The organism is Neobacillus vireti, assembly GCF_001026695.1.
GTDB lineage: Bacteria > Bacillota > Bacilli > Bacillales > Cytobacillaceae > Neobacillus > Neobacillus vireti.
This window is the reverse complement of sequence record NZ_LDNB01000018.1, coordinates 57672-115342: the sequence shown is the minus strand read 5'-3', so window position 1 is coordinate 115342 and position 57671 is coordinate 57672. Positions and strand designations below refer to the sequence as shown.

At 37.4% G+C, this 57671-nt stretch carries 46 protein-coding genes and 3 pseudogenes (2 of these 49 cut by a window edge); 18 read left to right on the top strand and 31 right to left on the bottom strand.

The window, feature by feature from the left end:
* The 8 genes from galU (AA980_RS23240) to AA980_RS23205 all read right to left on the bottom strand — a co-directional run.
* Window positions 1–240 carry the beginning of a UTP--glucose-1-phosphate uridylyltransferase GalU gene (gene galU, locus AA980_RS23240; RefSeq protein WP_024027960.1) on the bottom strand. The gene continues 642 nt to the left of window position 1, outside the view, so only the first 240 of its 882 coding nucleotides appear in the window; the start codon lies at window positions 238–240; the stop codon falls past the left edge of the window.
* 53 nt (window positions 241–293) lie between these two features.
* The gene (locus AA980_RS23235) at window positions 294–2129 is read right to left on the bottom strand and encodes a polysaccharide biosynthesis protein (protein ID WP_024027959.1); all 1836 of its coding nucleotides are present in this window, start codon (window positions 2127–2129) and stop codon (window positions 294–296) included.
* A 380-nt stretch (window positions 2130–2509) separates the two neighbouring features.
* On the bottom strand, window positions 2510–3274 hold the full coding sequence (locus tag AA980_RS23230; RefSeq protein ID WP_024027958.1) for a tyrosine-protein phosphatase: 765 nt from the start codon (window positions 3272–3274) through the stop codon (window positions 2510–2512).
* Window positions 3275–3373: 99 nt separating this feature from the next.
* The gene (locus AA980_RS23225) at window positions 3374–4078 is read right to left on the bottom strand and encodes a CpsD/CapB family tyrosine-protein kinase (RefSeq protein ID WP_024027957.1); all 705 of its coding nucleotides are present in this window, start codon (window positions 4076–4078) and stop codon (window positions 3374–3376) included.
* The gene (locus AA980_RS23220; protein WP_024027956.1) at window positions 4068–4817 is read right to left on the bottom strand and encodes a YveK family protein; all 750 of its coding nucleotides are present in this window, start codon (window positions 4815–4817) and stop codon (window positions 4068–4070) included. Before AA980_RS23220 ends, AA980_RS23225 begins: the two co-directional genes overlap by 11 nt.
* A gap of 226 nt (window positions 4818–5043) precedes the next feature.
* The gene (locus AA980_RS23215) at window positions 5044–5778 is read right to left on the bottom strand and encodes a LytR/AlgR family response regulator transcription factor (RefSeq protein WP_235815131.1); all 735 of its coding nucleotides are present in this window, start codon (window positions 5776–5778) and stop codon (window positions 5044–5046) included.
* Between the two features lie 35 nt (window positions 5779–5813).
* A complete protein-coding gene (locus tag AA980_RS23210; protein WP_024027954.1) occupies window positions 5814–6614 on the bottom strand; it encodes an EAL domain-containing protein in 801 nt (266 codons plus the stop codon).
* Between the two features lie 501 nt (window positions 6615–7115).
* On the bottom strand, window positions 7116–8705 hold the full coding sequence (locus AA980_RS23205) for an ATP-binding response regulator (RefSeq protein WP_024027953.1): 1590 nt from the start codon (window positions 8703–8705) through the stop codon (window positions 7116–7118).
* Between the two features lie 148 nt (window positions 8706–8853).
* Here AA980_RS23205 and AA980_RS26665 point away from each other — a divergent pair, with 148 nt between their 5' ends.
* Window positions 8854–9018 carry an aspartyl-phosphate phosphatase Spo0E family protein gene (locus AA980_RS26665; RefSeq protein ID WP_024027952.1) on the top strand — a complete coding sequence of 55 codons (165 nt, stop codon included), beginning with the start codon at window positions 8854–8856 and terminating at the stop codon, window positions 9016–9018.
* 154 nt (window positions 9019–9172) lie between these two features.
* Here the strand turns inward: AA980_RS26665 and AA980_RS23200 are convergent, their stop codons facing one another.
* Window positions 9173–9898, bottom strand: coding sequence for a LytR/AlgR family response regulator transcription factor (locus AA980_RS23200; protein ID WP_024027951.1), 726 nt, complete (start codon window positions 9896–9898; stop codon window positions 9173–9175).
* 247 nt (window positions 9899–10145) lie between these two features.
* Between AA980_RS23200 and AA980_RS23195 the strand changes: the two genes are divergently transcribed.
* Entirely contained in the window at window positions 10146–11138 is a 993-nt protein-coding gene (locus AA980_RS23195) for a sensor domain-containing diguanylate cyclase (RefSeq protein WP_024027950.1), read from the top strand.
* 179 nt (window positions 11139–11317) lie between these two features.
* Window positions 11318–12133 carry an SGNH/GDSL hydrolase family protein gene (locus AA980_RS23190; protein ID WP_024027949.1) on the top strand — a complete coding sequence of 272 codons (816 nt, stop codon included), beginning with the start codon at window positions 11318–11320 and terminating at the stop codon, window positions 12131–12133.
* A 385-nt stretch (window positions 12134–12518) separates the two neighbouring features.
* On the opposite strand, the gene AA980_RS23185 is transcribed toward AA980_RS23190, so the two are convergent.
* Window positions 12519–12716, bottom strand: a complete 198-nt coding sequence (locus AA980_RS23185) for a hypothetical protein (RefSeq protein WP_024027948.1) — start codon at window positions 12714–12716, stop codon at window positions 12519–12521.
* Between the two features lie 276 nt (window positions 12717–12992).
* The gene (locus AA980_RS27395; RefSeq protein ID WP_156351176.1) at window positions 12993–13151 is read right to left on the bottom strand and encodes a hypothetical protein; all 159 of its coding nucleotides are present in this window, start codon (window positions 13149–13151) and stop codon (window positions 12993–12995) included.
* Window positions 13152–13480: 329 nt separating this feature from the next.
* On the opposite strand from AA980_RS27395, the gene tagU reads away from it, so the two are divergent.
* Window positions 13481–14407, top strand: coding sequence for a polyisoprenyl-teichoic acid--peptidoglycan teichoic acid transferase TagU (gene tagU, locus AA980_RS23180; RefSeq protein WP_024027947.1), 927 nt, complete (start codon window positions 13481–13483; stop codon window positions 14405–14407).
* A gap of 116 nt (window positions 14408–14523) precedes the next feature.
* On the opposite strand, the gene tagH is transcribed toward tagU, so the two are convergent.
* Window positions 14524–16158, bottom strand: a complete 1635-nt coding sequence (tagH, locus tag AA980_RS23175; RefSeq protein WP_024027946.1) for a teichoic acids export ABC transporter ATP-binding subunit TagH — start codon at window positions 16156–16158, stop codon at window positions 14524–14526.
* 355 nt (window positions 16159–16513) lie between these two features.
* On the opposite strand from tagH, the gene galU (AA980_RS23170) reads away from it, so the two are divergent.
* The gene (gene galU, locus AA980_RS23170; protein ID WP_024027945.1) at window positions 16514–17398 is read left to right on the top strand and encodes a UTP--glucose-1-phosphate uridylyltransferase GalU; all 885 of its coding nucleotides are present in this window, start codon (window positions 16514–16516) and stop codon (window positions 17396–17398) included.
* A 103-nt stretch (window positions 17399–17501) separates the two neighbouring features.
* Here galU (AA980_RS23170) and AA980_RS23165 read toward each other — a convergent pair whose 3' ends face one another.
* The 8 genes from AA980_RS23165 to AA980_RS23130 form a co-directional block, all read right to left on the bottom strand.
* On the bottom strand, window positions 17502–18497 hold the full coding sequence (locus tag AA980_RS23165) for a hypothetical protein (protein WP_024027944.1): 996 nt from the start codon (window positions 18495–18497) through the stop codon (window positions 17502–17504).
* A 191-nt stretch (window positions 18498–18688) separates the two neighbouring features.
* Window positions 18689–20068, bottom strand: a complete 1380-nt coding sequence (locus tag AA980_RS23160; protein WP_024027943.1) for a polysaccharide pyruvyl transferase family protein — start codon at window positions 20066–20068, stop codon at window positions 18689–18691.
* Window positions 20069–20155: 87 nt separating this feature from the next.
* Window positions 20156–23257: a CDP-glycerol glycerophosphotransferase family protein gene (locus AA980_RS23155; RefSeq protein WP_024027942.1), complete on the bottom strand. Its 3102-nt coding sequence runs from the start codon at window positions 23255–23257 to the stop codon at window positions 20156–20158.
* Window positions 23258–23267: 10 nt separating this feature from the next.
* Window positions 23268–26789 carry a CDP-glycerol glycerophosphotransferase family protein gene (locus AA980_RS25960; RefSeq protein WP_024027941.1) on the bottom strand — a complete coding sequence of 1174 codons (3522 nt, stop codon included), beginning with the start codon at window positions 26787–26789 and terminating at the stop codon, window positions 23268–23270.
* Between the two features lie 24 nt (window positions 26790–26813).
* The gene (locus AA980_RS23145; protein WP_024027940.1) at window positions 26814–28922 is read right to left on the bottom strand and encodes a CDP-glycerol glycerophosphotransferase family protein; all 2109 of its coding nucleotides are present in this window, start codon (window positions 28920–28922) and stop codon (window positions 26814–26816) included.
* Window positions 28923–29156: 234 nt separating this feature from the next.
* Window positions 29157–29549 (bottom strand): glycerol-3-phosphate cytidylyltransferase, encoded by a 393-nt coding sequence (tagD, locus tag AA980_RS23140; RefSeq protein WP_024027939.1) that lies wholly within the window; start codon window positions 29547–29549, stop codon window positions 29157–29159.
* 242 nt (window positions 29550–29791) lie between these two features.
* Window positions 29792–30598 carry an ABC transporter permease gene (locus AA980_RS23135; RefSeq protein ID WP_024027938.1) on the bottom strand — a complete coding sequence of 269 codons (807 nt, stop codon included), beginning with the start codon at window positions 30596–30598 and terminating at the stop codon, window positions 29792–29794.
* 2 nt (window positions 30599–30600) lie between these two features.
* Window positions 30601–31779, bottom strand: coding sequence for a CDP-glycerol glycerophosphotransferase family protein (locus AA980_RS23130; protein WP_024027937.1), 1179 nt, complete (start codon window positions 31777–31779; stop codon window positions 30601–30603).
* A gap of 566 nt (window positions 31780–32345) precedes the next feature.
* Between AA980_RS23130 and AA980_RS28365 the strand changes: the two genes are divergently transcribed.
* From AA980_RS28365 to AA980_RS23115, 4 genes and pseudogenes are all read left to right on the top strand, one after another.
* Window positions 32346–32528: a CDP-glycerol glycerophosphotransferase family protein gene (locus AA980_RS28365; RefSeq protein ID WP_152681206.1), complete on the top strand. Its 183-nt coding sequence runs from the start codon at window positions 32346–32348 to the stop codon at window positions 32526–32528.
* A gap of 178 nt (window positions 32529–32706) precedes the next feature.
* Window positions 32707–33105, top strand: coding sequence for a glycerol-3-phosphate cytidylyltransferase (gene tagD / locus AA980_RS23125; RefSeq protein WP_024027936.1), 399 nt, complete (start codon window positions 32707–32709; stop codon window positions 33103–33105).
* Window positions 33106–33226: 121 nt separating this feature from the next.
* A pseudogene (locus tag AA980_RS23120) lies at window positions 33227–33847 on the top strand (NAD(P)H-dependent glycerol-3-phosphate dehydrogenase); the annotation flags it as partial.
* Window positions 33848–34170: 323 nt separating this feature from the next.
* A complete protein-coding gene (locus AA980_RS23115; RefSeq protein ID WP_024027934.1) occupies window positions 34171–34464 on the top strand; it encodes a hypothetical protein in 294 nt (97 codons plus the stop codon).
* 148 nt (window positions 34465–34612) lie between these two features.
* Here the strand turns inward: AA980_RS23115 and AA980_RS23110 are convergent, their stop codons facing one another.
* From AA980_RS23110 to AA980_RS23100, 4 genes are all read right to left on the bottom strand, one after another.
* Window positions 34613–34885, bottom strand: coding sequence for a hypothetical protein (locus AA980_RS23110; RefSeq protein ID WP_024027933.1), 273 nt, complete (start codon window positions 34883–34885; stop codon window positions 34613–34615).
* The gene (locus AA980_RS28360; RefSeq protein ID WP_407937484.1) at window positions 34842–34964 is read right to left on the bottom strand and encodes a NosD domain-containing protein; all 123 of its coding nucleotides are present in this window, start codon (window positions 34962–34964) and stop codon (window positions 34842–34844) included. Before AA980_RS28360 ends, AA980_RS23110 begins: the two co-directional genes overlap by 44 nt.
* A gap of 305 nt (window positions 34965–35269) precedes the next feature.
* Window positions 35270–35848: a hypothetical protein gene (locus AA980_RS23105; protein WP_024027932.1), complete on the bottom strand. Its 579-nt coding sequence runs from the start codon at window positions 35846–35848 to the stop codon at window positions 35270–35272.
* Between the two features lie 90 nt (window positions 35849–35938).
* Complete coding sequence (locus AA980_RS23100) at window positions 35939–37114, bottom strand: CDP-glycerol--poly(glycerophosphate) glycerophosphotransferase (protein ID WP_024027931.1); 1176 nt, start codon at window positions 37112–37114, stop codon at window positions 35939–35941.
* Between the two features lie 341 nt (window positions 37115–37455).
* On the opposite strand from AA980_RS23100, the gene AA980_RS23095 reads away from it, so the two are divergent.
* Entirely contained in the window at window positions 37456–38178 is a 723-nt protein-coding gene (locus tag AA980_RS23095) for a WecB/TagA/CpsF family glycosyltransferase (protein ID WP_024027930.1), read from the top strand.
* A 165-nt stretch (window positions 38179–38343) separates the two neighbouring features.
* Here the strand turns inward: AA980_RS23095 and AA980_RS23090 are convergent, their stop codons facing one another.
* The 4 genes from AA980_RS23090 to AA980_RS28345 form a co-directional block, all read right to left on the bottom strand.
* Window positions 38344–38925, bottom strand: coding sequence for a hypothetical protein (locus AA980_RS23090; protein ID WP_047772020.1), 582 nt, complete (start codon window positions 38923–38925; stop codon window positions 38344–38346).
* Window positions 38926–39047: 122 nt separating this feature from the next.
* A complete protein-coding gene (locus tag AA980_RS28355; RefSeq protein WP_152681202.1) occupies window positions 39048–39467 on the bottom strand; it encodes an N-acetylmuramoyl-L-alanine amidase family protein in 420 nt (139 codons plus the stop codon).
* A 5-nt stretch (window positions 39468–39472) separates the two neighbouring features.
* Window positions 39473–40102, bottom strand: a 630-nt coding sequence (locus AA980_RS28350) for an Ig-like domain-containing protein (protein ID WP_407937483.1), incomplete at its 3' end; no start/stop codon positions are given.
* 860 nt (window positions 40103–40962) lie between these two features.
* Window positions 40963–46634: DUF4350 domain-containing protein (locus AA980_RS28345; protein ID WP_407937482.1), on the bottom strand; the 5672-nt coding region annotated here is incomplete at its 3' end.
* Between the two features lie 1152 nt (window positions 46635–47786).
* Between AA980_RS28345 and AA980_RS23070 the strand changes: the two genes are divergently transcribed.
* The 6 genes from AA980_RS23070 (at window position 47787) to AA980_RS28110 (ending at window position 53779) form a co-directional block, all read left to right on the top strand.
* Entirely contained in the window at window positions 47787–48989 is a 1203-nt protein-coding gene (locus tag AA980_RS23070; RefSeq protein ID WP_024030167.1) for a HupE/UreJ family protein, read from the top strand.
* Window positions 48990–49008: 19 nt separating this feature from the next.
* On the top strand, window positions 49009–50055 hold the full coding sequence (locus tag AA980_RS23065) for a permease (protein WP_024030168.1): 1047 nt from the start codon (window positions 49009–49011) through the stop codon (window positions 50053–50055).
* 38 nt (window positions 50056–50093) lie between these two features.
* Entirely contained in the window at window positions 50094–51068 is a 975-nt protein-coding gene (locus tag AA980_RS23060) for a TIGR03943 family putative permease subunit (RefSeq protein ID WP_024030169.1), read from the top strand.
* A gap of 24 nt (window positions 51069–51092) precedes the next feature.
* The gene (locus AA980_RS23055) at window positions 51093–51962 is read left to right on the top strand and encodes a cupredoxin domain-containing protein (RefSeq protein ID WP_024030170.1); all 870 of its coding nucleotides are present in this window, start codon (window positions 51093–51095) and stop codon (window positions 51960–51962) included.
* Window positions 51963–52194: 232 nt separating this feature from the next.
* Window positions 52195–53472, top strand: a complete 1278-nt coding sequence (locus tag AA980_RS23050) for a C40 family peptidase (protein WP_024030171.1) — start codon at window positions 52195–52197, stop codon at window positions 53470–53472.
* 181 nt (window positions 53473–53653) lie between these two features.
* On the top strand, window positions 53654–53779 hold the full coding sequence (locus AA980_RS28110; RefSeq protein WP_268926667.1) for a hypothetical protein: 126 nt from the start codon (window positions 53654–53656) through the stop codon (window positions 53777–53779).
* 36 nt (window positions 53780–53815) lie between these two features.
* On the opposite strand, the pseudogene AA980_RS28340 reads toward AA980_RS28110, so the two are convergent.
* From AA980_RS28340 to AA980_RS28335, 3 genes and pseudogenes are all read right to left on the bottom strand, one after another.
* Window positions 53816–54151: pseudogene (locus tag AA980_RS28340) on the bottom strand (DUF805 domain-containing protein).
* 162 nt (window positions 54152–54313) lie between these two features.
* Window positions 54314–54472 (bottom strand): hypothetical protein, encoded by a 159-nt coding sequence (locus tag AA980_RS27390; RefSeq protein ID WP_156351209.1) that lies wholly within the window; start codon window positions 54470–54472, stop codon window positions 54314–54316.
* Window positions 54473–54479: 7 nt separating this feature from the next.
* Window positions 54480–54804: pseudogene (locus tag AA980_RS28335) on the bottom strand (DUF4181 domain-containing protein).
* A 562-nt stretch (window positions 54805–55366) separates the two neighbouring features.
* Between AA980_RS28335 and AA980_RS23040 the strand changes: the two are divergent.
* Both AA980_RS23040 and AA980_RS23035 read left to right on the top strand, forming a co-directional pair.
* Window positions 55367–56989 carry an SWIM zinc finger family protein gene (locus AA980_RS23040; protein ID WP_024029672.1) on the top strand — a complete coding sequence of 541 codons (1623 nt, stop codon included), beginning with the start codon at window positions 55367–55369 and terminating at the stop codon, window positions 56987–56989.
* A 534-nt stretch (window positions 56990–57523) separates the two neighbouring features.
* Window positions 57524–57671: the beginning of a DEAD/DEAH box helicase gene (locus AA980_RS23035; protein ID WP_024029671.1), read on the top strand. It continues 3005 nt past the right edge of the window; only the first 148 of its 3153 coding nucleotides appear in the window; the start codon lies at window positions 57524–57526; its stop codon lies beyond the right edge, outside the window.

The following is a 57671-nucleotide window of genomic DNA, read 5'->3' as shown; positions in this document are numbered from 1 at the left end:
TTCAATCAGGTTTTGCTCTAATTCCTGCGCAAAATCAAAATGATCTTCAATCGCACGTTTCCCTTTACCCGTCACAATAATAATATCTTCAATTCCCGAAGCCACTGCTTCTTCAACAATATATTGAATCGTTGGTTTATCAACGATTGGTAACATTTCTTTGGGCATTGCCTTCGTTGCCGGAAGGAATCTTGTTCCCAATCCAGCAGCCGGTATAATCGCTTTTCGTACTTGTTTCATGAAAAATCCACCTTTTCTATTCAAAATCCAACCGAGAGATCTGAATCTATTAATCAATTATTTGATTTAACTGCAGCTAATCCAGATGTGCGTTTAAACTTATTATTAGCCACCGCAATCAAAGTATCATGCATCTCCATCTCACTCATATCTAACAAACTACCAATTAATCGGCCCAGCTCCTTCGCCCGAATAACCTTCGCCTTCCCAATATGAATCTTCGGATACACCTGCTCCGGATGGACCTCATTCTCATTCAGCAGCTCTTCATACATCTTCTCCCCAGGCCGAAGGCCGGAAAACTTGATGCCAATCTCCTCAACCGTATAGCCCGACAACTTAATAAGATTGACCGCAAGGTCAACAATCTTAACCGGCTCCCCCATATCAAGCACAAATATCTCTCCACCTCGAGCAAGGGACCCCGCCTGTATCACAAGCCGTGAGGCTTCCGGAATCGTCATAAAGTACCGTGTCATCTCAGGATCTGTCACCGTTACCGGACCACCAGCCTGAATTTGTTTCTTAAACAACGGAATCACACTGCCACGGCTGCCCAGTACATTCCCAAACCGAACTGCGACAAACTTTGTTTCACTATCCTGAGCTAAACTCTGAATAATCATCTCCGCAAACCGCTTTGTCGCCCCCATCACATTAGGAGGATTCACAGCCTTATCCGAAGATATCATCACAAAAGTATGAACACCGAAGGTATCAGCAGCTTCAGCAACATTCTTCGTCCCAAAAATATTATTCTTAACCGCTTCCCTCGGGTTATACTCCATCAACGGAACATGCTTATGCGCTGCTGCATGGTAAACAACAAACGGCCGGTGCTCATCCATCACATCAAAAATTCTATCCCGGTCCTGAATATCACCAATCACCGGCACAATTTCAATTTGACCTTGATATTGCTTGCTCAGCTCCATATCAATCAAATAAATACTATTCTCGCCATGCCCCACCAAAACGATTTTACTAGGATGAAACTTACATATCTGCCGGCAGATTTCCGAACCAATTGAACCGCCCGCACCGGTTACCAACACTGTTTTTCCTGACACCCGTTCTGAAATGCCCGCAATATCTAACTCCACCGGATCCCGGCCTAATAAATCCTCCACCTGGACATCCCGAAAGTGATTAACGGACACTTTTCCTGTCATTAAATCTTCTAGCATCGGCATGATTTGTGTCTTGGCCTTTGTTTTTGCACATTCATCAAAAATCCGCTTTAATTCGTTTTGCTTTAAGGACGGGATGGCAATCACGATATTGTCGATATTTAATGACGTTACCGCCTCTTGTATCTGACTAGAATCACCAAACATCGGGATATTTAAAATCTGCAGCTTGTATTTCTTCGGGTCATCATCAATGAAGGCGACTGGCTCTAGCTCCGTATCCGCACTTTTTTGCAATTGGCGGGCCACCATGACTCCGCCAGCACCCGCTCCAATTATGAGCGTCCTCTTTTTCGAGGTATCGCCCTTTAAATACGTATCGCGAATCATTCGCCACACAAAGCGCGAACCGCCAATCGATAATACATACAGCATCCACGTTGTGATTAATGCTCTAACGTATATCTCAAAGTGAGCTATGTATTGAATAACCGCAGTCGTCAACACTGCGAATGTTACGGCCTTCACAATTGCCAGTAACTCCCCGACACTTGCGTATTCCCACGCCTTATTATAAAGCCGGTAACAGCTAGCAAAAATATGATGACAGACCACAAGTGTTATCCCGCTTATGATTATCACTAGTTTTGTGTCAATGATAATCGACGGATGTAATGGATAATAACTTATATATAGTGCCGTTAACACAAGAATCGAATCTAATAGTCCTAAGATAACAAGCCGAGTTCTGTATACCACTCCATCATTCCCCCTTTTATTCTAAAATTCGTCTAGCTGAACAGTTTCTGGCAAAAAAAATAAATACCTAATGAAAACACAAGTGTCTTTACACTCATCCTTTCACTAGCTATTTATTATTTTTATATTTTTTTAAGTGGGCATCTAACCCAGCCTCACATCATCCATTTGACGACCTGCGCCTAAGGACCGAAATGGCCCCACAGCATGATCGAGTGCCCCCATGTATAACGGACAGGGAAGCCTCGCCGGTCAGACCAATGCCTGACATAGATGTATAGTCACATAATGTCTATTCCTATCAGCTTAGATGGGACACAATCGTTCCCTGTAAGGTGGCCCGTATAATCAAAATGGAAATTTATCTAGTTTCCGTGTTATTAAAAAATCCCAAAAATCTTCTTCTTCCTAACTTGCTCCGGCACTTCCTTATAAACATGACTGCCCTCAACCAGGAGCGCTGCATTTTCTTGGAATTGATGCACCATTTCATTCCCATACTTCGCCTGTATCACGTCAAAGGCCTCTCTCATTTTAAACGTCCGATTCCCCGTATTATGAGCATCTGACGCAATAACATGAGTTAGGTTCGCCTCAATCAACTGGTGCGTAAAGCTTTTAATTTTCTTGCCAAAGTCGCCGGAAACACTCGCTGCTGTGACTTGCGATAAGGCTCCCTTTTTGACAAACTGATAAAGAAGGTCCGGCTGCCCGATGATTTGCTGATTCCGCTCCGGATGAACAATCACCGGTACAAGCCCTTTCAACTGCAATTCATAAAACAACTTCTCCGTATATCTCGGTACATGGCTCGACGAGAACTCGACCAATACATATTGGGTACCATTAACCGCGAGGATTTCACCAGATTCGTAGCTTGCGGTCATTTCCCCATAAATCCGTGTTTCCTGACCAGCTAAAATCTTCAAATCTATCTTTTCTTGTTGTAATGCTAGATTCAACGCTTCGACACCAGTAAGAATCCTTTGCTTTGGATTTTCATACTGATTATTTAAATGATGTGGCGTGGCGACAATCGTGCGGATTCCTTGCTCGACAGCTTTCCGCGCCATTTCCAGGCTCTCCGACAAATCCTGTGCTCCATCGTCAACGCCCGGCAATATGTGACAATGCAGATCAATCATAAGCCACACCCACTTCTAATAAACTGTTATCTAATTAAGACTAACACGGTCGAAAGTCCTAGTAAAGGGAGGTATTTTGTCGCATGTTGTCGAAAGTAGTTATTTAGTACCATAATAATAGTAATAATCATTATTTTTAATCTCTTTATTGTTCAACACGACACCAAGCAGCTTGCTTTGTGCATGCTCAAGCAATTCTTTTGCCTTTTTCGCCTGCTCTATTTCTGTCCTCTCACTAAAGACAACAAAAATTGAGCCATCACACTGATTTGCGAGAATTTGTGGATCAGCTACAGCCAGTAACGGCGGTGTATCCAAAATGATATAGTCAAATTGCGCCTTTACTTCTTCCATAAATTGCTCCATTGATTTCGAGCTTAATAATTCAGCTGGATTCGGTGGAATCGGTCCGCTTGTTAAAATATATAAATCCTGCTCATCTGTTTCAATCACTGTTTTTTCAAGTGTCCTTTGCTTTGTCAGCACCGTCGTAAAACCAAAGCCATTATTCTCACCAAACGTATAATGAACCGTTGGCTTTCGAAGATCGGCATCGACTAATAGGACTTTTTTTCCAAGCTGAGCAAAGGTTACGGCTAGGTTCGCCGCTGTCGTTGATTTCCCTTCCCCGGGTCCTGATGAGGTTACCATAATCGTTCTGATTTCTTCATCAATTGCGGAAAATTGGATATTCGTCCGAATAGTCCGAAATTGCTCCGAAATCGGTGACTTTGGTGCAATCGCCGTAATCAGCTTTCGGCTTGGGTCTTTACTTGATTGTGTCCTTTTCTGCCTACGAGCCAAGTGTCTCACCTCTTAACGTTGATTTTCGTGCTGCCCGCTTCAATTTCAATTCTTCAATTTGCTGATCATCAATCGTGGCAATAACCCCTAGAATCGGCAAACCTAAGATTTTTTCAACATCCTGCTCGTTTTTAATCGTGTTATTGAAATACTCCAGTAAGAACGCAAGGCCGACACCTGCCATTAACCCGACGACGATGGCAATCGCCACATTTAATAATGGCCTTGGTTTAATCGGCGCCGGATTTTCCGAAATATCAGCTTTCGCTAAAATACTGACATTATCGACCTTCATAATCTTTGGAATTTCCGTTTGAAACACTTCGGCCGTCTTATTGGCAATTTGCGCTGCCACTAAGGCATCCGGGTCCTGAACAGACAAGTTGACAACCTGTGAATCCTTTTCACTGCCCACGGTAATCTTTCCTTTTAACTGGGAAGCCGTCATCTTTAAATCAAGCTCGCTTACGACAATATCTAAGATCGCCGGGCTTGTGATTATCACATTATAGGTATTTATTAATTGAAGGTTTGTTTGCACCTCACTTGGGCTATAAACATTTTGTTCATTTTTCTGTTGGTTGACGAGAATTTGGGTAGAAGCCTGGTAAATCGGAGTCAATACAAAGTAACTTACCACACCACTAACAATGGCAGCTATTAATGTTATCGACACGATTAAAAGCAATCGCTTTTTTAAGGTCTCAAGTAGCTCTTTTAAACTTATAGTCTCTTCCATTTCGGCCTCCTAATTTCACTACAATATATAGAATATAATATCACAATTTGTCAGCTTTTACTGTAATTTGTCAAATTTAACTCCCTTACTCTATTAAACACCATTTTTACAGATATTTGAATAATAAATAAAAAATTGGTATTAAATTCACACCCATTTACCAAATTTTCTCACAACTCCAACCTTTCAAACTACAAACACAAAAAAGAGGCTCCTCGCCTCTTTATCATTTCCCCATTAGCCGGCTAATGGTTTGAATTTGTAATTTGGAAATATGGGCGATTTTGTCCGAATCGGCAAAATGGGCGAGATAGGTTTCACCGAACGCTTCAATCTTGACGATTTTCCTGAGGTTTACGACGTACGAGCGATGAGTTCGATAAAAGTATTTCGGCAGGCGTTTTGCGATATCCTGAAGGGAATCAGAGGACTCCACCTGCTCCGCCTCCAAATGAATGATCGACTTTCTCCCTTCCTTTTCGACGATTACGATATCTTCCATGTCAAGATAAAGAAACGCGTGATTCGATCTTATAGCAAGCTTATTGATAGCGGCCGCTCCCTGCTTCGCTTCCAATCGCTTGTGCAATTGCAGACCAATCTTCGCCTTTTCTAAGGAAATTAACAGCCGGACCTTCTCGATTGGTTTGACAATATAGTCGACCGCCGAGAGACTAAACGCCTCCACCGCAAACTCATCATAACCGGTCGTAAAGATGACCTGAAGGGCCGGAACCATTTCCTTACACAGCTGTGCTGCCTCGATACCATTGATACCAGGCATATTAATGTCCACTAGCACAATATCCGGCTGCTTCTTGTTCACAAGCTCGATCAGCTCTTCACCGCTCGACGCTTCCCCCGCCAGCACATATCCAGGGAATAACTGAATATAGTGGCCTAGCAGTGTTTTCGATGAAAGGTCATCATCGACAATGATCACTTTCAGATTCTTCATCATACCACTCACTTTTACTTATAATGCCACTCGTCCCCTTATTTTACACTTATTTCGGGACAAAAAGAATGAGCAGAATCTTGGGTTTTAAGCGAGGTCTGATATTTCCGAAACACGGTCTGGGCAGTCATCTTCTTCGGTTTGCCTAACAGGTAGCCCTGAATAATCGGCACATCGATGTTGATGGCCGCAGCTAAATCGTCTTCCTCTTCAATTCCTTCTAATATCACGCCCATTTTGTATTGTGCGTATTGAATCAACAGCGCTACCATTTGCTGTTTTTCCGTTGACGACGATAGTCCGACGGAAAAGTAGCGGTCCAACTTAATAAAATTTGGGGAAAACTCAATGATTTTCTGCAACCCCGTCGCCCCTGTGCCAACATCATCAAGTGCGATCGCAAAGCCGAGGTCTTTGACTAATGCGATTCTTTTCTTAAACTCCGGAAGCTCCCAGCAGGATTCTTCCTCTTTCGTTTCATTGATTTCAATCACTACCCGCCCGTGCACGAACGGATATTTTTTGACTAACTGATTCATGAAAAAAGGAAAATGAGGATGAAGCAGTGTCGATGGATAAAGGTTGAGAAACAACAGCGCCTCCGCTAATTTATTTAACGGAAACCGGCTGATCGCCTGAGCGAAGGATCGTGTGTCCAGCTCAAATAACGTCCCATCGGTTCGTGCCGCAGTGAAGATCTGCTCAATATTGCTATTGCCATATCCGTCCGGAAACCGCAGCAACGCTTCATAGCCAAAAATACTCATCGCATCCACATTCCACATTGGCTGATAAACATGTTCAGTTTTTTGACTGAGAACATCGCTAATTTGTTCCACTCTCCTAACCAATCCGTGACTTTTTTTATAAGAGGATTTTAAAATAGTGTAGATTTTTATGATAAAGGATTTGTTTTAATTACTAGGGATAGTCAGTTGGCATTCATGATTCTTTCTCTGCCGCCGGTTCTACCGTATTTTCTTCGCATGAAGCTGGCATCGATAGAAATCATGGTAATCCCTCTAGTTGTCGTACCGCAGCGCTTAGGAGACGACTCCCTTAATTCCCCGCACATCCCAAATATAGTCAATATTTACTAAAATGTCTAATGACATTAGCGCCTAACAGACAGTTAAATAGACCTAATGACCTTAAATAATGACAGAATACGACATAAAATGCGACATTTCGCAACATTTCAGGAAATAACCAGCCCGTTTGTAATAGTTTGGTAATCTTACCGAAAAATCCAAGGAAAATGTAGACAATTAAACTTATTGGAGTCCGTCCCGCACCAAAATCCCCAAAAAAGCGCCGTCAGTAATTCTGGCGGCGGCTGATTATCGTAAATGTTTCGCAACTACGCTTAAAAAGGCAGGGATATCAACTGGCTTACAAATATACTCCGTAAACCCTTTCGCCAGCGCCCGATTAATTTCGTCTTGAATAGCATTGGCGCTTAAGGCTATGATCGGGGTTTGTTCGCAGGCATGATTCTCTTTGATCCTGTCATATACTTCAAAGCCATTGAGATCGGGGAGGTTTAGATCTAATAGAATTAAATCCGGCAGCTGCCCGATGGCCAGTTCGATTCCCTCAACGCCGGTCGCTGCAGAGTGGAAGCAAATACCTGGGATCGCGCCGAGGATTTCTTTGATTAATTGCAAATTTGACAAATTGTCCTCAATATACAAAATTGTAAACTCGTTGTCTTCGAGCTTGACCGGCGCCTTTTTTTCAAGCAGCGGCTGGCCGCTTGCTCCCGGAGACTTCATGAGCGGGAGGCTGATGCAAAAGTCACTTCCTATTCCCAGCTGGCTTTCAACAGCGACGGTGCCCCCCATTAATTGAATCAATTGCCCGACGAGCGCAAGGCCGATCCCTGTTCCTTCAACTTGCTGTTGACCGCTTCGGTAAAACGGTTCAAAGATCTGTCCTTGCTCAGATAAGGGGATTCCTCGACCGCTATCGACAATATGGACAAACAGGAAACCATCCTTTACGGCCCAGTGAATCGCCACCGTTCCCTTTTCCTGGTTATATTTAATCGCATTATCCAGCAGATTCAAGAATATTTGCTGCAGCTTAAACCGATCCGCGGATACGTAACAATCATCCGCGGCGGTTTGCTGGGTTGCGATGCTAATCCCTTTATTATCGGCAAGCGGGGAAATAAAGCGGACACATTCATCGATAACGGCATCGATTCGAATCGCCTCCATTTCCAATTTCAGCTTCCCCGCCTCGATTGCCGCTAAATCCAAAACGTCATTAATTAACGTCAATAAATGAGTCCCGCCTTTTCGGATTTGATCGACAAACTGCCACTGCTTCTCGGTTAGCGTCTCCTCTAACTCCAACAAGTGCGAAAAGCCAAGGATCGCATTTAACGGCGTGCGCAGTTCATGACTCATCCGCGATAAAAACTTCGATTTTGCCTGATTGGCCTTGACCGCTTCTTCCTTTGTTTCGATGATGCTCCTTTCCATCGCCCGCCGTTCGGTAATGTCCACACCGGAACCGATGACCTCGACGACTTTCCCCTTTTTCTTCACTGGACTTAACGTGACATAATAGTCCACCCCGTTTAGCCGGGCTTCGTAATCGCTGATTTCACCGATCCAGGCACTTGAATAGGCCTGCTCAATCCGATCGGCATCCTCTTTCGAATAAAACTGATGGAGATTTTTCCCGGTTACCATCGCCGGGGTAAGGCTCATTTTTTCAAGTAATTGACCTTCCATTAACGTGTGAATGTAATGGTCGCCCTGCTTGATGTACTTTAACGTCATCCCTTGCTGGCAGCGGATCGTGTGGAGTAAATCGGACTCTACCTTTTTTACCGCTTGTCTGTATTTAATGAATAACAACAGCGCAATCAGGACCACTGCAGCCGCAACCACTATTACGCATAAATCGGAAACAAACATCTAAACTCTCTCCTTTATCTAACAACAGCGATTGTACACGCCGCCTCCTCCCCCTTTCAACCATGATTTTCCGCATCTGAGAACTTTTTCTATAAAAACCGTTCAACAAATGGTATTATATACCTATCTATTTAAAGGAGTTGCCCAAATGAACTATTTGTTAATGATGATTGAAAACTATCGCAATGAACTATGTGAATTGGTCGAGCGATACGGCCCCACTTCTGCGGAAACAATCGAATGCAGTCAACAGTTAGACGAATTATTAAACTTATTATTGGCCCTTGAGCAAAAAGAACAACTATCCTCATGATGACAGCGTATTAACGGGGAGTGCCACAAATTACTATAGATATTTTTTACATTTTTAGGAAATGAACGAAGTGAACCCGTGCACTAATCACACCGTCTTGATTGGCACGGATGGTTCTTTGAAAAAATTTCAATTAGAGATGGCGCGTTAAATGCTAGATAAGTTTTCTGATTTCGTTAATTTTCAATTTCGAGATTTTTGCCAAATGGTCATAGTCCTTAAAATGAACGATAAAGCTTTCCTTTTGCGGGATGATTTGCGAAATTTTTTCTAAATTAATGATATAGGATCGGTGTGCATGGAAAAAGGTTTCATCGAGACGCGTGAGGATTCGCGCCATCGTTTCGGACGTATCATAAATCTCCTTTTCGGTATAAACAAGACACTTCTTCCCCGCCTTTTCGATAAAGAGGATCTCATCAAGCGGAATAAACAGGGTCGCCGTTTGGTCCCTCAGCTGCAGAATTTTTTGCTGCTGCTTAAGACTGTTCCCCATTTTCTCCCGTTCAAACTCGATGATGTTTTTCGCCTTCTCCAACGCTTGCGCTAACCGCTCCTCCTCCACCGGCTTGAGGAGGTAATCAACAGCAGCCATTTCAAATGCCTCAATTGCATATTCATCAAAGCCGGTAATAAAGATTACTTTAATTGTTGGCAAAAAAGCTAGTACCTCCTTCATCGCCTCCATGCCATTTTTCTTTGCTATTTTTATCGCGGTAAGCACGAGGTCTGGCTTCTTGACAATGACCTCCTCGACGAGCTGCTCCCCATTCGCACACTGTCCAATTAATTGAAACTCAGGTAAACTTGTAAGTAAATGTTTCATGCTGTCTATGGATTCTTGATGATCATCAGCTACTATCACCTTTATTGGACTCATATGTGCATTTCCTTCCTTTATGTTCATGTCTATATTTTAAATGATTTTGTCATAAAATGTATTTGTTTTTTTGAGATTACTACTATGAAAAAGTTGGAAATTAAATATAGGTGGACATAAGACCTAGCTTTTCATCCTCTACAGCCTCGATTATCGCCCTTTCGCGGCTATCATCTTGCAGTATTGTAAAATGGTGCCTACAATAGATGTTAATACCTGACGATACATAGGAGGAACTCTGCAAATCATGTACGTATTCCATTATTATTATCTGGTAATCATCTTTATCCTTTTGGTTGTTGCCTTTTTACTTGGACGATATTTTAAAAAGAAAACGGACAAGCTACAAACTGCGCTGCAAGCAACAAATGAGCAGCTGTCATCCATCTTTACCTATACATCTGATGCGATTAATATTACAACAGTGGACGGAGTGCTTACCTATATCAATCCGGCCTTTGAACAAATGTACGGCTGGAAGAAAGCGGAGCTAATCGGAAAGCCGCTGCCAATTATCCCCGCCGCTTTGCATGGTGAGGAACAGCGTGTACGGGATCTCTTACTTACCGGCAACTCGGTTAACCACTGGGAAGGTTCCTTTTTACGAAAAGACGGCTCTTTCCTCGATGTCGAGGTCACGGTTTCGCCATTAAGAGATGCTGCCGGTACGGTTAATGGCTTCGCGGCGATTACCCGCGACATCTCTGAAAAAAAGCAATATGAGCAAAAACTCATTGAACTCGCCTTCTATGACCCGTTAACAGGTGCTGCCAATCGCCGCTCTTTCTATTTGCGCTTAGCGGCAGCAATGGAGACGGCAAAGGAAGAAAACCTTCGCTTTGCCTTGCTCTATCTCGACTGCGACCGCTTTAAATGTGTCAACGATTCGATGGGCCACGATGTCGGCGATGAATTGCTCAAGCAATTTGTCGCCCGGATTCAAGCCATTCTGCCAGCATCCGCTACCTTGTTTCGCCTCGGCGGCGATGAGTTCGCGATTATCTATGAGAGGCCGTCTTCTGACGCGGAAATTACTAGTTTGGCAGATCGGCTATTGGCTGCGCTGCGTGAGAACTGGTTGATTCAAGGTCATTCATTTGAAACCACCTGTTCGATTGGAATCAGCCTCTTTCCCCAAGATGGCGTCTCGCAAACGGCGTTAATTTCGGCCGCGGACCACGCCCTGTATGAAGCGAAGGATGGCGGGCGGAATCTTTATCGATTCTATACCAATGATTAGCTGATAGGGAAACGTTACGCGGCGGATAACAACCTTTTACTGGAGGATCGCGGACATTACTTGCGACTAGAGGGAGTTCCCTAATGTAAATATTTGTCGATTATAATTGAAATTGGGTTAATTTTCTATCACCTTCTGCTATAATAGGTATGCACTACTTTTTTGGAGGTAATATCGATATGGCGAAATTTCTAACGGCGTTATTAGGAATCGTATTCCTAGTTGTACTCTATTTAGGTCAATCCCATTGGAATCAACAAATGACGGCCTCAGCAAAGAGTAAACCCAGTTCGGGCCTCTACCAAGCTTCCACAACAAAGACAGATAAACTGAACTTAGAAGAGAAAGGTATTGAAAAGGATCTTCTTAGGCTAACCCGTAATTGGCCTTCCGATTCCGTTAACCGATTCAAAGAGACGTTAAAAGCGGAAAAAACGTTCAAAATCCTTTTTGTCGGCTCACCAGCGATTGGTTCTGAAACGGCTGGCCCGTTCCCTCTAGTAAAAGAGCATCTTCTTGAAACCTTTGGGGAGAATTATATCCAAGTAGCAGTCAAAACCTTTGATTCCACTACCACTCAATTCATTAACAATCATCATCAGGCGGAAATTGCCGCCGAACATGCCGATTTAATTGTGCTTGAGCCGTTCATTTTACTAAATAACGGGAAAGTCCTTTTAGACAAGACAATTAAAGATATAACGACAATAATCGATGACGTCAGCGCAAAGAATCCAGGGACTTCCTTTATTCTGCAGCCATCCTATCCGCTCTATAAAGCGAAAATTTACCCACAACAGGTAGCCGGGCTAAAGAAATTTGCCGAGGAACAGGGGCTTCCCTATCTCAATCATTGGGATGCATGGCCCGACCCCAATTCCGATGCAATCAAAGACAATCTGCTTCCGGACCAAAGTGCCCCAAGCGAAAAGGGAAACAAAATATGGAGCGGCTCCATCAGTCAATTCTTAATTAGTGAAAGTGAGTCCGAGTGATTCGCTGATAATCTCACTCTTTGCATACTTGGAATGGTTTCCTTTAACGATTCCGAAGAACAGAAAGCAAAAATCAAAACGGATACTCCTGTCGAACTTTGAAACACAAAAGGCTGCCAATCATCTTGGCAGCCTTTTGTATCTTAGTTTTGCCGGCGAATCGAGCATTAATCGCTCCTAAAAAAAATATCCGGCACAATGGCCGGATGCATAAGTAAAATATTTTTTAAAGGGGTTATGAGAAGAAGATTAGCGACTTCTTTCCACGCTTTTATTATAGCTGGCAAAGATGAAGAAACTATGAACAAATCATGAAAAGTTTCTTTTTTTCATTTTGCAACTGCTTCCGCTCCTTTTTTAACCTGCCTTCCTGTTAAAAATGGACTTACTCCCCCGATTTCTCCTGCATCACTTTAATCAACGCATCCAGCTTCTCATTTCTTGCTTGATCCAACATCGTCTTTTCATTCATGAACCTGATTGTGCGGAAAATAAACCAAATACTAAACGCGAGAATTAACAAATATAGTAAGATTGGAACAAGTGCAAACAACCCGAACAAACTGCCCAACTCATTTGACATAAAAATTCCCCCTCAAATGTAAACTTATACCTATAATATACAAGACCGCCTGATTGTTATCCATGATTTTTTTGTCGAGTATGGCGAAAGATACCTGGTTCAAGGACCGATATGATATTGAAACTGGGAGAACGGTCGCCAATAGTGTCCATTGGCGACCGCAAAGCTCTTGAAATCTGCGGAACGGGCTCCAATAAGGGCTATCTGCAACCGCATCTAATACCAAAAAAGGCCGCCCGGGGTCTCCTCCGGCAGCCTTATGTATTGTATATATAATTAGCCTATTACTAGACTCTTCAAATCCGCTTTCAAATCTTCCATTAATTTTTCTAACGTTATTTCGTGTTCATTTAAGCCCTTGTCATATGCCTTTTTTACGATTTCTGAAAATTCTATGACATTCGAGCTGCTTTCCTTTTCAGATTTCCGTTCCAAATCCCACAATCCTCCTTCCAGTTATATTTAGTTTCATATTCTACTAGATTCGTTGTCGATTGTAAATACATTTCCAATTGAATTTTGTGTAAATTTCGTGAATTTTGTCGATTAGCTTTGATACGCTTTGCTGTCAGGCACCACAACAACTGGTCTTTTGGATAAATACCTATCCCCATCTCCCCCAGAAACCTGGTTTTACACCTCTTGCCGGCACATAAAGGCACAAAGGAAAAATTCCACAATTTTTTTATATCCATTTACACACTTTTTTGTTAATCTATATCATGAGGACGAAAAACTTGTAAAATTTTTGGAGGTTAGATCGAATGAGGTCGGAAAATAAGAAAAATAGAAAATGGTTAAAGGTAACTGGTATTGTCCTTCTTGTCCTTATAATTGGAGCAGGAGCATATGCCTTCACGGTATATAAATCATTGAAAAATGCAGTTACCACGATGCATGAGCCAATTGATCGGAAACAATCTGATAAACGTCAGGAACCGGTTTCTTTTAAAGATAAAAATCCGTTCACCGTATTAATGCTTGGTGTGGATGAACGACCTGGCGATAGGGGCCGTTCAGATACGATGATTGTCTTAGCCGTTAATCCTAACAATAAATCAGTTAAGATGCTAAGCATTCCGCGTGATACTCGCACAGAAATAGTCGGTAAAGGAAAAGATGATAAGATTAACCATGCGTATGCCTTTGGCGGTGTACCAATGTCCATGGATACGGTTGAAAACTTCCTCGATATTCCGATTGACTATTATATGAAGGTAAACATGGAAGGCTTTAAAGATATTGTCGATGCTGTTGGCGGAATTACCGTTCAAAATAATTTAGATTTTACCCAAGATAAAATCCACTTTGCCAAGGGTGAAATAAACCTTAACGGCACAGAGGCATTAGCCTTTACTAGAATGAGAAAACAAGACCCGAATGGCGACTTCGGCCGCCAAGGCAGACAGCGTCAAATCATTCAAGGTGTTATTAAAGAAGGCGCTAGCGTATCAAGCCTTGCTAACTTCTCAGACATCTTTACTGCTCTTGGAAAAAATGTAAAAACAAACCTTTCTTTCGATGATTTGATTGACATTCAAAAGAATTATAAGGATGCAGGTTCGAACATCCAGCAAATGGAAATCAAAGAAACAGGAACAAAGATTGATAAAATCTATTACGGATTAGTTTCTGCCGAAGAGAAGCAAAGAGTTCAAAGCGAATTGAAGGCGCAACTGGAAATACAATAAAGAAAAGCGAAAAATGACCCTGGCAGCGAAAGCCGGGGTCATTTTTTCATTCAAAATTGATATCACGTTTCACGCCATCATTTTCAGGTAGTTGAAAAAACCGAAAATACGATAACCTAAGAAACCGATCTTACTTTCATTTTATAAAAGGAGGAACCATTTCCGGTATAAAAAATAAAATCATAGCGTTCCCCATGATATAAATAGGCTTTCTCTCCTTGATGGAGGATAGGTTCCCCTAGCTGGTCAATGATTTGCTCTTTTGTTATCCCCTCAATATTCATACTTACTTCCTTAACCTGACCGCTTTGATTATATGCCAATTGTATCGACTTATTATTGGCCGCTGTTCCAAGTTCTTCCTTTGTCTTTCCCAACACCGATAAGGTTTTGGCCAACTGTTCATCATTAACAATCGTCCCAACAGCTGAAACCATGCTTTCCTCATTCAATGGTGTTTCCAGTTTGGTTACCAACCTTTCACTTATCCAGCCTTTTAACCCATTTGCTAAAGTAAACTGTAACCAGCTGAAATCTTCTACTGGATCTTTTTCTGTCTGTTCAACCATAATGGGGTCGCCAAAGTCAACCATGGTCACCTTTTTGCTGGTGGCTAAATCAGGAATGTCCCTTACAAACCCGGTGGACAAATTCACGTACCGAAGATCTTTCTCAACAACCGCGGTCGTATCCTCCGCCGGCTGGTTGGCATTCATTTCAGGGTTCTTCTCCTGAGTCTTGTCATCGGCCGTCTTTCCATCTTCTCCATTCGAGACATGTACCTTTTTGTCAGCCTGAAAGTAGGTGATTAAATTATGCCATTTGAAATAGATCAAGGTAGAGGCCAGCAGGAAAACGACCACCAATAGGGATTTTAATACGGCTCCCCTTTTACCTTTAGGCTTTCTCCGGGATAGAACACCATTAGTAGGATCCATTGCAAGTTCGGCCTCACTAGCCTGTCTGCGGCTTCGCTTTTCCATCACCTTCAAATTAAACTGTTTCTTCTCTTCCTTAGACATCTTGTTGAATTCTTTAATGAATTTTTCATACTGCGGGATGACTTCCTCAACAGGTCCGTACGCTCTTACTTCCCCTGCTTCCAGCCAGAGCGCTTTTTGGCAGAATTCCTTCACCTGGCCAATCGAATGACTGATAAAGAATATCGTCTTGCCTTTTTCTTTAAAGCTGTTCATTTTGTCTAGGCATTTTTGCGCAAAAATCTTATCGCCCACCGAAAGGGCTTCATCAATAATCAAGATATCTGGATCGATGTTAACTGAGATAGCAAAACCCAGTCTTGATTTCATCCCGCTTGAGTATTTTTTGACGGGCTGATCAATAAACTCGCCAATTTCGGCAAAATCAATAATTTCCGGCATTAAATCCTGTATCTCTTGCTTTTTAAAGCCGAGCATCAGGCATTTTAGCTCGATATTTTCTCTGCCTGATAGTTGATTATTAAGGCCTGCCCCGATTGAAATGAGGGCGGCGTCTCCCTTAATATCAATTGTACCGGAACTTGGCGGGATGATTCCTGAGATAATATTAGATATGGTTGATTTTCCTGCTCCATTTACCCCGATAATCCCAATAATGTCCCCTTGTTCCGCCTGAAAACTAATATTTTGTAATGCATAAAAGTTTTTCCCATATCCACTCGGTAAAGCCAAATCCAATAATTTATCGGAAGTTTTTTTATACATTTTATATCTTTTTGTGACATTTTTTAAACTAACTGAAGTGCTCATACGTTCTCCTTGCTTATATAAATCTTTGTAGAAATAGTATAGGACTTATTATTCACCTTTTTAAACCAAATAAACAATAGGGTCTAGGAAGGACCCTATAACATAATACCATAAAATTTACATGTTAATAAATAGTCGGAATTGTTCCCTTCAATAAGAATATCAACCAATTTTTTACCTATTGAGATTGCTTTAAGATATATATCCTAAATGATACACCCATAAAAAAAGGTGTATATACATTATTTCACAATTCTTTTGTACCATTTAATTAGTAAAACATGATACAATATATCAGTTGTAAGAGAAATAATATTTTTGAAAAGTAATTTTTTTAAGGATGGGATTATAGTAAATGAAAAGGGTACGAAAAGCCATTATTCCAGCAGCAGGATTGGGAACACGATTCCTGCCAGCAACAAAAGCAATGCCAAAGGAAATGTTACCGATCGTTGATAAGCCAACGATTCAATATATAGTCGAAGAAGCTATTGATTCTGGGATTGAAGATATTATTATTGTAACCGGGAAGTCAAAACGTGCTATTGAAGACCACTTTGATACAACACCAGAGTTGGAACAAAACCTTTTAGAAAAAGAGAAGTATGCACTATTGAAAAAAATTAATTACGTTTCTAACCTTGCTGATATCCATTATATTAGACAAAAAGAGCCGAAAGGTTTGGGACATGCAGTATGGTGCGCCCGTAAATTTATTGGGGATGAGCCGTTTGCCGTCCTGCTCGGAGACGATATCGTCCAAAGTGACACCCCATGCTTAAAGCAGCTGATTAATCAATATGAGGAAACCCATTCTTCGGTCATTGGGGTTCAAACGGTTCACGATGATGAAACGCACCGTTACGGAATTATCGATCCGTCCGCCCAGCAAGGAAGGCGCTATCAAGTGAATAACTTTGTGGAAAAACCAAAGCCGGGAACGGCCCCATCCAATTTAGCGATTATGGGCAGATACGTGCTTACACCAGAAATCTTTAGTTTTTTAGAAAATCAGGAAACGGGCGCTGGCGGGGAAATTCAACTGACAGATGCCATCCAGAAGTTAAACAGCATCCAGCGTGTGTTCGCCTATGACTTTGAGGGTAAGCGATACGATGTGGGTGAGAAAATCGGCTTTGTTAAAACGACCATTGAATTCGCCCTACAGGACGAAAATTTACGTCATGAAGTATTGGACTTTTTAAACGGGATCCTAAAAGAAGAAAGCATAATGAATTAAAACAGGTTATAAAAGCAGAAATAAACTCGGGATTGTTTTCCAAGTTTGTTTCTGTTTTGAAATTATAATGCTTTAAATAGTGGGTATTATCCTATTTTTTATTTCATTTTATTTTTACCTGTTGGCCATCCGGAGCACCCGATAGAACAATTATAGTGGTGGTATGATTTAAAATCTGCACTAAGGCAGGATATACTTCACCTTTATAATTGTACATAAATACACCTTCGTTTTCGTACCTGTAATTCTTTTTATCTAAAATAAAATTTGGATATGTTTCGTTTATCATTTCTGCATAACTTTTTCTATCATAATAAAAGACGTTTTCAACTTTTCCTTCAAAATTTACTACACTAATTGCAGGGTTTCCATCTTTACCCCCGTGAGAAAATATTATTTTATTGTCATGTATAGTTATTCCTTGGGGCTTTTCGAACAACAAATCCTCACTTTTAGTTTTTATAATTTTAAGTAATTTAGGAGAACCTTTAACAACACTATCAAAATCATATACATAAATTTTATCTAATACATTCTTTGTAGCGTTGCATGTCACAATATATTTTTGATTAATATCAAATCCAATTTTATAACTTCCTAGTAAATCTACTTTTCCCTCTATTCTATTCTTTGAATAATTAAAAATTGAAATTTGATCAGTTGGAACTTGTCTTACCAGAAAACATAATTCCCCCTTGTTATTTCTAAACCAAGGCAATCCTTCAGCATATGTACCTGACTGTATTGAAACCTTTCTTGAGTCCTTTTTTTTACCTGTTATTATATTAATCCTTTCAATGGTTAAAGTAGTTCCGCGATTTGGCTGTCTTGCAATATATATATCGTTATCTATTTGATTAACAGATGCCCCTTGAATCCAGCCATCAGCCTTACGAACTGGAAATTTAAGAATGGGTTTCTGGTAATCAAAAAAACTAAGATGGTTACCGGGAAAGACGCCTTTTTCATTTACTTCTTTTTTATTTAGTGAAACTTCTATTTTATTATTATTTAACTCCTTTTTATTGAAAATATTAAAGAAAATAAGAATTACTAAAATAGAAAGCAAACATACTAAAATAGTTTTCCTCTTTTTCAAAAGAACGCCCCCTTTCTATTATTAAGCCTTCATAATTTTTCCTCACACAATAGAACTGGGTTAGAGAATTTATTTTTTGAATAACCAAATATTAATCGGACTAGTTTTGATGGAATAAGAGTGGAGGCTGGCCGCCTCCACCATTCATGATTTTATAAAAATAAAGTTAGAAGTCGAAACTACTTTAATTTTTATCTGCTAAATATGTTCAGTGCCTCTGCTATTTTTCTTTCCTTTTCCTTTAATTTTTTGTTAAGGTCTTCTATTTTCTTATCTTTAGCTTTAATTTCTTTTGTATAGTTTTCATTTATCTTTTCTGTTTTAGATAACATGATTTCAAAACTATTTTCTAGTCTTTCTTTCATTTCTTCAGATGAACATGTAGTTATTGGGCCAATTGGTTGTTTAAGTTGAATTGATTCAAGCTTGATTTCAAGCGGCTGCTTAACACCAGGAGCATTTTTATCATAAATATGATTAACTCCTATTTTATCCAAAAAGCTAATAAAGTTCTCATAGTTTTTTTGATGGCTCTTTTCAACCGAATGAAAATCAACTTTCTCAATCAAATCTTCTAGACGTGTGTTACCATTTATTTCTTCCGAAGAAACCCGAGGCAAATTATGATATTCGGATAGTTCTCTCACACGAGCATCTATTGGTATTGTAATACTTGGAGTTCCGGCAAGTGTTGGCACTATATTACCATGCAATCTCGTCCCAATACTTAAATCAACAGTTTTCATATGTTCAATCCACGTTGCAGCGTTTAAAAAATATTTAACCTTTCCTTCTTTATATACATGACTACTAAGACTATTTGGGTAGTTAGCCAATTTACTATTTATTGCTCCTCCCAGTAAAGGGGCACCAGCATAAGTTAATACCAGCTCATCCATATCTTGCGGAACGAAATTCAAATTATCAAATTTATGGGTAAGACCATTTAAAAACTCAAGCACCTTCTGGTCAGCCTTAGGTGTCATGTTGACACTAATTGAAGAAGAATCACTCAATTCAAGATTTCGAATCGTAATATTATTGCCAAAGGTATACATAGATGGGCAACCAATTACTTGATGATCTCTTCCTTCTTTAAAACCTAAATGCGAAAGATAGTCAGCTGTAATTTGACCTCTTAAACCCAGCGTACTTGATTTTTCCAAAACTGCTTTAACAAAATTTTTGACATCATCATCAAAAGGACGTTTTGTTTTAATATTCGGCTCGTATGGGAATTGCACCCCTATCCCTATTACATAAACAGGAATAGTAAGTTTTTTAATTAACGCAGTATATTTCTTTAATGTCGGTATAAAACCTGGTCTAATTGCATTTGCTAAAGGAAAAATATAGGCATCATAGGTTTCATTTATCATATCTGCGTCATCTGGATTTTTCCCATAATAGTCAGAAACTAATTCCACATTATCTGTTGTAATATTTCTGAAAACACTGTTAGCAAAAATTAAGTTACCCACATTATTTCCTATTGTATTTCTTTTAATAATTTCATCTGCACCGAGAGTATCCAATGGGGACATGCCTGATCTTACTAATATTTTTTTCATACTAAAATTCTCCTAGTTTTTTCATTTTAATCAAATACTGTCCAAAGACAAATGAATGTGAGTTAGTCATTAATATTACGGACAGCCTCACTTCTTTATAATATCTAATATCTTTCTTCTAACCTTAAACGGAATAACATGGGTGAATTTCCACTTTTTCATCTTAGGCATTTTATATAAACTCTTTTTATGCTTTTGAATCTCTTGATAAATACGCTCTGAATTATTTTTATCAATAAAAGTGAAATATTTTTTTCTGAGCTGCATATACTCTTCCTTCTCTTTGAAGTCAGATTTTATATATGATTCCACTATATCAATTAAACCGTCTGCATCAATAGAAACATCTCCGAAAAGATCATTTTCAAAATCCATATAGGCACCTTCATATTTAAGGTACTTATCCCGATCAAAATGATAAAAAACACACGGCTTTTTCATATAAAACATTTCCCATATTACACTTGAGTAATCTGAGATCATTAGAGAGCTTTTCATAATCATCTCATCTAAGGGAACCTCTAAAAAGCCAAATTTCTCAATATTCTCCGATTTGAAATCGAAAAGATCAATATAATTTTTAAACTTTGGATGAAGGAAAAACATTATTTTTACATTATTTTCTTTTAATAGCTTATCAAGTTTATTAGAAGAAAGGAATTCATTATATTTCTGATAATATTCACTTTCCATAAACTTTTCATTTGTCATTCCATCCATCCAGGTTCGCCATGTTGGCATAACGAAAATTTGTCTATATTTAATTTCATTGGTTTTATCTACCAGTGCATCCCATCTGGACAAACCAGTCGTTACCACTTCAGATTTATTGTATCCCCAATGATCAATAATCATTTTCCGCTCATATTCTGATGGAGCAATGACTAAATCAAATACGCCCCTATCTTTATAAAAATCCCTTACCACCTTTAACCCATTAACACCATGCTGCAAATATACAAGTTTTTTGTCTGTAAGTTCTTTTGCAAGTTTACTCTTTTTCATCTTAAGGTTGTAACTATTCCTTTTTGTATCTGAGGAAACTAATAATTTTGCTGCAAACATATACACAAAATACTTAAATGACATAAAGTATAAAATTTTATCTTCCATACCCTTTAAATTCTTTAATTCAGGAGAGTCTTTCCTGATTACATAATAAAAATCCTTTTGGTTTTTATTTTCATATACATATTTAAAGAAATAATATCCACTTTCATGGGCGGACATAGCAAGCTTTTCAAAGCCAACCCAGATTTCTTTCTTTGCGTAATACTTTTCAAAAAGCTTATAAAAATAATATGCTGCATTTTCTTTAAGAAGGTAATAGCTGCTTTCAAAATACTCTCGTTCCCTATAAGTAAATGATAAATCGTTTGATAGCGTTACATACGGGTAAATAATTTCTTTCCCATCATTAACTGATAATTGATATTTGGATATCGTTGAGTTAACATCCTCTAAGACTTTTTTCGAAACATCCGATACTCTGATAAAATACTCTTTATTCTCACATACAATTCCAAGGTAAAAATCCCAGTATAATGGAAATAAATCCTCTTTCAACAAATCTATTTTACAATCAATATATCTTCGATTACTTTCATCCTGGATTCGTTTTATTTCAAACCTTCTTTTTTGTAAATCATCTTTATTTCGTTGGATTAAGTATATTTCTCCTATATCAAATTCCGTTAAATAGGATGATTTTATTATTATTCGGAAGTTTACAAAACCCTTTCTCATTGTAAATTTATCAATTATAGTTTTGATTTCAAATTGTTCCTTAATTAAATTTGATATATTCCCTTTTACCAATGAAAGCTGGTTTTTGTTAGTTAAATAAATTCTACTATACATATTGTAGGTTGATTTTACATCGAATGACTGTTTGAAAAAATTGTAAAAACGATTAGGTTTGTCATCTATTATATCGTTAAAACTTCCTATTCTATACACATTTTTTTCTTCTGATTCCGCATTAATTACTAAGTATATATCCCATCTTTCAGCCTTATTATCAGTTCCGTTCAGAAACTCCTTAAAATCGAAAATTAAACTATCAAAAGCTTTATTCCCCTCGATAAAGAAGAACTCCTTTGACTTTCTCTCTCTCATTAATAATTGAATTTTTTTAGGGATACTAATTTCACTTGGAATCTTAAAGGAAAGTAGGGTGTCCTCTATCTCTATTTTAGTAATGTCTAAATTAGTTGCCTGTTTTACAGTACTTTCTATTTCTTTTGTATCTTCTTTAGTATAAGTCTTTTCGCTAATATCAATTATAGACATTAACCCATTGGATAATAAAAAGAGCTTCAATATATTTTTATTATCAGGGTTATTAAAATGGTGTGGCCTATCAAAATAGATACTTTGCTTTTCAACTTCACCTTCAATAATAAGTTCACCAGTTAATAAATAAGCATGGTCAATATTAGTTAGTTCAAAATCGAAATTAACATTTATGCTTTTATTACTTGATTCAACTATGATGCCTTGGTTATCTACAACAAACCTCCTATAAGGTGACTTGCCTTCCAGTAATTCTGTTTCAAAACTTTGATAGCCTAATTCTGAAGTGTCTAATGTCAATTTAAATATCGTTGAATTAATAATCATAGTAAAAAATAAATCAAATACTCCGGAAAAGTATTTTTTAGGTATTATTATATCTTCATTTAGAAAAGCAATCGGAACAAGATGACTAATTTTTGTTTCTTTTTGTACAGCTATAAGCAAAAGGTTATTTAATTCGTTTTTGCTAAAATCACTAATACCTATGTTAATCTCCGAAGAACTTTCAGAGAGTATATTAACTTTAAGCGATAGCATGTCAAGCTTATTGGCCTTTTTTAGTATTTCAGAAACGTCTATAAATTTAATAAGCATTTCATGATCCCGGCCAACTAAGACTGCTTGATATTTATTATTTAGCTCAAAAGGGAAAATCCCTTCTCTATTGAGTTGGAGATCGATACGATTTTTTTGTTTGTCATAGAAAGCTATGGTATGGAAAACATTCAATGAATTTTTACTAATATCATCAAATGATATCTCCGAAAATTGTTCATTTGTCTTACTTATTGTATGTTTAATCTTTTTTTTATTTATTTTAATTTCTTTAATACTTTCCACTACATCAGTTGAAACCATTAAACGTGAGTTCTTAACATCAAGAATATTCATATCGCTCACCTCACTTTATCCTTTTTTTAATTTCCTCAAATATTCTTTTAGAGTTCTCATAATCTGTATATTTAAAGTATTTTTCTCTAAGGTGTTTATATTCATCTTTCACTTCAAAATTATGTTTCACATAATAATTTAGTTCAGATATTATTTCATCCACATTTATTGCCCTATCCCCGAATAATTCTTTATCCATGTCAATATAACTACCTTCATATTGATTATATTTTTCATGATCAAACTGGTAGAAAATAACAGGCTTATTAAGAAAGAACATATCCCATGTTACAGATGAATAATCACTAATCATGAGTGACGATTCCATCATCTCGTTGTTAACCTTAATATCTAGAAATTCCTTTATTTTAATGTTTTCATTTTCAACCTTAAATTCTGAGATATATTGCTTGAATTTTGGATGCAAGAAAAAGACCAATTCCAAGTTGCTTTCAACTAAAAGCTGATTTAGCTCTGATGAAGTTAAAAGAGCTGTATAACTTGAATAATAATCCGACTTAACAAATTCCTCCTTAGGCATATCCTCCATCCAAGTTCTCCATGTTGGCATAACAAAGATTTTTTTCTTTTTCACTTCGTTTGACTTATCATTAAGTAAATCCCAACGTGCAAAACCTGTAACTATTATTTCTTTGCTTTCATAGTTCCAATGCTCTTTTAAAATTTCCTTTTCGGCATCTGATGTAGCAACAACTATATCAAAATTCCCTCTCCCTTTTGATTTTTTAAAAACATCAGATCTTTTCAGCCCAGTTACACCATGCTGAAGAAATACACTTTTTTTCCTATTAATGGTTTCAGCTACTTTACCTGAACGAATCCTGATGTTGTGCACATGCCGCTTTGTTTCCGATGAAACAAGTAGCTTTGAAGCATATACTAATAGCAAGTATTTAAACGACATAAAAGGCACAATTTTATTACTTTCTTTTTTAATACGTTGATAATCTGGAGAAGTCTTATCAATTATGAAATAAAAGTCCTCATGCAGTTTATTCTTATCAACATATGAGAAGAAAGCATACCCATTATCCTGAGCAGTCTTTGAAAACTTCTCAAAACCAAGCCATATATTCTTTTTGTGAAAATATAGTGGTTTCAATAGTCTGTAGGTATAATATGCAAGGGATTCCTTCATTTTATTAGTTATTGTTTCAAACGATTCTCTCTCCCGCATCATAAAGGAAATGTCTTCAGAGAAGGTAACATACGGATAAAGGATTTTACTTTTATCCCCCGACATAATAGCCTGTTTGAAATAATCTTCATTTACTTTGTTGATAACGTTTTTTGATGCTCCATTTACCCTTATATATCCAGTTTGATTATCTGCATCAGTTGCGGTTATAAACAGGTCCCAATAGAGTGGGAAGAATTCATCCCAGTTCATATTAAAGGTTCCACTAATTGTTTGGTGTTTTTTTGATTTGGATGTTGCAATATTTGAAATGTCTATTCTCTTATAATTATCTTTACTTCTTAAAAGTAGGGCTGCACTTTCTATATTCAAGTAATTTTTTGAAGTTAAATCAATAATAAATTTGTACCCGCTATTTCTCTGTTTTATTAGTTCAATTAGTTTCGTTTCTACTTGGTTTTTCTCTTTGAAAACACTATGGGCTTTTTCCTTCACAACAGACATTTGGTTTTTATCTGTTTGATAAATAAGTATTGCTTCTTCTTTACTATGACTGAAATAATATAAACTTTTCTTGCTTAGGGAATCTTCCTCATGTTCAATTCTTCCGTATATAAAATCCCCCTTAGAAAAAACCTCACCAAAAATATCCCATCGACCATTTTCAAATGACTCTATCCGATGGCTGTTTTCAGTATTTGTTAGATGACAAGTAATTCTATTCCCCTTAATTTCTGTACCTAAAATAATACGTTTTTTTGTTTTACGGGAAATTAGGATTACATTAAAAGTATTTAAATTATCTAATTCCGCATTTGATAAAGAAAAGCTAATTTCGTTTTGTCCAAAAAGAAAATCCTTAACAAGGATATTATCCTTTGATACTTTCCTCGTCGTTGTAAGGTATTTGTTCTCGGATAATTGGCAGTACCCTAACCCATTTTTACCGATATAAAAACCGTTAATATAAGATTGGTCTTCAATGATATAGCTATTACAATCCACAATTGGTCTAATGCTATTCGAAACTAGAGTAATGGATTGTTTTAAAATGTATCTTTGGAAATTTGCACTTAAGTAAAAGGTCCAACAACCTATGGTATCTACAGTAGGAATTGATTTTGTGTCGATCCACAATTTACCGTCCATATAGAAATGGTTTAATGTAAATTGTTGGGCTGCATTTTCATCATTTACTAGATAAATTTCATAGTATTCTGGTAAGTTACTACGATTAGTTTCGACCACTAAAAAGTTATTCAACGGAAAAATATTTGCTACCTCTATATTGCCGTTGATCTCTTTTTTAAATTTCACCTGATATAAATTTTTATCCCCTATATACAAATTCAGTTTTTGATCATTAAATAAAAACCCCTTATTTTCATTATCGTGTGATATAGGGCTCTCAAAATAATTAGTATAAACTAAATAGTAAAAATCCTCATTAATCTTAATAATGAAATTATAAAGAGAATGATTCAACTCATTTAAGGGTATTGTTATGTTAAAAATATTAAGTTCCTCTATATATGTGCTTTCAATTAAATGAAATTTATTAAAATCAGTTGATACTAAATAGAGGGCTGGGTCAGATTCTAATTTTTCATGTCCTAATGAAAAACTCAATCTTAAATTATCATGATTAATAATTCGTATACTTTTTGTATTTTTAATACCATTAATGAAAAGGGTTGATTTTTGGTTGTTATTTTGGATATAACTGAACATGTTAAGTTCAATTCTTGTATTCATTTCACTCGTTTCAAGATTAATAGGCGTCATAATAAACAAATTTAAAAATGGTTCAAATACATATAATCTAAACTGACCAAACGGAAGGATACTTCTTCCAAAATCCTTTTTCCATAAAGATACATATTCTCCTGTTTTATGGGTTGGGATTTCAATAATTTGTCCTTTAAATCGAATCCCCAAAAAATATCCATCTGAAACATTTGGAAGATGTAGTTTTATTTCCTCATCATTTTCCATGTATGGAATGTTTTTATCATCAACCTTTTTAATGGTTGTATTGTTTTGATTGATTGGAGAAATCCATTTTATCTCTATTGTTAAATTTTCTTTTAGCGCAGCTAAAGAAAGTATGAAATCTTTATCGAATGGTATTGCCATTTCAAATTCGTTAACAACTTTTACATTACTTCCGTTAATATTTAAATAATATTTCTCTAGTTTTTGAAAATTTCGTTGTATCAAGTGAACAACTACATTATTATCATCTTCAGTAAAAGGTAATTTTACTTCCTCTTTACCTAGGATAAATGACAATTCTTCTACTTTAAAATCACATTTTTTTTTAAGAAAAATTTTGTTAGCTTCTATTTTCTCAAAACGAACCAAGTATTCCAATTACTTATCCCCCCAGTTGTAAATTTATGTTCTAATGCCTTTAACTTTTCTCCATACTGTTCTAACTATAGGGCTTCTTTTTAAGGCATACATAAGTTCCTCTTTGTGTGATGTGCTTTCTTCATTCTTAATTATTTCTTGATATATACGTGAACAATTATTTTGATCAATGTATTTAAAAAACTTACTTTTTTGCTTGATTATACTGTTATCAAGTTTCATTCCTGCTGCAACTAACTCTTTTAGATGGCAAATCAAAGTATTTACATCAAAACTATTTCTTCCGAAAAGATCTTTATCCAAATCCAAATAACTTCCCTGCAGAGACTCATATTTCCCTTTATCAAATTGGAAAAATAATACAGGTTTATCTAAATAGCAATATTCCCAAGCTACACTTGAATAATCTGTAATCAGCATACTTGATCTTTTTATTAAGGAATTAACAGTTTGTTCTCCAAACTCAATAATATTTATTCGATTATCAACAGAATTAAATAACTTAGCATATTGTATAAACTTTGGATGTAGATAGAAATTTAAATATAAGTCCTGTTCAGAAAGAAAATTCCTTAGTTCCGTTGATGTAATTAATTCAAGGTATTTTTGAAAGTAATCAGAACGAATAAATTCTTCATCGGTAACCTCTTCTAACCAATTTCGCCAAGTAGGCATACATAAAATCTCAGTCTTTTCATGGGTGTGTTGTCTTTCTAGTTCATCCCACCTTGCAAGGCCTGTTACAATTATGTTTTCTAGCGGATAACCTAAGTAATCATGTACGATGTTCTTTTCAATTTCTGAAGAGGTGACAAATAAGTCTGCATGATTATTTCCATTTGCATTAAAAGTACCATCAACCTTTTTAAGCCCTAATACACCATGTTGCAAAAATATATATTTTTTTTGATTTAATCTTGGTTTAATCATCCCTTGGGATACTCTCCAAGCAAAACCATGTCCTTTTGCCTCGGATGAAATAATTCTTTTGGACACTAAAATTAAAAATAGATGCTTCACACTCATAAAATGAGCGACTCTTTTTTTGTAGGGAATAGTGTGTACACAGTCCTCAGATTCTTTTTTAATCACAAAATACACTTTTTTATTCGGATGATTTTTATAACAATACTTAAAAAAGCTAAAAGAGTTATCCTGAGCAGTTTCGGAGAATTTTTCATGAATAAGCCATATCTTAGACCCTATAAAAAAGAATCCAAATAGAATATATAGAATGAAGGCTATAATTTCATTTATCTTAAACTTCTTATCTTCATATCTTCCCTTTAAACGATAATTAATACTAAAGTCTTCAGACTGAGTAATATAAGGTAAGATGATATAATCATTCTTATTTTTTATTGTAAAGATAGACGGGAAATACTGTAGCTTAAATTTGTTCAAGATGCTAAAATTCTTCACACGCAAATGAACATTCCCTAATTTTTCACTTATAACTTCAACATAGAAATCCCAATAAAATTGCAAGAGTTCAACATTCTTCATATCCAGGCTAATTTCCACCCTATTTTCCTTGATCTGATTAGGGCCTAGTTTTATTCTGATTTGTTCTGGGCCTTTTCTATGTTTAAGTATTATCGCTTTAATTTCTACTTTAACTTTTGTATCTATATCAAATGAAACATTTAAATTAACCTTTTTTACCTTTAATTTATGGAGTTTTACATGACCTTCAAACATTTCACTTTTAATTTTCTCTTCAGTATTTATTACGATAGATACATGATTATTTTTAGTGATATAAGATGATAGATAAAAATCATTCTTTAAATATACTGGCTTTTGATAACGTTCTATATTATTGCTGAACTTAGCAAAATAAACCCTTACTGGATTTTCGCCGACTTCATTCAGATTTTCCATATACAAATCTAATCTTACTTCCGATTGAAAGTATTTTTTAAATTGTTCAATCTCAATAGACACAAGTGTACTATCCTTTATTACTTTCATATCACATTTTAAATAATAACGCTTCTCTTCCTTTCTTTTCTTACAAAAAAAAGAAACACCCTCCTTATTTACAAACGGAGTGGTTGGGAAGATAATGTTTATTTTTCGATTAGAAAGTTCAAAGTGTACAACTTTAAGATCATCGCTAATTTGATTCATGAAAATCAACTCCATTAGCGTCTGTAGTTATTAAGGTTATTGTTCCTAAAAGTTTGTGCAAATAAAATCACCCTTTTCATTTTGAAAACTGGGTACTTGTTAGACGGTAAAGTATTCAAATCCTTAACAAATATTATTTAACAATAGACAAACAAACATTCATGATCAGTCGTTTTTATCTCTTTGAAACAAAACAAAAGGGATTTATTTAATAAATCCCCTCACCGGACTATGTTATTTTGCAAGCACCAATTCTTTTTTTATTTTTGTTGTGGAAATACCGACTGTTCGAGGCAGATACACTACTTCACAATAGTCCTTTAAAAAGTCAAATTTACCCTTCCAGTCGTCACCCATAACAAAAACATCTACATCATGGTTTATAACATCCTCAATTTTCTGTTCCCAATTCTTTTCAGGAATTACTTCATCAACGTAGCGTATTGCTTCAAGAATCATTTTTCTATTTTCATAACTATGATATGCCTTTTTATCTTTTAATGCATTAAATTCATCATTTGAGATGGCAACAATTAAATAATCTCCTAAATTTTTGGCGCGTTTTAATAGATTGATATGCCCCCAATGAAGTAAATCAAACGTACCGTAAGTAATAACCTTTTTCACTATATCTCCCCCGTGTTTTAGAATTTATATATATTGAAGCTACCATTTTTAGGTTATCTAAATAAATTTCGACATTTAATATTATAGCATATATTTTTTTGGCAAACTACTGGGAATTCCGCCATATTACTAGTTTATTTTACAAGTTTCGTGTCATTTAATGTAAAAACAAAAAACCCTTCCTTAGCAAGAAAGGGTTTGGATAAAATTCTATTCTTGTTTATCGCAGTATTTCCCCAATGCTATAGATAATCAACAAATCGATTTCGAAATTTCATGTGAAGAAATGAACCAATAAATAATAGCGACAGAACAAACATCCAAAAATATAATGTATAGAATTTGTTTTCTATAAAGTACCAGTTTGTACCTAACAAAGATGAGCGATACCCTTCTATAATATAATAAATTGGATTAACCTTTAATACTGTGTTGATCGATGCAGGTAATTTATCTGGCGGCCATAATATCGGCGTGAGATACAATAATGCACGAACAACCGATTGAACAACCATTTGCACATCACGAATTATCGTAGTCAATGTAGAAGTAACTAGGGAAATTCCAATTAATAAAGCAAAGTTTGCCAGCATCATGTAAGGCAATTGTATAATATATAAAGTAGGGAAGAATCCATAAAACCCCAACAACACCATCGCAATTACGATGAGGATTATATGCTGATAAAACAATGAGGTAATGATATAGGAAGGAATTACGCTCATTGGGAAGTTCATTTTTGAAATAATATGGATTCTTGAATAAATGGATTTGGCACCCTGAGTTAGAGATTGAGAAATAAAAAACCAAACCGTGATTCCCGATAACAGCCACGGCAGGAAGGCCACTCCATGCACATTTTGCCCACCCCTTATTCCAATTCCAAACACAAACCAGTAAATGCTAATTAGTATCAATGGATTTAATATTACCCATAAAATTCCCAAATAATTGTTGTTATTGCTGCTTTTTAACTCAAAAAGAGATAGTCGAATAATTAAATAAAAATGATTAGCATGGTCTTTAATAATTTGAAAAAATGATTTCATTCTTAAACCCTTTCTAAAAAAACCTTTTCTACAACCTTTTCAGCAGAAACTCCATTTTCTAAGCTGCAGAACTCACGATGAAATCTTATGACTTCTTCTGAAGGCTTAAATTGATTTTCACTTATTTGTTTAATTACATTTATTACCTCTTCCGTGGTTTTTACTAAGGGACCGGGAGCATCCTTCTCATAATCAAAATAAAAGCCTCTTACTTTATCTCGATAGGTATCAATATCATACGTATAAAAGATGATTGGCCGTTTTAAGCACAAATAATCAAAAAATACAGATGAATAATCTGTTAATAGGATATCACTAACCAAATATAAATCACTAATATCATCATAATTTGAAAAATCGAAGACAAAATCATGATACCTTTTTATATCTATCCTATTAGATATAAGGTAATGCAACCTAAGCAAAAGAACATACTCATTACTTAGAGAGATTTGAAGGTGTTCCAAATTAAGCTGCATTGTAAACTTATATTTCCCTCTTTCAAAAAATTCATTATCTCTCCACGTTGGAGCGTATAAGATTACCTTTTTATTTTTAGGAATACCAAGCTTTTCTTTGATTTTATTTATAGCTGCAATGTTATTGTTATTCACTAAAGGGTCATTACGCGGATAGCCTGTTTCTAAAATTTCCTTATCATATTTGAATGCTCTTTGAAATATGGAAGTTGAGTATGGATTGGGAGAAATTAAAAAGTCCCATCTGCGTGATTCTTTATAAAAATTTTCTTTGTAATTCTCAGTTGTCGTTTCGGGCATGTGAACTTCCTTCATATCCGACGCTAATTTTTTTAGCGGTGTACCATGCCATGTTTGTAAATAAGTGGTATGGTTGGGTTTTTTGAACCATAATGGCAGCCGGCTGTTGGTTACCCAAAACTCAGCTCTTGGCAATAAAAATAACCATTTCATTGAAAAGCGGTTTACGACAGGAATATTCATTTTGTTGAATTTTTGACTATAGTTTTTGTCGATACTCCAAAACATTTTATACTCAGGATGGTTCTTTCGTAAATATTCATAAATTGCCCTGGGATTATCACTATACTGCTTTCCAAGAAAACTTTCAAAAATAACTAATTTCTTTTTGACTGGTAAAAACCCAATCAAAATAAAACCTATTTTATATAACATAGAAATGAAATTTTTCAATTGGGTCAATTTTAATTCCTCCAAACGACTATAAGAAACAGACAGGGGTGTTTTCTAATTATTTTATATATAAGCCGCAAATCGTTTCAATGTTACAACTCTTCGAAATAATTATTGCTGTTTACTGAAGGATGCATCTTGATTATTAAAAGATAATCATCTATAAAAAGCCATAATAATTGTCTACGATGATCTCTTTCGAAGTAGAGAGATAGTAAATGTATTTAAACCAGTTCTTTAGGTTTTATTTAAAGTGAATCGCTTTGGTATTATCGCTTAATTCCTGCCGAAATCCGTCCGAAAGGTTGCTTGTGTGCACTATAATAATGTTTATGGATGGGTTTAGTTTGTGTTCCCGATCAGATATACTCATTAATTGTAATATTTTATAGAAAAATGTCAATTGACCATGGGGACGGTAAGGTACTATTCAAGCTGAGCTGTGGTATTATTGGGCATCATTGCTACACCTTTCTAAATGGCAGCCACATAAACTTTATGGTTTTTTGAATAACCCCTTAATATTCACCCCTTTAAATTGAAAATAATATTATACTTTTATTTCGAATTGCTAAATATATGGTAAATTAAAAAGGATTTGTCGTTTAAAAAGGACAGAAGAAGTAATAGAGACCATCGCTAATATAGAAGAAGAAAAACTAACATATAATGGGAAGTTTGATATTTTCTATGAAAGGTTTTGTAAATGGGATAAAGGAACAGCTTCCGAGCAAGTTGTAAAAAAGGTATTAAAATAAGACCATAAATTTGTGGTTACTCCCCTAAATTTGTCGAATTTTTTACAAAAAAAACAGAATTTCCAAAAGTTTGGTCAGAAAATGTATGCTATAATAACTCTTGTGCGAAAACGGCATTGTTAAACGTAAATAATGACAATAGATGGCTAGATCATAAAATAATTCTGGGGGAGATTAGGTGAAAAAGGTACTTACTTATGGTACTTTTGATTTAATGCATTGGGGTCATATCAACTTGCTAAAACGCGCGAAGGAATTGGGAGATTATCTAGTAGTTGCAATTTCTACAGATGAATTCAATGCACTAAAGAATAAAAAGGCCTACCATAGCTATGAAAATAGAAAAATGATTCTTGAAGCGATTCGTTATGTTGATGAAGTAATCCCTGAAAACAATTGGGAACAAAAGATTGAAGATGTACAAGCCAATGATATCGATGTATTTGTTATGGGTGACGATTGGAAAGGGAAGTTTGACTTCTTAAAGGATTATTGTGAAGTCGTCTACTTACCACGTACAGTTGGGATTTCAACAACAAAAATAAAAAAAGAATTACTTTTGACCGCTTCTAAATAATCATTGTGACAGGGACAAATCGACAACGGTTTGTCCTTTTTGCATTCATATAAAATCCCAGATTGGGTACAAATAAAGTTATGGGGGCACAGATAGCGGAGGAAAAGATGGAAAAAATTACATTGTTGTATTATCAGGTCCAAGTCATGCAGAAGAGGTTGCTCTAAGACACCCGACAACGGTATCTTCTGCATCTGAAAATCTAGACGCAGCAGAATATGTCCAAATGTTATTTATGAACACATATTTTAGAGTGTATACGAATGGTGATGTATTAGGTGTAGAAGTGGGTGGTGCCCTGAAAAATATTATTGCTCTGGGAGCAGGCATTTCAGACGGCCTTGGATACGGTGATAATGCCAAATCAGCATTGATAACACGTGGATTGGCTGAAATAACGAGACTAGGCTACGCAATGGGTGCTGACCCGCTTACGTTTATAGGGCTGGCAGGTGTTGGTGATTTAGTCGTTACCTGTACAAGCATTCATAGTCGGAATTTGCGTGCTGGAAACCTGATAGGGAAAGGTCATAAGCTAGATGAAGTCCTTAATGATATGGGGATGGTAGTTGAAGGGGTACGCACCGCAGAAGCTACCTTTCAATTAGGGAAGAAGTTAGAGGTAGACATGCCGATTACAAATGCCATCTATGAAGTGGTTCATAATGGTCATGACCCTCGCGATGCTGTTGATGCATTAATGACCCGAACTGGAAAAGATGAAGTTCCTGCCTTTTCCTAAGGTGAAAATTCTATATTATCGTTAGGAATCTGCCTTAATCTAAATGAAACCGCGGTATCTTATGTGCAACGGTGGAAGTAGTAGGGGGTTAGTAGCCCCCTGCTACTCAGTTTTAATTATGTAAGCGTTAGCGATGTTAAAATTTTTGTTATAATTTAATTAATAGAAACATAGAATAACCAATACAACTGAGGAACTTTATGAAAACTTTACAATCTCTTTAGACCTTTTTCATGAACAGTTCAAGAAATCTTAATAAATTTAACGTACACTAAGGTAGAATGAATTGCTAAGGATTGAAGAGAACAGGGGAGGCTACTCTAATGAAAAATTGGGCGTATACAACTCAAGGTTCCGTTAAAACAGGCATAACAGGTGAGGGATTACCATTCTTTGAGAGTTCAATATTAGGTTGGCAGGATGATAATCGATTTTCAGAATGCGAAAAGCTAGTAGTTATCAGTGCAGTTTTATATGATGATGGAGCAGAGTGTGTTCTGAAAAACATATACACCTCAGAAGAGGCTATAGCAAACCCAAAAATCCGCATGCAGAGTGAAGAAGTAGAACAACAGCTATTAAATGAAGTACAATTATGGTTGAATGGAAGTATTTAATAAAAAAAGCTGACAGCGAAAATGCTAAATCCTGCTGTCAGCTTTTTTGTTTTTTTTATAGGTATTAGCGTTTATGTTAACATCTTTTGTTGTTTTTGTTATGATAATCTATTCTTTTGATTCTTTTTTGGAAATGATAATGGTGTTTTCAGAGATGATTCCTTGCTGCGAATAAGCACCGACTCGATACACTTTTCTTAGTGGAAGCAGTATCAAGCAGATTTTTTCCTATTGTAAAATCTTTTGTATTTTCTACCAGAATTCTAAAACCAGCGAAATCTTGGAATTTATTGCTGCTTATTGTTAGATTTTCAGTATAATCCTTATTTTCAAGTTCATTTATCATAATCCCATCTGAATGAATCCTTTTAAATGAATTACCGTTTAAATGAATTACCGTTAATTGTGCTGTCCCTGACATAGGTTAAGTGGATCCCATTGTTGGCGTTTGATATGGTATTATTATCAATTTCAATACCATGGGCCCAAGAAAGGTCAATCGCTGGATTTTTACCCTTTTGATTTATAATGGGATTGTTAACAATTCTAACAGTAGCAATTTTAAACGAAAAAAATCATATTGAATCGCAAGTAAAAAAGCAGTGTCATTTGCACACAAAATGACACTGCTTCTTTTTTAGGCTAATCTAATCCTAAATTTTTAATTGTAATGTACTTTTATGGTTTTAGCTAATACCAATACTTCTGAAGTAGCCATTGTGTCAGTTAGTAAAGATGGTCCAGAAATGACAAAGGATACAATTTCCTTTTTTTTTCACGGCTTTCTCATTCTTTTAACCCTTTACTATTCCTTTTCATTTCCTCCATATATAATTCGACCATCTGTATCATAAACCGTTACTTTAACTGGTAATTTAACTTGATCTTTCTGGAAAGTAACATACCAAACCCATAAGTTATCCCGAACGAAAAACCTGTTTGGCTGTATATTGCCTTCACTATTAATAACGATGGTCTTGGCATCGTCTTCGGCAAATCCGTATATAATTGAAAGATTCTTTTGGACATTATTTTTGGCTCGCCAGTCTATTGGTCCTCTCTCCTCTTTCTCCTCTTTAAACTCCTGGAAATCCATCTCTGGATAAATAAACTTTTTAAAATCAGTAAACCCTTTATTGGTAAGCACAGGAATGATTCCGGAACTACTCTCAGCAAAAACTAAATTTGATTTAGCATCAAACAATAGGATTCTTTTGCAATCGCCTAATTGTGCTGATATTCGTTCACAGATTCTTTCTTCCAAGGATGTAGTAGGAATATAAGGACTAGCAGAAATTGTAGGTTTAGTAGGACGCGTTGCAAAGAAATAAAATACCACAATTATTCCTAAACAGAGTGCGGCTATTAGAATTTTTTTGCTCATATAAATTACCCCCAATTTATATAATTCAGGCAATTTAATTATAAACCACACGCTGTCATTAAACATATTCTTTAAACATTACCCTTCAAGCTAAGAATTAATTTGGTTTAAAATATACTCGACAAGTTTTTTTGCTGATTGCCCATTTGAATATCGATTCCATCTGCTAGAAAATTCTTTGATTGCCTGCTCATCAAAACTGTCTGCTTCGATTAATTCAATCATTTCGTCCGTATTGAAGACAATCGGACCAGGAACTATACGTTCATAATCCTTAACCAACCCTCTTTGTTCACGATATTCAGCCAGATCGTATGAAAAAAAGATGATTGGTTTCTTTAACAGAGAATACTCAAAGGGTAAGGAGGAGTAATCCGTTATTAAGTAATCCGTAACAACTAACAATTCATTTATCCGTTTATAGCTAGAAAAATCACCAACAAAATCAGGATATAATTCTTGATAATTTGTTTTAGTCTTTACAGCGGGATGAAGTTTTATTAACAAAAAATAGCTGCTGCCTAATTTCTGTTGCATCTGTTTGATATCAAGGTGAAATTCACTATTTTTCAATTGGCCGTCGCGATATGTAGGCGCATACAAAATCAACTTTTTACCCGCTAACATTGGATAATTTTCATAGAAACTTGTTACCACTGCATCTCTTGCCTCTTTATCATAAAAAAAGTCAGTTCTCGGAAACCCTGTTGGCAGCATTCTTTGAGATGGAACATGAAAAGCTTCTCTAAAAATACTCGCCATTTCATCCGAACCGACAACAATTTTATGAAATTTATCATATACTTCTTGAAATCTTCGTTTTGCCGAATCACTTCGATAGCGAATAGACCGATCTTGCATGCCAAAAGTCTTTAAGGCGCCCGCTGCATGCCAAATTTGAATACATTCGACATTCTTCTTAAAGGTAACCGCTGCTAAAAAGCCAAAATAATTATCAACTATAACAAATCTACCTGTAGAAAGATGAAATAAAGAAACAAACCAATTCAATATATTTTTTGTTTCAAAGGGAATAATCTTTGTATCCTTTAATTCATTTTTAAATTCCCCTGATACGGAAGATTTGCATAAAAATGCTAGCTTTAAAGACGGGTCTTGTTTTCTAAGTTCCCGGTACAAATAAATGGCATTTTCCTCAAAAGAAATGACAAATGTAACCTTTTTTTGTTGTGGAAATATCTTGAATATAGTAAAGAATAATTTAAACAATAGTAGATAACATGAAATGGCTGCTTCTCTAAGCATTAAGATTCTTCCTTCCCCCTTCTATATAAAATCTTCTCGTCAATCGAATAAATTTATTGTAGTATTTTTATTAAATATGTCAATAATCTACAATAATTAATAAATTTCTTGTTTATGCTTGTGTCGAATATAATTCAATTATGATAAAATAATACTAATATTTGTCGTATTTTCTATAATCGACCCAGTTTTGAAAAATATAAACATACATAATAATATAAAATAATTATGATTTCTTTTATCGCTTTGTTGGTAAACCGTTTGTTAATTCTTGGTATGATTTTTCCCAAGTTGTTCATAATAAGAGGAATTCATAGGTATTGAATTAGGAGCTTGTAAAAATGCTTAAATTTAAGGAAGTGCTTGGCTATCATTTCGTAGATAGTACGATGGATGAACTTGTAGGTGAGGTCCATTCTAGAATAGTCCAATCTCAAAAAACATTTATCGTAACAGCTAATCCAGAAATCATTACATTTGCCCAGTCAAATCCTTCCTATGACGAGGTTATCAAAAGTTCCGATTATATAACCCCTGATGGCATTGGGATTGTTATAGCTTCAAAAATTTTGGGCAGACCGCTCCGGGAACGGCTTGCCGGCTTTGATTTGATGTTAAAACTATTGGAGCTATCCGATAAGGAACATTATCGGGTTTATTTATTAGGCACTAAACCAAATATTATTGATTTGAGTGCAAGCAATATCATAAAGGCCTTTCCCAATCTCGAAATCGTCGGCTTTCACCACGGTTACTTTCAAAGTGATGAAAAAATTATCAAAGAAATTCAACAGAAACAACCCGATCTTGTCTTTGTCGGACTCGGATTTCCTAAGCAAGAAAAGTGGATTTCTGAAAATCTCACTCACTTTACTAAAGGCATGTTTGTCGGCGTTGGCGGCTGCCTCAATATTTGGGCTGGAGTTACCAAACGTGCGCCAAGGTTTATGGTGAATTTAAACCTGGAATGGCTCTATCGTCTGATAAAGGAACCATCCCGGTCGAAGCGAATGTTAGCGATACCAATTTTTTTAAAGCGGGTTTTTCATCGTGAGTTTAAATGATCGCGGACCAAAAGGACAGGAACCTCGTCCCACTAAAATTGGGACAAGGTTCCTGTCCTTTTCCCCTACAAAACCAAAATAGGAATCCCCAAAGGAGATTCCATCAACAAATGGAAAATAAAGTTATAACCGCCGCTAATTTTTTGGTACGTCACATTTCCTGCTTTAATTTTCCTTTTCATTTCCTCCATATATAATTTGACCATCTGTATCATAAACTGTTACTTTAATTGGTAATTTAATTTGATCTTTCTGGAAAGTAACATACCAAACCCATAAGTTATCCCGAACAAAAAACCTATTTGGCTGTATATTGCCTTCACTATTAATAACGATGGTCTTTGCATCGTCTTCGGCAAATCCGTATATAATTGAAAAATCCTTTTTAACATTATTTTTGACTCGCCAGTCTATTGGTCCTCTCTCCTCTTTCTCCTCTTTAAACTCCTGGAAATCCATCTCTGGATAAATAAACTTTTTAAAGTCAGTAAACCCTTTATTGGTAAGTACAGGAATGATTCCGGAACTACTCTGGGCAAAAACTAAATTTGATTTAGCATCAAACAATAGGATTCTTTTGCAATCGCCTAATTGTGCTGATATTCGTTCACAGATTCTTTCTTCCAAGGATGTAGTAGGTATATAAGGACTAGCAGAAATTGTAGGTTTAGTAGGACGCGTTGCAAAGAAATAAAATACCACAATTATTCCTAAACAGAGTGCGGCTATGAGAATTTTTTTGCTCATATAAATTACCCCCAATTTATATAATTCAGGCAATTTAATTATAAACCAAATTTGGGACATGGCTCCTTGTCCCCCCAAAAAAACCTCTTCTCATTGCTGAGAAGAGGTTTTTTTGAATTTGTTTATTGAATCCATGCTCCGTCAGAGCCTATTTTGTACTTGCCTATTGTTGTGTTTGCTGCCATATGGCCATCGTTGTATAGGTAGTACCATTTGTTGCTGACTAGGACCCAGCCGGTTTGCATTGCGCCGCTAGTATTTAGGAAATACCATTTGCCGCTGACTTTCACCCAGCCAGTTTGCATTGCACCACTAGCAGTAAAGAAGTACCATTTACCGCCAGATTGTACCCATGCATTTGTTTTCATGACACCATTCGCATCAACGAAGTACCATTTACCGCTAGAAAGTACCCATGCATTTGTTTTCATGACACCATTCGCATCAACGAAGTACCATTTGCCGCTAGAAAGTACCCATTCATTTGTTTTCATAACGCCATTGGCATCAACGAAATACCATTTACCGCTAGAAAGATGCATTTGTNATACCATTTACCGCTAGAAAGTACCCATGCATTTGTTTTCATAACACCATTCGCATCAACGAAATACCATTTACCACCATAAAGTATCCATGCATTTGTTTTCATGACACCATTCGTATCGACAAAATACATTTTTCCATTGGTAGAAATCCAAGTATTCATATTCATTACTCCGAATGTGCCAAGATAATACCACTTTCCTCCGGATAATACCCATTCATTTGTGAGCATTGATCCTTCAGGTCCGAGGTAATACCATTTTTGATTAGATTGAACCCAAGCATTCGTTTTCAGAATACCATTATTATAGTAATACCAGAGGTCATTCTCTTGATACCAACCATTTTTAACTTCAGGGTCTGGAGTTGTTGTTTTGCTAACCATTACTTCCGTTGCCGCACTTTCATTGCCTGCTGCATCTGTTACTGTGACAGAGATTTTCTTGCCTGCTTCCACATTTGCAATCGTGATCGCAAACTTGCCATCAGCATCCGCTGTTGCGCTGCCAATTTCTTTGCCGTCAACTTTTGCGACAACTTTTGCTCCTGCCTCTGCTGTACCTTTGATGACTAGATCAGCATCAGTTACTGCATTTACAACTGGTGCTGCAGGTGCTGTTTTATCAATCATAAACGTAACTGTTGTTTTATTTCCTGCTGCATCGGTTACCACTAATGTGTGGGTGCCTTCTGCACTTACAACCGTTCCGCTTGTGAACGCTACTCCATCTAATGTCGCTGTTCCTTTATCAAAGGAAACCGTGACATCTTTGTTGTAGATTCCATTGTTTTCTACGCCTGTTACTTTTGGTGCTGTTTTATCAATGGTAAACGTAACTGTTGTTTTGTTGCCTGCTGCATCGGTTACCACTAATGTGTGGGTGCCTTCTGCACTTACAACCGTTCCGCTTGTGAACGCTACTCCATCTAATGTCGCTGTCCCTTTATCAAAGGAAACCGTGACATCTTTGTTGTAGATTCCATTGTTTTCTACGCCTGTTACTTTTGGTGCTGTTTTATCAATCGTAAACGTAACTGTTGTTTTGTTGCCTGCTGCATCGGTTACCACTAATGTGTGGGTGCCTTCTGCCTTTACAACCGTTCCGCTTGTGAACGCTACTCCATCTAATGTCGCTGTCCCTTTATCAAAGGAAACCGTGACATCTTTGTTGTAGATTCCATTGTTTTCTACGCCTGTTACTTTTGGTGCTGTTTTATCAATTGTAAACGTAACTGTTGTTTTGTTGCCTGCTGCATCAGTTACCACTAATGTGTGGGTGCCTTCTGCACTTACAACCGTTCCGCTTGTGAACGCTACTCCATCTAATGTCGCTGTTCCTTTATCAAAGGAAACCGTGACATCTTTGTTGTAGATTCCATTGTTTTCTACTCCTGTTACTTTTGGTGCTGTTTTATCAATGGTAAACGTAACTGTTGTTTTGTTGCCTGCTGCATCGGTTACCACTAATGTGTGGGTGCCTTCTGCACTTNACCGTGACATCTTTGTTGTAGATTCCATTGTTTTCTACGCCTGTTACTTTTGGTGCTGTTTTATCAATCTTAAACGTAATCGTTGTTGTGTTACCTGTTGCATCGGTTACCACTAATGTGTGGGTGCCTTCTGCCTTTACAACCGTTCCGCTTGTGAACGCTACTCCATCTAATGTCGCTGTCCCTTTATCAAAGGAAACCGTGACATCTTTGTTGTAGATTCCATTGTTTTCTACGCCTGTTACTTTTGGTGCTGTTTTATCAATCGTAAACGTAACTGTTGTTTTGTTACCTGCTGCATCGGTTACCACTAATGTGTAGCTTCCTTCTTCCGAAACTACTGTCCCATTTTTAAAGTCTTTTCCATTTAATGTTGCAGTCCCCTTATCAAAGGTGATGGTAACATCCGTATTGTAAATTCCGTTATCCGCAACACCCGTTACGACTGGGCTATTAGTATCAGGAGCAACTGTTCCAACTAGCTCCCTTGTATCACGTACACGGATGCGGTCGCCTTCACTGAATCTACCAGATAAACCGACTGCTTCAAGCGTGTCACCGACTTTAAGACTTGGAACTGGAACGCCGCTTAGTTTTTCGACATAGCCATCTGTGAACACTAATACATCACCAGAACCGTCGTTAATGATATATGAATCTCCATCAGGGATATCAACGACTTTACCAATAACTTTAACTAGACTTCCTTGGTATTGATTACTAATTGAATCATGTGTGCTTACTAACTTAGGTTCAATTTGCGGACCTTTACCAAGTTTTACAACACTTTCTTCAAAACTACCGAACTCTAATTCTAAGTTATTTTCAAATGTTTTAATGTGTCCGTAAATACGAACTTTGTCTCCATTTTCTAAACTTCCGACTGGCACATCATTAAAGGCCATGATACCGCCAGTACTATCTTGAATATACACTGCGTCAAAGAATATAGTTGTTGTTACTGTTCCTTCCACAACAACATTTGTTCCTTCAGCTAACTTACGTGCATCCCCAATTGATTTAACATTTGGTTCAAGATGTGATAACCAGTTGACAACATTGACGGCTAAGCGCTCATTTCCTTTTGGACTAAATGTTTGATCGATTTGCTTGTCATTGAACACATTCATTCCGGAAACTACTACTCTACCTTTTCCAATCTGTTCGGACGCAATCATTGGAATAATTGAACCGCCTGTAACTTTATCCAATGGCGGGCCGTTTTTCCCATTCGACGTCTGGACGTTATAGGATACAGAATCAGCTTTCATACTTGATGTATCTTGGAATGTTGATTCATTTCCTCGCGCCAAGATGGTTACCGTATCGCTATCTGTTAATTGAACTTTTTTACCTGTTTCATCAACTTTGGCAAGACTTGAACCACTATAATATTCAATCGTTGGAACAAAATCTGTCAATCCATTGCTTACAGGTGTTGGGTGTAAGCGAACAGAGAAATTAGATGTTAACGGTGTACTCCAGAAGTTACCGCTACTTGTTTCATCAAACACACCATCGTTGTTCACTGCGATTGTTGAACCAACTTCTGATAGGATTGTGTTTAGATTTTGGTTCGATCCACCGAAATTACTCTTTTCTGTCATTAGTAGTGAACCGCCATTTGTGACAAACTTTTTAATCGCTGCAATTTCATTTGTTCCGTAAGCAGATGCTGGGTGTGTAACCACTAATACATCTACATTTGTTAATACAGCATCACTTAGAGTCGTTGCATTTTCAACAACTGTATATCCTTGCTGCTTCAATACAGTAGTGAGTAATTTTAGGTTATCTTTATATGTTCCAAGATCACTTTTTGTATTTTCATTACCATGAGTACCATCAATCATAATTGTTTTGCCTAATGGTGCTTTAACAACAAAACTTTGTTCAAAATTATTATCGCCTAGATCGTGACTGTCAGCAGAAAGAACGACAATAATATTGTGGGTTCCCGCAACTGGATTGTTCCAGACAACACTTGCATTACCTGAAGCATTTGCTGCAAGTGAGTCAATGCCAGCGTCTGCAATAAAGTGAGCAGCATCAATACTATCATAATAGAACTTTGCTTTTATTTTGCTTACTGTTACACTTCCGAGGTTACTCACACCTGCGGTAAGAGTTGTTGGAACACCACCAATAATCGCTCCATCTGGTGTACTAATATTACTTACGTTAACCGCTACATCCTTTTCTTGAGACCAGATTGGCGCAGAATAAATTTGATCGCCATCTTTTTGTGTAACTTTAACGACAAACCATTGTTGTCCACCAGCTACAGTTACACTTGGGTTCCAAGTAAATGAAGTCGAATCATCCTTTGGAGTATATTTATCTATAACCCTGCCGCGATTTGTGATCAATTCAACCTTTGCAATTGCATCGTTTGAAGGTGTTTTAACATAGCTATAGTCAGGGTTTGATGGGTCTTCAGATACAGGATCACTTCCTGAAATCTTGAAATCCAAAGTGTCCGTATCTACAGTAGATCCCATATAGAAACCACTGGCAGATACATCTAAGGTAAAGTTTGGATCTTCACTCATATACACGCGCATGTGCTTCATCGCATCAAGAAGTGAGTCTGTAGTTAAATCATCTGCTACGATTACAGTACGTTTTTTCGTTTGACCCCATGTAGCATCATGGTTGTCCTCACCGTATGTTGGAGCAACATGCCAGCCGATGTCAAGTGCACTATAATACTTATCTTCAGCATTTGCATATGAATACTTCCCTGATCCATTTCCTACTTCAAGCATCGTGAAGAGCTTATCGACTTTTTTGTCATAAGGAATAAAATTATCAAATGCATTATTTGACATTTTTGGATGGTTAAACTGAGCTACAATATCATCATATGTGATTGCCCAGCTGTAATAGCTTTGCAGCTTTTGATAGGTTCCACCATCAACAACACGGTCAATGAAGTTATCTGTTCCGAATACATTTGAATGTCCCCATGTAGTCGAGGTCATTTCAAATCCTGGGAATACAACGAAATCTCCATTCTTTGTATACTTTTTAGCTAAGTCCTTTGTTAATTGCCAATCACTGCCACCAGTTCGTTCTTTCATTCCACCGTGATCAACAGTATCTTTATTCACAAGGCTTGCATCAATGTCATGTGAATGATCGGAAAAGGCAAAGTAATCATAATGATATTTTTGAGCATCCTTCAATGCCTTTTCTGGATCTCCCGCAGCATCATGCGAAATGTTTGTATGGTTATGTGTTGTACCACGATAATGGTTTCCACCAACAAACCTTTTTGCTACAGTGAATTTCCATGTGAAATCAGAAGAATTTCCAAGCTTATCTTTTGCCGTTACAGCTACAACATGTTCACCTTCTATTAATTCATCACTTTTGGTAAGAACTAACTTAATTTCTGTTTCGCTAATAACTGCTTTTGAAGTAAAATCCTTACCATCGATTTTAATGGTTGCCGCTGAAGTATTGACACCACTCGGATCATCCATTTTTACTGAAATGGTTGGATATCTTGAATCAATCTTGTCTCCATTTGCTGGCGATGGATTTGAAAATGCTGGTCCGTCTGTTTTTGCAACTACATTAACCTCTATAGGGTTTGCAGCATCACCAACAGATTTTTTATCTTCACCACTTGTCGCTTCAATATAATAGAAGAATTTATCTTTTGGCACATCAGCCTTTAGGATTTTCCCATTATAGTTTTTATTATCTGCAGAGTTCATGCCAATTTTTTGATAGTTTGAATCAGCTTCCCCTTTGTAATAAAGCGTTACTGAATCAGCATTTTTTGCCATAGCTGTAAAAGCAACGTCAAAGCCTGTATAAGCTTTCTCGAGCGGCGTATGGGTTAATGCCAATTGCCCTTTAACATCAGAAGCTAGCAGAAAATAACCACTCGTAAAAGGAGCTATTTTCTTATATTGACCAACAATTCCCGTAAATGAATAGCTGGAACCTTGTTCAATATCACCTAGAGCACCTTGTATCCGGACGATTGCTAAATTAGCACCAGTTTCATCGCTAACAGTAATATCATAATCCGGGCCATTGGCTGGGATATTTGTTACTTTTCCAATGAAAGTGACTAATTTGCTTTCTTTTGTTTCGTTTAATGAACTAATAGCTATTTGCTCTGGTGCAGGGACAGTGTCATCTCCAACATATTTAATCTCAGTTGGAATAAACTGTGTTTGCCCTGCAGTAAATACAACTCGTCCATCAATACTGTACTTAGCTCCCGCTTTAATTGGTACAGTTGGATCCATTTTATTTACGACATTGATAGCACCTGTTGAATCTTGAATATTGAAATTCGTTTTTACATTTCCAACTGGGGTGTTATTACCGTTTGCAACCCCTTCAATTGTTGTTGTGTAGCCAACATTGATTGGAAACCCATTTGTATCATTTTTGCGTAATTCACTTAATGAAGTGACCGTCTTAACTGTGCCAGCCACATCTATTCTTGCATAGCTGCTTTCAAGAGCTGTAGGCTGCGTTGTATCAGTATGTGTCAAGTAAACTACTGAACTAGCATTCGAGAAGTTCATTGTAAAAGAACCATCTGCTCCTGCAGTAACTTGCTGTGGACTAGTTAAAGTGCCAGCGTTCTCTACATAAGCCTTTACAGTAGCTGAAGCTGGAACTGAACCAGATTGTCCTGCAACTGTTGCAGTACCACTAGCATTTGTAAAAGTAATTTTTTTAGTGTCAGGTGAAAGCATGAATTTTGAATTGTGAACGACCATCTCTTCGGCAGTATTACCACCTGATGGTTTATTTAAAATAAAATCTTTGGAAGGATCTTTCGTAAACCAGCCATTACCCATTCCATATGCTGTTCGTGGGTCTGAACCGATATCGGTCTTACGTAAGATCGTTCCTCCACCAACGGAAGCATCTGAAATCGGGCTTCCCCAATATAATGGATTTTTGAAAGTCGCAGTTCCATTCGTAAATGCTAATAAATCAATCGCATCCGGATCATCGGCACCGGTTACAGATGTTTTTTTCTGAGCAAGAACTAAAGCACCACCCGCTGAACCGCTCGGATTTAGTGTTGTTGTCACATCTGGCTTTACAGGAAGGTCTATTCCTGTTGTTCCAGTATACCCTGCCACTAGGAAGTAACCATGGGCTTTAATCGTACCTGATAATGCTTGACCTGCACTAAAGTTCATCGTTGTCGCAGCAGTATAAGCAATCGACCAGCCATTTAGATCAATGTCTTTATCTGTATTATTGTAAAGCTCGAAGAACTTCGTTTTGTAAAATGCACCGCTGTTTCCACCATTAACATATAGTTGACTAAAAACAACGTCTCCTGGTGAAACACTTGTTGGATTTCCTGTAGCACCAGAATAGTTAACGGCAACCTTGTCACTCTGGTCTTTACCAGTTTCTTGTGCCGTAATATTAACTACTGGTTTAGATTGCGGATTGGCAAATGTGAAGCTAAATGAACCATCTGCACCAGCAGTAGCAGTTGCCACCACAGTATTGTCGTCAAAATAAAGTTTAACAGTCGCATTATTTGCTACTGCTCCTGCTGCTCCCTTGACATCTGTATACGAATCATATGCGATTTTAGAAGCAATTGGTGCTGCTGTTTTTTGAATGACAGTGCCTGTATAGCTTATAGCTACTTTTTCACTAAGACCTTTATCCATTTCTTGAGCAGCAATATAAACTAATTGTTTGTATTGTGGGTTTGCAATAGTTGCAGTAAATGAACCATCTGCTGCAGCTGTTGCAGAGCCCATTAAGGTGTTGGTTTCATCATATACCTTTACTTGTGCATTATTAGCTACTGCTCCAGCAGCACCAGTAACGCTTGTGTAAGAATTGAATGTTACTTTTTCTGCATTAGGTGCTGCTGATTTTTCAAGAGGCGTGGAATTAGTTGGCTCTCCTTTGAACTCGATGTCAGCAATTCGGCTAGTACCTCCTGTAGCAATTTTTCCGTTGTTACTTGTACTAGTAGAAGCAGCATCTGAATCTAATTTCCATCTAACATAAAGGTTGCTTTGATCACTTACCTCACTAGGCAGAGTAAAATTAATTAACTCTGCATTAGTTTTCCAATCTGCACTTGTAATGGTTATTTTACCATTTGGAATTTCTAGCCAATCGGTATCATTCAAACTGTATTCCAGTTTGAAATCTTTAGGTCCAGTTGAAGAACTAATCTGTTTTGATGATAAAGTAATATTTTCATATCCCTTTGTTGATAATTGTACTTTCCAATACGCTGGATTTGTTTCTGAGTATGTCCAAGTGTTAGAATTAACAACTTTAGTACCTGTTGAAGGTCCAGCTGCGTATGCAGTAAGGGCTGCTCCACTAATAGATAACGTATTCCCTAAATTTTCGGCCAATCCGATAGTCGCCTTTAGATCCTGGCCTTCAAGTAATGGCCATTTTGCTAGAGTAACAGGATCAGTTGCTGCTTTTGCCATGTTGGGATTAACCATTGATAACAACATTAATGCTGTTAAACAAAGGCTTACCCATTTCTTGTACTTTCTAATAAATCCGTACACCTATGACATTCCTCCTAAAATGATTTGTTGAAGCGCTTACATCATTATTATGAAAGCTAATCCTGCCCTTTGGGTAATGGTAATAAGTACCTGTACCCACCCCTTTATTCCCCCTCTTTTTATTTATAGGTCTTTGCCCTTATAATTCTATTATGAATAGCGCTTCAATTCTACAAAATTCTACAAATTTTACGAACACTTTATATTGAATTAACAATTCATATGGTATAGTTACTGTGATTCCTTAATAAAAAACATATTTTCCGGAGGTATTTTATCATGAGTGCTCCCCCTCTTAACATGAAGATTTTGTCGAAATGGCGGAATTATTGTCGCTTTTTGCTCTTGTTACTCATTCCCATCATGACTTTTGTATCTACTATTCAGATTGCCGAGGCCCATGCCTATAGTGCTAGTTTCACCACTTTACAGCTGACAAACTCGGAAACCAAAATGACATATGAAATAGATGAGGTTTCTGTAATTGAATTAGCAGGTGGAGATGTTAATAAAAATGGAATGTTAGAACCAGAGGAGTTTGAAGCAATTAAAGATAAAATTGTCTCAATATTAAAAGAAAATACTAGTTTAAAAATAGATGGTCAGCAACAAGATTGGACTAAGATAAACGAAATTAGTTTAAACCGAAAAGGAGATGAGACTCAACTCCGTATTGTCGTTTTATTTCCGGCAATTACTACTTCACAGTCCATAACGTTTACTGATAATCTATATTCAAATGATAAAACCGCAAACTACGTTGATCTATTAAAGGTTAATTATGGCAGTCAAAATAGCACAGCTGCCCTTTCAGGAAGTAATCGCTCTTGGTCCATGATCCTAAGTGAAAATGATTACGGTGCCAATAATGCAGGAGATAAAAATGGAACCCCTATGCAGGATGGACAAGCTAATAAGTCAGCTGAATCACACTCAGCGTCAGGCTGGCTTTCATTTATGAAGCTAGGGATTAACCATATCCTTGAAGGTTATGACCATATCCTATTCTTACTGTCACTATTAATAGCTAGACAAAGCTTTAAACAGATTGCGACCGTCATCACTGCTTTTACGATTGCGCATAGCTTAACGTTAACCTTAACCGTTTTAGGAATCATTAATATACCGCCAAGCATTGTGGAACCTGCCATTGCCATAAGTATCTGTTATGTGGCCTTGGAAAATATTTTCCGCAAAAAGGTTAGCTACAGATGGGTATTAACTTTTCTCTTCGGACTTATACACGGAATGGGATTTGCCGATATATTAACGGAGATGCATATCCCTAAGAGTGAATTAGCCATTGACCTGGCTAGCTTCAATATCGGAATTGAAATAATCCAACTATTAATAGTCGTCCTTTTATTACCGTTATTAACTCTGTTACACCGATCTAAATATTCAAGGAAGGCAATTATCACGATCTCAAGTATTGCATTTCTTCTAGGTGGATTTTGGTTAATCGAGCGATTACTATCTTAAAATCAAGGAGTTGTATCCTTTGAGAAATACTGCTATTAAAAAAAGCACACCTGTCAAATCAAATTCTCAACTGCTTATTATTCTGAGTTTAGTGATCATCGGAATCTTATATGTTTTATCTACTTATGACCCTAGTTCAATCGTAACGAGCCCTAAGTTGCAAATGTTTAAAATGATGTTAATAAGCATTATTATTGAAGCGATGCCCTTTATCTTAATCGGCGTTTTTGTCTCGGCCATCCTTCAAGTGTTTGTTACAGATACAATGATTCGTAAATTCATTCCAAAAAATCCAATTTTGGGGATTATCGCTGCAAGCGTGTTGGGTATTATCTTTCCCATTTGCGAATGCGGCATGGTCCCTGCGATTCGTAAATTAATAAAAAAAGGGATGCCGTTATATGTTGCCACTACTTTTATCCTAGTTGGACCGATTCTGAATCCAATCGTGTTTTTATCAACATTAACAGCTTTTCGCAGTCAGCCGGCGATCGCCTTTTATCGAATGGGACTAGCTTTTGTAGTTGCACTTATCGTTGGATTGATTGTTTTTAAATTTGTTAAATCAAATCAGTTACGCGAACAATTGACACATTTGAAAAATAATATTGAGGAAAAACATCAACATCATCATTCAGCTATTAGTTCCAAGAAACCAGTAAAAAATAAATTAATTGAAGTCATGGGTCATACCGTTAGTGAATTTTTCGATATGGGGAAATATTTAGTGTTTGGTTCAATCATCGTGGCCCTTCTTCAAGTTTTTGTATCACAAAATAGCTTGATTGCAGTAGGAAACAGCGGACCGGCCGCCAATTTAGTGATGATGGGGCTAGGATTTATCCTATCGCTTTGTTCCACATCAGATGCGTTTGTTGCCCAATCTCTACAAACTATTTTTACGAAAAGCTCATTGATTGGTTTTATGGTTTTTGGGCCGATGATCAATATTAAAGGGATTCTGATGATGTTAGCTGTTTTTAGATCTCGCTTTGTTCTCTTACTTTGTGGACTTGTTACGATATTGGTGTTTGTGGGGACAATCGTTTTGCAATTGGCTTTTTAATCCAGTTGTTTGGAAATACTAAAAAGGTCGTGATTTGATTGAAAAATAAATTTGGCTCCACAAATATCCATTATTTTTTAAGGGCAGCCATACTTTTGGGCTTTTCCATATATATGTTAGTCTTAACAGCGACAGGAGATATTCTCCAGTTTATTGTCCCGCAGCTTGTTATTTATGTTGATATCGCTGCTGTGGTTCTGATGATTGTTTCTGCTTTTCAATTTTATATTGCTGTTCTTTCCTTAAAAAGACCTGTTATTATTTGTGAATGTGGCCATGACCATGAACACGACCATGATCATTCTCACCACCATAGCCATGGCGAACATGACGAGAATGTTTTCGGTCATCACCATACACATCTATTAAAAAAATCAATTTGGAAAGATATTTTTATCTACAGTTTATTTCTCTTGCCGCTTCTTCTAGGTTTCATATTACCAAATCAGGCTCAATCTAGCTCACTTGCTGGGAGTAGAGGCATGAATTTCGGTGGTTTATCTTCGCAAAATCACGCTAAAGGTGAAGTAGTGGAAATAGAAGGTAACGAGGATCCTGCATTAAAGAAAATGTTTAAAACGAATGTTTATGATAAAGATTATGCCAAACTCGGGATGGTATTATATAAACAAGATGTTATTGAGATGAAGGATAAATGGTTCATTGAAAAGCTGCAATCGATGAATAATTTTGTGGATAATTTCCAAAATAAAGAAATTAAAATCAAAGGCTTTATTTATCGTGAAGATGGATTATCGAGTAACCAATTTATTATTGCTAGGATGGGAATGACCCACTGTATAGCCGATATTTCTCCTTTTGGGTTTATTGCTGAGGCAGATACCCCTGACCAATTTGTCAATGATTCTTGGGTTACAATCACTGGAAAAATCAGTAAAACAACATTTAATGGTCAAACCGTCATTAAAATTGATGTAGAAAAAACAGAACCTGCAGTTGCACCAAGTGTTCAATATGTTTATCCAGATTGGGATTTTGGTTCTAAATTGTAATATGAACTATTAAGAGGTGTTTAGATGCTATTAAAGATAGGAAGTTTATTACTTGTTTTACTAATATCCGGCTATTGTATTCTCCACTTTAATCGCAACAAAGAAAATTTCTCCAAGGCAATTGGAACTGTTACAACATTACTAACAGGATTTTCTACTGCAACGGTTGGCTTTTTGTTGATGCAGATTTCTAATTATAATCTTACTTTAACAATTATTATTTGTTTTCTTGTTGCTATCATTTGTGGATATCTTGTTGGCGGTCCCTTCCAAAAGGTCAAAGGGCTAAATGAATTATTATCAGGTCTTATTGGTGCATCGATTGGCTGCACATTAGGATTTATGACGTTTATATCTACAACACCTTTTCTTATAGTTGATATCTTTTTTGTCCTTTTCATCTTTTTGCTTTTAAAACTTTTTGATAAACAGATTGTTACCGAACAGAATAAAAAACGTTCTAAAAAGGTCAAAAACAAGGTTTCTCTTGCACCAACTATTGCACTTTCATCAATATTTGCTATCTTGCTCTTTATTATTCTTCTAAATCTTAACCATTTTCATGTTGGTGTAATTGGTCAGCCTCAGAAACAAAATGCTGTAATGGACGAAGAGAATGATTTACAGGTTGCAACTATAAATGTAACACCTTCAGGATTTGATCCAAAAAATACAATTTTAAAAGCAAATACAATGATTAAAGTAAATTTCAACGTCGACTTACAAGAAGGCAAACAAGTAACATTAATATCGAACGATTTAAAACTCAATGTTGTCTTAAAAAAAGGAAATAACACGGTCCTCTTAGATAACCCACAAATTGGCCAGTATCACCTAATGCTTGAACCGGGCAAGTCTGAAGGTTTATTGACTGTAAAAGAAGCCAACAAATAAATGTAAAAAGGCTCTGCAATAAATAAAAAGTACCCTATAGAGTAGACACTTAAAAAAGTCTCCTATAGGGTACTTTTTGTATAATTAAGAAAAAAGGGATTTAAGTGAAAAGGTATTTCCAGTGACTTTGGCTTCATAAGAATTTCGCCCTATTTTTCATTTTTCCAATAATATTTTAGCAAACTATGGTAAAATGTAGGCAAATATGAAAATATGAGGTGATTTTTTCTAGATGAAGAAGACTATTATTCGCACACTTTCGACAACAGCCCTTTTTTCGACGCTGTTTGCCGGTTCCGCCCTCGCTGATAGCTACAAGGTTCAAAAAGGGGACAGCCTATCAAAAATTGCCTTGAAATATAAGACTAGTGTCAATGAAATCAAGGTCCAGAACGGATTAAAATCCGATCTAATTTATGAAAATCAAATTTTACAAATCGGCTCTGCTCCTGCAACTACAACCGTTACAGCGGTAAAACAAACCACTTATACAGTTGTGAGCGGTGATGCCTTGATCAAAATTGCCAACCGCTACAATGTGACCGTCGGTGAATTGCAGCAATGGAACAACCTGAGCGGGACACTGATTCTTGTCGGACAAGTCCTGAAGGTGTCTGCTCCCGGCCAAACTGTGACCGTGACTGCTCCGAAGCCGGCTCCACAGGCTCTCGCTCCGGCTGCAACTGCACCAGCTCAGCAAACAACAACAAGTGAGTATACCATCAAAAGCGGCGACACCCTGAGCAAAATTGGTGTCGAATTTAAGATGACCGTTCAGCAGTTGAAGACACTGAATAACTTGAAGTCAGATATGATTTATGCTGGGCAGAAGCTAAAGGTCACAGCAAAAAACACCACTGCAGCACCGCCAAAGGTTACGACACCTCCTGCAGCCGTAAAGCCGCCGGTGACAACATCGCCGGTAACTGTAAAGCCGCCGGTGACATCTGAGTATGTTGTAAAAAGCGGTGATATCCTCGGAAAAATTGCTGCCCAATATAAAATGACCGTTCAGGACTTGAAGGCACTCAACGGCCTAAAATCCGACATGATTTATATTGGACAGAAGCTGAAGGTGTCAGGCACCAGTGCTGAGGTACCGAAGACCGCTGGTACTGGGAAGACAGATGGTACAGCAAAAACTGATTTTGCCGCAAAGACGATTGCGGCTGCAAAGAGTGTAATCGGCGTTCCTTATGTTTGGGGCGGCAGCACTCTCTCCGGCTTCGACTGCAGCGGGTTCATTTATTACGTCGCGAACCAAGCAGGCACGAAAATCGGCCGCTATTCGGCAGCAGGCTATTATGACCGCAGCTATTATGTCGACAAACCGCAAGCCGGCGACCTTGTATTTTTTGAAAATACATACACAAAAGGAATCTCCCATGTCGGTTTTTATCTCGGCGGCGACCAATTCATCCACGCCGATGAAAAGTACGGCATCATGATTTCCAATCTAAAAAGCCCCTACTATACCGCTCACTTTGCGGCATTTAAGCGGCTCTACTAAAAGCTTTGGCCAGTCTCCTATAAAAGGATACTGGCTTTTTTATGTATAACTTTCCTATCAGACATAAGTGCAACTACGCCTCATAAATCGCCCACCAGCGAGTTTTTTTTATTTTACCTGATTAAAAGATTGCAAGATTGGTAATAATACTAGTAGATCATAAATCGAGGAGGAATGAAGGATGGAGGAAAATAAATTGTTACTATCGGAATTTGCTAGCGAAAACGGCTTCGAACTGAACAAATACTTAACCCAATTATTTGAATATATGTCAAGCGATACAGGGACAGGCACCCCGTCTCACTAAGAGTGGGACAGGGTGCCTGGTCTTTTGTTCCTTAGGTCATGCTTTTGGATTTGTGCCGTATTGGTTATCGCCCCCGGCTGGCTATTGGTACAGATGAAGACAAGGGAGACGATGCCGCCAAATGGAACCCAGTTAATAAACATCCACCAGCCGCTTCTTCCGGTATCGTGAAGCCTGCGAACGGCGACAGCTAAAGATGGTAAACCAAAAAATAAATGAAAACGATTATTGCTAATGAATCTGAAGCTCCATCAAAGCGACAAGGATAATGGAAATAATAGAATTAACAAGATAAAACATCCAATATTCCTGACGCCTTGCTCTCCCTGCAAATCCGACGTAATTCTACATCACTTTCAAATACCATTGTATGAAGAAAATCCCCCTGAGAAATAAAATAATGTCTTACAGTTATTAACTTTTTTAGTATATCATCCGCAATTTAAGCTATATATTGGAAATTTTTTAAAAATTTATCTTCCAACTTTTATCGTTGATGGACATTGGGGTGCCTGTCCTCCGTCACTCCCGCCGTTATGATTGAAGCTGGTTCCATTTGCTCAAATGGATGGCGCCAAGCTCCGGCTGCGGCTCACCGTCGAGGACGGACAAATATTCAAGCGAGTTCCCATCAGGGTCATTGAAATTCCCCAGTACTGTTAGGGAGAAATTGTGTCTAAACGGCCTAAACATGAGTCCCCTAAAACAGTAAGATGAAGTTAATGGTAAAAGCACAAAAGAGGCATAATCCCCAGAAGGTAATGATGTATTCCCTTTTCAGGCGATCAAATTTCCATTCCATAAAAGCGCGGATGCCAAATATAACGGTAAAAAAGATAAACAACGTATATTTGCCCATTCCGGAAAAAAAGAACTCCATGATGATATAGGAAAGAAAAAAAAACAATGATGACACCCGTTTCTACTCTTTTGTGCAGGTTGTTCACCCTGTGATAGAAGCCTTTTGGCCTTTTAATGTTTAATTTTTTTCGTAAAATGAACTCAAAAAGACTAATGAATAGCATCCAAGGAATTAAAAACAGCAGCAAGCTTTTGAAATCCATGCACGGATCCCCCATTTTTTTTGATAGTAAACTAATTCTTCAGTGATTTAGCTTTTTCCTTCTTTCCAATCCTCCCTCTCCTCTAATAGTGATTTTTTGGGTATAATAAAGGAATATGGATTTTTTTAACGTGTTTACCGTTTTATTTTCAATAGAGGGGCTGCGGTCCTGATTTTCGTGTAGGTATGAGATTTCATAGGCGGAGAATTTCCGGCTAATGTATATAGAGGAAGCTTAAGAAGCAGATATAAGCGGAGATATTCCGATTAACTGCTTTAAATAAGGCAAAATTCAACGATTTGGATAATATAAGCGGAAAATCTCCCTTTATTTAAAAGGAAATATGGGTATTTCCCAATTTAAACGGAATTTTACCGTTTATTTTTCAAACATTGTGAAATCAAATTCAGTTATAACAGAGGAATAAAAGAAGCCACTACGTTTCGATTTTGCTTTTCGAAAAAAGGAAGGCTTCGGACTCGACGTTTTCGATTTTATTTTTCAAAAAAAGGGGGCTGCGGCTTTGGAGGCGACACAACAGATACTAAGCCTGGCCGATGAGCTTGGCGAATTATTGCATCCCAATACGGTCGAGGATGCGAAGCTTGTGCAAAAGGGCTTGATGCTGTACCGGCAAGGGCTGGTTACGCAATTACATATTTACAATGAAACGGCGACGGCGACGGTGCAGGATGTGACGCCGGTCAGGGTTCTGCTTGATTTTACCTTTTTGGGGATGAGCGAGTGCTCGTGCCCGACGGAGGGCTGGTGCCGTCATCAGATGGCGGTGTTTTTCAGTGCATATGCTCGGTCCGGGGCTGGCAGTGTCGGCGATTGGGTGGCCGGGTGGCGCGAGCCGATTCGTGAGCAGAAGGCGGTTTCCGGCTGGGGGATGCAGACGGCGAAGGATTTAATCAAGGCGAACGGCGTCTTGAAGCCGGATTACAGCCGCTGGGTGCATTCGTTTGAGGTGAGTTTTGATACGCTCCTCGCCACGAAAAAGTACACGAGCGCATTTGTGATTCCGGAGCTGTTCGGGATTTACGAGCGGCGAATTCATGCTAGTGCCCCGGTGGAGAAGGAATGGCGCCTGTTGTATGAGCTTGTCGGGATTGTCGTGTCGTTCCGGAAGCTGGCGGTGCTGAGTGAGCAGCTCGAACACACCGAGGATGTGGTCAAGCGGGCCTATCTTCATTTGTTCCATAATATGATGGATGATGCCGAGGAGCTTGCTCAAAAAATTGGTGTGCAGACGACGCCGTTCGCCTTTGATGAATTTATCGAGAAATTGAAGGATGATGCGATCGAATTGCTGACGGCTTCACACGGGCTTGAGTATGAACGGATTTTTTTGTACCGCTTGTTGTGGGTTTATTTTTTCAAAAAAAAATCTTGGCGGGAAGAGGAATTGGAGAAGATTCGGGTGCGCGGCAAGGAGCTCCAGGATTGGGAGAATCCCATGCCGCTGGCAGTGGCGACAATTCATTTAAATCTTCTGCTCCAGCACGATGAGCTCGCTTTGAAATTGATGGCGCAAATTAAAGATGATTTGTTCACGCCTCATTTGGTTTATTGGATTGAATATTTGAGTCAGCTGAAGGCCTGGAAGCGGGCCGGACCGGTGATTGAGTTATTTGTGCAAAAGGTGAAGGGGTATTTGGAGCATTTGGGTGCCTATCATAGCTGTGCGGCGTTTGCGCGGAATGCGCTTCGTTCGATTATGAAGTACTGTGTGGAAAATGACCGGGCGGATTTGTACGAACGGGCGCTGCTTGCGATGCTTCCCTATAGTTTTGCCGATTATGAGTATTTGCTGTTCGAGCGCGGACAGTACGACCGCTGGGGCGAGCTTCAGGCGCTGGCCGGTTTCGACTATTACGATTTGCCGAAGGACCGGGTGAAGCTTGTCGAGAAGGAGCGGCCCGAGGTGCTGCTGGCGATGCTCCATCAGACCGCCCAGCGCGAGATTGATCAGAAGAATCGCGCTAGCTACCGAATGGCGGTCAGGCATTTGAAAAAACTGCGGACGCTGTACAAGAAGCTGAAACGCGTCGACGACTGGCAATACTTCATCGATAACCTACTCGAGCGGACAAAACGGCTCCGCGCCTTCCATGAGGAATGCAGACGGAGCAAGCTGATTTAGTCGGGGATGAAGATTGCGGGCGTTGATGGGGTGGCGTCGCAGGTGAGGTGTCAGGCACCACTCGAAAAAGTGGGTGTCAGGCACCACTCGGAATGTGGGTGTCAGGCACCGCTCGTGGACATTTGTCCGTGTGGAGTGGACACTTTGGTGAAATTATAACGATTCGCTAATAAAATTGAAAATTCGCTATTAAAGTGGGGAGATTCGCTAATAAAATTAAAGATTCGCTAATAAGCTTTCAAAAATCGCTGATAAATCAAATCCGCAGGCTAATATGTGTAATTTTACACCCTATTCGTGATTTTTTTGAAGAGGAATTGTAGTTTATTACAACATTCTTTACAAGAACAGCCTTTTTTATAGGGTTTTATCTATTTTCAGAGGGGTTTTGTCTATTTTTATTGAGGTTTTGTCTATTTTTATTTAGGTTTTGTCTATTTTCAGAGGGGTTTTGTCTAATTAGACATTTTCTGGGTATCCAAACGGCCTTTTCGCCATTACATGTCCACCCCACTAAAAGGAGTACACTGTACGATGCTGAATACAAGGTTTTTGAAGTTACTGACAACTAAAATAGGAGATGGCCGCTTCCTGCTTACGGCCCAAGACGTCCGCGGCCATTTTCGGGCTCCGTCGATGTGGAAGAACCTCGTTTTCAGCAGTCATGCCGAGAGCTTCTTCG

Bases quoted from the DNA above. Each gene is read 5' to 3' on its own strand.
- AA980_RS23115 (WP_024027934.1), top strand. From the start codon at position 34,171: ATGAAAAATTGGGCGTATACAACTCAAGGTTCCGTTAAAACAGGCATA.
- AA980_RS27390 (WP_156351209.1), bottom strand. From the start codon at position 54,472: ATGTTTAGGCCGTTTAGACACAATTTCTCCCTAACAGTACTGGGGAAT.
- AA980_RS23100 (WP_024027931.1), bottom strand. From the start codon at position 37,114: ATGCTTAGAGAAGCAGCCATTTCATGTTATCTACTATTGTTTAAATTA.
- AA980_RS23135 (WP_024027938.1), bottom strand. From the start codon at position 30,598: ATGAAATCATTTTTTCAAATTATTAAAGACCATGCTAATCATTTTTAT.
- AA980_RS23220 (WP_024027956.1), bottom strand. From the start codon at position 4,817: ATGGAAGAGACTATAAGTTTAAAAGAGCTACTTGAGACCTTAAAAAAG.
- AA980_RS23205 (WP_024027953.1), bottom strand. From the start codon at position 8,705: ATGTTTGTTTCCGATTTATGCGTAATAGTGGTTGCGGCTGCAGTGGTC.
- AA980_RS23160 (WP_024027943.1), bottom strand. From the start codon at position 20,068: ATGAAAAAAATATTAGTAAGATCAGGCATGTCCCCATTGGATACTCTC.
- AA980_RS23050 (WP_024030171.1), top strand. From the start codon at position 52,195: ATGAAGAAGACTATTATTCGCACACTTTCGACAACAGCCCTTTTTTCG.
- AA980_RS23185 (WP_024027948.1), bottom strand. From the start codon at position 12,716: ATGTCAAATGAGTTGGGCAGTTTGTTCGGGTTGTTTGCACTTGTTCCA.
- AA980_RS23145 (WP_024027940.1), bottom strand. From the start codon at position 28,922: ATGAATCAAATTAGCGATGATCTTAAAGTTGTACACTTTGAACTTTCT.
- tagH (WP_024027946.1), bottom strand. From the start codon at position 16,158: ATGAGCACTTCAGTTAGTTTAAAAAATGTCACAAAAAGATATAAAATG.
- AA980_RS23195 (WP_024027950.1), top strand. From the start codon at position 10,146: ATGTACGTATTCCATTATTATTATCTGGTAATCATCTTTATCCTTTTG.
- AA980_RS26665 (WP_024027952.1), top strand. From the start codon at position 8,854: ATGAACTATTTGTTAATGATGATTGAAAACTATCGCAATGAACTATGT.
- AA980_RS23215 (WP_235815131.1), bottom strand. From the start codon at position 5,778: ATGATGAAGAATCTGAAAGTGATCATTGTCGATGATGACCTTTCATCG.
- AA980_RS23070 (WP_024030167.1), top strand. From the start codon at position 47,787: ATGAGTGCTCCCCCTCTTAACATGAAGATTTTGTCGAAATGGCGGAAT.
- AA980_RS23110 (WP_024027933.1), bottom strand. From the start codon at position 34,885: ATGTCAGGGACAGCACAATTAACGGTAATTCATTTAAACGGTAATTCA.
- AA980_RS23105 (WP_024027932.1), bottom strand. From the start codon at position 35,848: ATGAGCAAAAAAATTCTAATAGCCGCACTCTGTTTAGGAATAATTGTG.
- AA980_RS23200 (WP_024027951.1), bottom strand. From the start codon at position 9,898: ATGAGTCCAATAAAGGTGATAGTAGCTGATGATCATCAAGAATCCATA.
- tagU (WP_024027947.1), top strand. From the start codon at position 13,481: ATGAGGTCGGAAAATAAGAAAAATAGAAAATGGTTAAAGGTAACTGGT.
- AA980_RS23155 (WP_024027942.1), bottom strand. From the start codon at position 23,257: ATGAATATTCTTGATGTTAAGAACTCACGTTTAATGGTTTCAACTGAT.
- AA980_RS28355 (WP_152681202.1), bottom strand. From the start codon at position 39,467: ATGCATCTTTCTAGCGGTAAATGGTATTTCGTTGATGCCAATGGCGTT.
- AA980_RS23090 (WP_047772020.1), bottom strand. From the start codon at position 38,925: ATGAGCAAAAAAATTCTCATAGCCGCACTCTGTTTAGGAATAATTGTG.
- AA980_RS23230 (WP_024027958.1), bottom strand. From the start codon at position 3,274: ATGATTGATCTGCATTGTCACATATTGCCGGGCGTTGACGATGGAGCA.
- AA980_RS23095 (WP_024027930.1), top strand. From the start codon at position 37,456: ATGCTTAAATTTAAGGAAGTGCTTGGCTATCATTTCGTAGATAGTACG.
- AA980_RS28110 (WP_268926667.1), top strand. From the start codon at position 53,654: ATGGAGGAAAATAAATTGTTACTATCGGAATTTGCTAGCGAAAACGGC.
- galU (WP_024027945.1), top strand. From the start codon at position 16,514: ATGAAAAGGGTACGAAAAGCCATTATTCCAGCAGCAGGATTGGGAACA.
- AA980_RS23190 (WP_024027949.1), top strand. From the start codon at position 11,318: ATGGCGAAATTTCTAACGGCGTTATTAGGAATCGTATTCCTAGTTGTA.
- AA980_RS23055 (WP_024030170.1), top strand. From the start codon at position 51,093: ATGCTATTAAAGATAGGAAGTTTATTACTTGTTTTACTAATATCCGGC.